General features: G+C 41.0%; 56 protein-coding genes and 2 pseudogenes (1 of these 58 running past the window's edge). 41 read left to right on the top strand and 17 right to left on the bottom strand.

The genetic code is table 11. The annotated features are described in order from the left end of the window. Positions 1-201 precede the first annotated feature (201 nt). The 10 genes and pseudogenes from GT641_RS09930 (at position 202) to GT641_RS09975 (ending at position 5,488) form a co-directional block, all read left to right on the top strand. Positions 202-531 (top strand): hypothetical protein, encoded by a 330-nt coding sequence (locus tag GT641_RS09930; RefSeq protein WP_008400173.1) that lies wholly within the window; start codon positions 202-204, stop codon positions 529-531. A gap of 26 nt (positions 532-557) precedes the next feature. Beyond that, on the top strand, positions 558-1,001 hold the full coding sequence (locus GT641_RS09935; RefSeq protein ID WP_161117429.1) for a GNAT family N-acetyltransferase: 444 nt from the start codon (positions 558-560) through the stop codon (positions 999-1,001). A 174-nt stretch (positions 1,002-1,175) separates the two neighbouring features. Further along, positions 1,176-1,499 carry a hypothetical protein gene (locus GT641_RS09940; protein WP_008400170.1) on the top strand — a complete coding sequence of 108 codons (324 nt, stop codon included), beginning with the start codon at positions 1,176-1,178 and terminating at the stop codon, positions 1,497-1,499. Further along, on the top strand, positions 1,492-1,884 hold the full coding sequence (locus GT641_RS09945) for a hypothetical protein (RefSeq protein WP_008400168.1): 393 nt from the start codon (positions 1,492-1,494) through the stop codon (positions 1,882-1,884). Before GT641_RS09940 ends, GT641_RS09945 begins: the two co-directional genes overlap by 8 nt. 264 nt (positions 1,885-2,148) lie before the next feature. After that, on the top strand, positions 2,149-2,490 hold the full coding sequence (locus GT641_RS09950) for a TipAS antibiotic-recognition domain-containing protein (protein ID WP_084770625.1): 342 nt from the start codon (positions 2,149-2,151) through the stop codon (positions 2,488-2,490). 28 nt (positions 2,491-2,518) lie between these two features. Further along, positions 2,519-2,799: pseudogene (locus GT641_RS09955) on the top strand (helix-turn-helix domain-containing protein). A gap of 142 nt (positions 2,800-2,941) precedes the next feature. Then, positions 2,942-3,379, top strand: a complete 438-nt coding sequence (locus tag GT641_RS09960; protein WP_004612404.1) for a radical SAM mobile pair system MarR family transcriptional regulator — start codon at positions 2,942-2,944, stop codon at positions 3,377-3,379. Continuing rightward, positions 3,376-4,065, top strand: coding sequence for a radical SAM mobile pair protein A (locus GT641_RS09965; RefSeq protein ID WP_117525228.1), 690 nt, complete (start codon positions 3,376-3,378; stop codon positions 4,063-4,065). Before GT641_RS09960 ends, GT641_RS09965 begins: the two co-directional genes overlap by 4 nt. After that, positions 4,053-4,961, top strand: a complete 909-nt coding sequence (locus GT641_RS09970) for a radical SAM mobile pair protein B (RefSeq protein ID WP_161117430.1) — start codon at positions 4,053-4,055, stop codon at positions 4,959-4,961. The genes GT641_RS09965 and GT641_RS09970 overlap by 13 nt, the downstream gene beginning before the upstream one ends. A 290-nt stretch (positions 4,962-5,251) precedes the next feature. Beyond that, entirely contained in the window at positions 5,252-5,488 is a 237-nt protein-coding gene (locus GT641_RS09975) for a DUF6061 family protein (RefSeq protein ID WP_004843528.1), read from the top strand. Between the two features lie 151 nt (positions 5,489-5,639). Here the strand turns inward: GT641_RS09975 and GT641_RS09980 are convergent, their stop codons facing one another. The 9 genes from GT641_RS09980 to GT641_RS10020 all read right to left on the bottom strand — a co-directional run bounded on the left by GT641_RS09980 (position 5,640) and on the right by GT641_RS10020 (position 12,519). Then, positions 5,640-6,248, bottom strand: a complete 609-nt coding sequence (locus tag GT641_RS09980) for an ATP-binding cassette domain-containing protein (protein ID WP_005608342.1) — start codon at positions 6,246-6,248, stop codon at positions 5,640-5,642. After that, positions 6,245-8,185: a DUF1430 domain-containing protein gene (locus tag GT641_RS09985; protein ID WP_005608344.1), complete on the bottom strand. Its 1,941-nt coding sequence runs from the start codon at positions 8,183-8,185 to the stop codon at positions 6,245-6,247. Before GT641_RS09985 ends, GT641_RS09980 begins: the two co-directional genes overlap by 4 nt. Next, positions 8,186-8,635, bottom strand: coding sequence for a hypothetical protein (locus GT641_RS09990; protein ID WP_004843525.1), 450 nt, complete (start codon positions 8,633-8,635; stop codon positions 8,186-8,188). Between the two features lie 67 nt (positions 8,636-8,702). Then, complete coding sequence (locus GT641_RS09995; RefSeq protein ID WP_005608346.1) at positions 8,703-9,047, bottom strand: hypothetical protein; 345 nt, start codon at positions 9,045-9,047, stop codon at positions 8,703-8,705. A 63-nt stretch (positions 9,048-9,110) separates the two neighbouring features. After that, the gene (locus GT641_RS10000; RefSeq protein ID WP_161117431.1) at positions 9,111-9,845 is read right to left on the bottom strand and encodes a DUF6040 family protein; all 735 of its coding nucleotides are present in this window, start codon (positions 9,843-9,845) and stop codon (positions 9,111-9,113) included. Continuing rightward, positions 9,784-11,505, bottom strand: a complete 1,722-nt coding sequence (locus GT641_RS10005) for a MobA/MobL family protein (protein WP_161117432.1) — start codon at positions 11,503-11,505, stop codon at positions 9,784-9,786. The genes GT641_RS10000 and GT641_RS10005 overlap by 62 nt, the downstream gene beginning before the upstream one ends. Next, on the bottom strand, positions 11,475-11,834 hold the full coding sequence (locus GT641_RS13380) for a hypothetical protein (RefSeq protein WP_161117433.1): 360 nt from the start codon (positions 11,832-11,834) through the stop codon (positions 11,475-11,477). The genes GT641_RS10005 and GT641_RS13380 overlap by 31 nt, the downstream gene beginning before the upstream one ends. Further along, positions 11,834-12,148, bottom strand: a complete 315-nt coding sequence (locus tag GT641_RS10015) for a relaxasome subunit MobC (protein ID WP_161117434.1) — start codon at positions 12,146-12,148, stop codon at positions 11,834-11,836. Before GT641_RS10015 ends, GT641_RS13380 begins: the two co-directional genes overlap by 1 nt. Before the next feature lie 140 nt (positions 12,149-12,288). Continuing rightward, positions 12,289-12,519: a helix-turn-helix domain-containing protein gene (locus tag GT641_RS10020; RefSeq protein ID WP_004843519.1), complete on the bottom strand. Its 231-nt coding sequence runs from the start codon at positions 12,517-12,519 to the stop codon at positions 12,289-12,291. Positions 12,520-12,690: 171 nt separating this feature from the next. On the opposite strand from GT641_RS10020, the gene GT641_RS10025 reads away from it, so the two are divergent. From GT641_RS10025 to GT641_RS10035, 3 genes are all read left to right on the top strand, one after another. Further along, the gene (locus tag GT641_RS10025; protein WP_161117435.1) at positions 12,691-13,320 is read left to right on the top strand and encodes a helix-turn-helix transcriptional regulator; all 630 of its coding nucleotides are present in this window, start codon (positions 12,691-12,693) and stop codon (positions 13,318-13,320) included. Positions 13,321-13,406: 86 nt separating this feature from the next. After that, positions 13,407-14,702: a tyrosine-type recombinase/integrase gene (locus tag GT641_RS10030; RefSeq protein ID WP_015520149.1), complete on the top strand. Its 1,296-nt coding sequence runs from the start codon at positions 13,407-13,409 to the stop codon at positions 14,700-14,702. Between the two features lie 160 nt (positions 14,703-14,862). Then, positions 14,863-15,912, top strand: coding sequence for a S66 peptidase family protein (locus GT641_RS10035; protein ID WP_161117436.1), 1,050 nt, complete (start codon positions 14,863-14,865; stop codon positions 15,910-15,912). 714 nt (positions 15,913-16,626) lie between these two features. On the opposite strand, the gene GT641_RS10040 is transcribed toward GT641_RS10035, so the two are convergent. After that, a complete protein-coding gene (locus GT641_RS10040) occupies positions 16,627-17,061 on the bottom strand; it encodes an Rrf2 family transcriptional regulator (protein WP_021944774.1) in 435 nt (144 codons plus the stop codon). 466 nt (positions 17,062-17,527) lie between these two features. Here GT641_RS10040 and GT641_RS10045 point away from each other — a divergent pair, with 466 nt between their 5' ends. From GT641_RS10045 to argJ, 14 genes are all read left to right on the top strand, one after another. Beyond that, positions 17,528-18,838 carry an O-acetylhomoserine aminocarboxypropyltransferase/cysteine synthase family protein gene (locus GT641_RS10045; protein WP_021944776.1) on the top strand — a complete coding sequence of 437 codons (1,311 nt, stop codon included), beginning with the start codon at positions 17,528-17,530 and terminating at the stop codon, positions 18,836-18,838. A 116-nt stretch (positions 18,839-18,954) separates the two neighbouring features. Then, positions 18,955-19,884, top strand: coding sequence for a cysteine synthase A (cysK, locus tag GT641_RS10050; protein ID WP_021944777.1), 930 nt, complete (start codon positions 18,955-18,957; stop codon positions 19,882-19,884). A gap of 539 nt (positions 19,885-20,423) precedes the next feature. Further along, entirely contained in the window at positions 20,424-21,443 is a 1,020-nt protein-coding gene (locus GT641_RS10055) for a lysylphosphatidylglycerol synthase transmembrane domain-containing protein (protein ID WP_161117437.1), read from the top strand. A 90-nt stretch (positions 21,444-21,533) separates the two neighbouring features. Then, positions 21,534-24,236: a TetM/TetW/TetO/TetS family tetracycline resistance ribosomal protection protein gene (locus GT641_RS10060; RefSeq protein ID WP_243143740.1), complete on the top strand. Its 2,703-nt coding sequence runs from the start codon at positions 21,534-21,536 to the stop codon at positions 24,234-24,236. An 89-nt stretch (positions 24,237-24,325) separates the two neighbouring features. Further along, positions 24,326-25,807: a glycerol kinase GlpK gene (gene glpK / locus GT641_RS10065; protein ID WP_044944574.1), complete on the top strand. Its 1,482-nt coding sequence runs from the start codon at positions 24,326-24,328 to the stop codon at positions 25,805-25,807. Between the two features lie 75 nt (positions 25,808-25,882). Next, positions 25,883-28,435, top strand: a complete 2,553-nt coding sequence (locus GT641_RS10070; RefSeq protein ID WP_161117439.1) for a glycoside hydrolase family 3 N-terminal domain-containing protein — start codon at positions 25,883-25,885, stop codon at positions 28,433-28,435. Positions 28,436-28,608: 173 nt separating this feature from the next. Continuing rightward, positions 28,609-29,037 (top strand): hypothetical protein, encoded by a 429-nt coding sequence (locus tag GT641_RS10075; RefSeq protein ID WP_119962804.1) that lies wholly within the window; start codon positions 28,609-28,611, stop codon positions 29,035-29,037. A gap of 262 nt (positions 29,038-29,299) precedes the next feature. Further along, positions 29,300-30,328, top strand: a complete 1,029-nt coding sequence (locus GT641_RS10080; RefSeq protein WP_161117440.1) for an ABC transporter permease — start codon at positions 29,300-29,302, stop codon at positions 30,326-30,328. A gap of 10 nt (positions 30,329-30,338) precedes the next feature. Further along, on the top strand, positions 30,339-31,592 hold the full coding sequence (locus tag GT641_RS10085) for an FtsX-like permease family protein (protein ID WP_119962802.1): 1,254 nt from the start codon (positions 30,339-30,341) through the stop codon (positions 31,590-31,592). Continuing rightward, positions 31,589-32,248 (top strand): ABC transporter ATP-binding protein, encoded by a 660-nt coding sequence (locus tag GT641_RS10090; protein ID WP_119962801.1) that lies wholly within the window; start codon positions 31,589-31,591, stop codon positions 32,246-32,248. Before GT641_RS10085 ends, GT641_RS10090 begins: the two co-directional genes overlap by 4 nt. Further along, a complete protein-coding gene (locus GT641_RS10095) occupies positions 32,245-33,600 on the top strand; it encodes a hypothetical protein (RefSeq protein ID WP_119962800.1) in 1,356 nt (451 codons plus the stop codon). The genes GT641_RS10090 and GT641_RS10095 overlap by 4 nt, the downstream gene beginning before the upstream one ends. 191 nt (positions 33,601-33,791) lie before the next feature. Then, positions 33,792-34,766 (top strand): aldolase catalytic domain-containing protein, encoded by a 975-nt coding sequence (locus GT641_RS10100; protein ID WP_008400103.1) that lies wholly within the window; start codon positions 33,792-33,794, stop codon positions 34,764-34,766. 650 nt (positions 34,767-35,416) lie between these two features. After that, a complete protein-coding gene (gene gltX / locus GT641_RS10105; protein ID WP_044944570.1) occupies positions 35,417-37,096 on the top strand; it encodes a glutamate--tRNA ligase in 1,680 nt (559 codons plus the stop codon). A 116-nt stretch (positions 37,097-37,212) separates the two neighbouring features. Beyond that, positions 37,213-38,457, top strand: coding sequence for a bifunctional glutamate N-acetyltransferase/amino-acid acetyltransferase ArgJ (gene argJ, locus GT641_RS10110; protein WP_044944736.1), 1,245 nt, complete (start codon positions 37,213-37,215; stop codon positions 38,455-38,457). Positions 38,458-38,563: 106 nt separating this feature from the next. On the opposite strand, the gene GT641_RS10115 is transcribed toward argJ, so the two are convergent. After that, complete coding sequence (locus GT641_RS10115) at positions 38,564-39,223, bottom strand: GNAT family N-acetyltransferase (RefSeq protein WP_161117465.1); 660 nt, start codon at positions 39,221-39,223, stop codon at positions 38,564-38,566. A gap of 120 nt (positions 39,224-39,343) precedes the next feature. Then, complete coding sequence (locus tag GT641_RS10120; RefSeq protein WP_161117441.1) at positions 39,344-40,225, bottom strand: Ig-like domain-containing protein; 882 nt, start codon at positions 40,223-40,225, stop codon at positions 39,344-39,346. Positions 40,226-40,732: 507 nt separating this feature from the next. On the opposite strand from GT641_RS10120, the gene GT641_RS10125 reads away from it, so the two are divergent. The 6 genes from GT641_RS10125 to GT641_RS10150 all read left to right on the top strand — a co-directional run bounded on the left by GT641_RS10125 (position 40,733) and on the right by GT641_RS10150 (position 47,570). Continuing rightward, positions 40,733-41,485 (top strand): DeoR/GlpR family DNA-binding transcription regulator, encoded by a 753-nt coding sequence (locus GT641_RS10125; protein WP_008400090.1) that lies wholly within the window; start codon positions 40,733-40,735, stop codon positions 41,483-41,485. After that, entirely contained in the window at positions 41,482-42,384 is a 903-nt protein-coding gene (pfkB, locus tag GT641_RS10130) for a 1-phosphofructokinase (RefSeq protein ID WP_008400087.1), read from the top strand. The genes GT641_RS10125 and pfkB overlap by 4 nt, the downstream gene beginning before the upstream one ends. A gap of 78 nt (positions 42,385-42,462) precedes the next feature. Beyond that, on the top strand, positions 42,463-44,526 hold the full coding sequence (locus tag GT641_RS10135) for a fructose-specific PTS transporter subunit EIIC (RefSeq protein ID WP_044944569.1): 2,064 nt from the start codon (positions 42,463-42,465) through the stop codon (positions 44,524-44,526). 181 nt (positions 44,527-44,707) lie between these two features. Further along, entirely contained in the window at positions 44,708-44,971 is a 264-nt protein-coding gene (locus tag GT641_RS10140) for an HPr family phosphocarrier protein (RefSeq protein WP_008400082.1), read from the top strand. Between the two features lie 40 nt (positions 44,972-45,011). Continuing rightward, on the top strand, positions 45,012-46,715 hold the full coding sequence (gene ptsP / locus GT641_RS10145) for a phosphoenolpyruvate--protein phosphotransferase (protein ID WP_161117442.1): 1,704 nt from the start codon (positions 45,012-45,014) through the stop codon (positions 46,713-46,715). Between the two features lie 552 nt (positions 46,716-47,267). Then, positions 47,268-47,570, top strand: a complete 303-nt coding sequence (locus GT641_RS10150; RefSeq protein WP_008400078.1) for a hypothetical protein — start codon at positions 47,268-47,270, stop codon at positions 47,568-47,570. 15 nt (positions 47,571-47,585) lie between these two features. Here GT641_RS10150 and GT641_RS13220 read toward each other — a convergent pair. Next, positions 47,586-47,678: pseudogene (locus tag GT641_RS13220) on the bottom strand (winged helix-turn-helix transcriptional regulator); the annotation flags it as partial. A gap of 230 nt (positions 47,679-47,908) precedes the next feature. On the opposite strand from GT641_RS13220, the gene GT641_RS10160 reads away from it, so the two are divergent. The 3 genes from GT641_RS10160 to GT641_RS10170 are packed head-to-tail and all read left to right on the top strand — an operon-like array spanning position 47,909 to position 49,141. Next, a complete protein-coding gene (locus tag GT641_RS10160) occupies positions 47,909-48,346 on the top strand; it encodes a cupin domain-containing protein (protein WP_119962796.1) in 438 nt (145 codons plus the stop codon). 16 nt (positions 48,347-48,362) lie between these two features. Then, positions 48,363-48,695, top strand: a complete 333-nt coding sequence (locus GT641_RS10165; protein WP_021944795.1) for a carboxymuconolactone decarboxylase family protein — start codon at positions 48,363-48,365, stop codon at positions 48,693-48,695. 8 nt (positions 48,696-48,703) lie between these two features. Next, positions 48,704-49,141, top strand: a complete 438-nt coding sequence (locus tag GT641_RS10170) for a DUF3783 domain-containing protein (protein WP_161117443.1) — start codon at positions 48,704-48,706, stop codon at positions 49,139-49,141. Positions 49,142-49,233: 92 nt separating this feature from the next. On the opposite strand, the gene aguA is transcribed toward GT641_RS10170, so the two are convergent. From aguA to GT641_RS10190, 4 genes are all read right to left on the bottom strand, one after another. Continuing rightward, entirely contained in the window at positions 49,234-50,331 is a 1,098-nt protein-coding gene (aguA, locus tag GT641_RS10175; protein WP_161117444.1) for an agmatine deiminase, read from the bottom strand. 205 nt (positions 50,332-50,536) lie between these two features. Continuing rightward, complete coding sequence (locus GT641_RS10180; RefSeq protein WP_044944559.1) at positions 50,537-51,829, bottom strand: serpin family protein; 1,293 nt, start codon at positions 51,827-51,829, stop codon at positions 50,537-50,539. 166 nt (positions 51,830-51,995) lie between these two features. Further along, on the bottom strand, positions 51,996-52,616 hold the full coding sequence (locus GT641_RS10185; protein ID WP_008399983.1) for a hypothetical protein: 621 nt from the start codon (positions 52,614-52,616) through the stop codon (positions 51,996-51,998). Then, positions 52,600-53,088 (bottom strand): sigma-70 family RNA polymerase sigma factor, encoded by a 489-nt coding sequence (locus tag GT641_RS10190; RefSeq protein WP_243143741.1) that lies wholly within the window; start codon positions 53,086-53,088, stop codon positions 52,600-52,602. Before GT641_RS10190 ends, GT641_RS10185 begins: the two co-directional genes overlap by 17 nt. A 159-nt stretch (positions 53,089-53,247) precedes the next feature. On the opposite strand from GT641_RS10190, the gene crcB reads away from it, so the two are divergent. The 5 genes from crcB to GT641_RS10215 form a co-directional block, all read left to right on the top strand. After that, complete coding sequence (crcB, locus tag GT641_RS10195; protein WP_008399981.1) at positions 53,248-53,610, top strand: fluoride efflux transporter CrcB; 363 nt, start codon at positions 53,248-53,250, stop codon at positions 53,608-53,610. 42 nt (positions 53,611-53,652) lie between these two features. Then, a complete protein-coding gene (locus GT641_RS10200) occupies positions 53,653-54,861 on the top strand; it encodes an amidohydrolase (protein ID WP_161117446.1) in 1,209 nt (402 codons plus the stop codon). A gap of 544 nt (positions 54,862-55,405) precedes the next feature. Beyond that, positions 55,406-55,894, top strand: coding sequence for a pyridoxamine 5'-phosphate oxidase family protein (locus GT641_RS10205; protein ID WP_243143742.1), 489 nt, complete (start codon positions 55,406-55,408; stop codon positions 55,892-55,894). A gap of 160 nt (positions 55,895-56,054) precedes the next feature. Further along, positions 56,055-56,537, top strand: a complete 483-nt coding sequence (locus tag GT641_RS10210) for an HD domain-containing protein (protein WP_119962789.1) — start codon at positions 56,055-56,057, stop codon at positions 56,535-56,537. A gap of 508 nt (positions 56,538-57,045) precedes the next feature. Continuing rightward, positions 57,046-57,671, top strand: partial view of an amidophosphoribosyltransferase gene (locus tag GT641_RS10215; protein ID WP_161117447.1) — the start only. The gene runs 781 nt beyond the window's last position; only the first 626 of its 1,407 coding nucleotides appear in the window; its start codon is at positions 57,046-57,048; its stop codon lies off the right edge, out of view.

Below are 57,671 nucleotides of genomic sequence, written 5' to 3' on the forward strand. Positions count from 1 at the left end.
TGCTGTATGGATTCACACCTATGGCAAGGGAAAAATCTGCTGTATCGTTCCTGCACACACTACCCAAAATCTGACCTGTGAACCATTTGTCAAACTTGTAAAGAATGCTATTGATTGGGTTTAATAGCATTAATAGAGCGTCAAATTCCAGTTTGGAGAATTGAGAAAATCGGAATTTTATGAAATGTTAAGAGAAAGCTAATGAGAATGATGGTAGAAAAAAAGAAATCAATAGCATTAATTATTATTTTACTTACAATTGTTGTTATTTTTATTTGTGGTCGATATTATTTTGCACACAATAAAAGTTATAAAAATGAGGCAATTGAAAAAGGAGATTATATATATCTTAATGGAGTAAGATATTCTCAAACATCGAAACTGGAAAATTATAAAATATCAAATGTGGTAATTTGTACATCTGACAGTGGGAGAAAATTATATGAGATAGAAGAATATCCTGATTATGAATATATCGCGGGATATTATGCATGGGACGGCGTAATATATAAAAAAGATGAAACAGATTGATAACTTCCCGTTTATGAGGATAAAAGATGAAAATTATAGAAATCACAGAAAGTAAAAAACAATATCTTGAGTTGCTCTTATTGGCAGATGAGCAGGAAAATATGATAGATCGCTATCTTAATAAAGGCAGAATGTATGTGTTAGATGATAATGGGATTAAATGCGAGTGCGTCGTTACCAATGAAGGAAATGGAGTGCTTGAAATAAAAAATATTGCGACTGCTCCGGAATATCAAGGGAAAGGATATGCAAAAGCCCTGATTGATTTTATTGTTGAGAAATACGGAGAACAATATGCTATTCTGCAAGTAGGAACAGGAGATAGCCCACTTACAATACCATTTTATGAAAAATGTGGTTTTGTCCGTTCGCGTATCATTCCCCATTTTTTTACAGAAAATTACGATTATCCAATATACGAAGATGGAATACAATTGGTGGATATGGTATATTTGCAAAGAAAGCTATAAAGAAACATGTTCTAATAATCCGTTGACATTTTAAAATTGCCGTGGGTATACATATGCACATACCTATATTGAGTACATAGAAACAACCTATGGTTGGAATGCTGTTTTGAACATTATACAGAGCGGGGATTATGAAGCGGTCTTTAGAAAATCGAAACGGGATATATACGCTGAATGGGTAGCGTGCGTGATATAAGAAATGCTTCGGTGCATAGTAATTGTTTAATCAATAAGTTGTTTGAAGAATTACCAGCTACACAACAACCAGATGCGGAGATAACGGAATATGTGAAACGGATAAAAAATATTCCTTCATCGACTAGAGCTAAGAATTTGAAATATAGAGTCGTATATGATTTTGTAACATTGTTATTTGTGTATAATGAAATTGTGCCGGAAGGGGTGGCGAAAAGACAAAGACATAAAGAAATACAAGAATCCAAGGCAGCACGAGATGCATTTGCTGAATTTGTATTAGAGAGGAGAAAAAGTGAATAAAAAGGCTTATGTAAGTATTATTATTGTTTTAATAGTTTTGGTATTGATTACTGGCTCATATACTGCAATTCATTATTTTTTTAATTATTCAACAAAAGAATGGTTTAGAGAGAGTATTAATGCCGGAGATTACGTGATTGTTGGTGAAGAAATAGGTGATACAATATTTGATGGTGACACTCAGGTTGAAATCTCTATTTTTGACCACATTAATAAGGTCCATATGATCTCCTTTAAAACAAGAATTAGCAATCAAGGGGAGAAGCTGTCAGCTAAAAATTATGATATTGAATGTACTGACGAATATATAAAAATTGAACTGATTAATTTTGATGGTACAAAAAAAGTGGCATATCGCTTTTTCTTTGAAGATTTCAAGTATTAATATTTTTTATATAAAACACAAATGCTAGGTGGATCAGAGAAGGATGCTTGAAAAAAGCATGTCGGATTTCGATGATCCACCTTGTTTTATTAGTAAAAAAGATTTACCTATACTTATGGTAAACGTCAAATCATCCAACCAAGGTTCAGAATTAAAGTAATCATGCCGATATATAATGAAAATCAGTAAATTGTAAACGGAGCATCAATAATTCAGAAGGAGAAAGGATGGGTATAGGAGCAGATGGGGTAATGATGTTTCGGTATAAGACAAACCTCTGAGTATAAGGAGTTTGAAGAGAAAACAAAGAACTGGACGAAAGACGATGAAGCTACTGTTGCAAATGAGTTTATGCAATTATTTGTTGAATTCGGACAAATGAAAGAAATGGACCCAGAAGATGAACAGGTGCAGTTGCAGGTAAGGAAACTTCAGGATTACATTACAGATCATTTTTATACATGTTCTGATAAGATTTTATGCGGTCTTGGAAGAATGTATGCCGGTGGAGGAGAACTTACGGAAAATATTGATGATGTTGGAGGAGTTGGCACAGCAGAGTTTGCAAGTAAAGCTATTGATATATTTTATATGAGCGGAAGGTAAATTCAAGTTTGTAACGAAGGTATTTGCGATGAAAGGAATTAAGATTGAGTTATTGGGGATTGCAATAATACCTTTAGGAATTGCTGTGACAACAAATAATTTTTGGGGATAGATGGTATTTCACAAAAGGTTTTGACAGATAGTTTAAGACAAATGATGAGTGATGGGCTGGCATATCGCCACGATTACCATGAGCAGCCACCGAGAGTTGAATACGGCTTAACGGAACTCGGAACAAAAATGCTTCCAATTGTTAATTCACTTGCTGACTTTGGTAACTACTATAAATCAATTATTGAACAGAATTAAGGACGTTAGTATTTGAAAAGCTTGAACAATTCCAGTTTGGAGAATTGAAAAAACGGAATTTACCTATTAGGACATATAAACTGTTGACAATAAAGCTCCTATATAGTATGTTTTTGGTAAACTACTATATAGGAGCTTTTGTATGGAAATGAATGGAGGATTTCTTGTCACCAAAATAAAACAGCTTGGAGACCGGATTTTCGAGAAGATTCTCAGTGAAAAGAATATTGATGCGTTTAATGGAGCCCAGGGGCGTATTCTTTATGTACTGTGGCAGGAGGATGGTATCTCAATCAGGTCACTCTCGACTAAATGCGGATTAGCGATAACATCTCTTACTACGATGCTGGAAAGAATGGAAAATCAAGGGCTGATAAGCCGTGTTCAGTCTGAAACGGACAAAAGGAAAACACTCCTGTTTCTGACTGAGAAAGCGCATGCCTTAAAGGGTGAGTACGATTCTGTATCTGATGAGATGGGCAGTATTTACTACAAAGATTTTTCAGAGGAAGAAATTACCTGGTTTGAGGAATGCCTCGACCGCATCAGAAAGAATCTTGAGGAGTGGCAGAAGTCATGAGTATTTGTATCAAAGATCAGATTCAGAACATGAATATCGTCATTGGCTGCACAGTGGGGTGTGCATATTGCTATGCCCGCAACAACGTGAAACGCTGGCATATGATTGATGACTTCGCTGACCCTGAATTCTTTCCGGGTAAGCTTAAGATGATGGAAAAGAAACGTCCGCAGAACTTTCTTCTTACCGGCATGAGCGATCTCTCCGGATGGAAGCCGGAATGGAGAGACGAGGTATTTGTAAAGATCCGTGAAAATCCGCAGCATCAGTTCCTGTTCCTTACCAAGCGACCTGATTCGCTGGATTTTGATACCGATCTGGAAAACGCATGGTTTGGCGTTACGGTGACGAGGAAAGCAGAACTGTGGCGTATCGACGCCCTTCGGAAAAACGTCAGAGCAAAACATTACCATGTTACCTTTGAGCCGTTATTCGATGATCCCGGCACAGTTGACCTTTCCGGAATCAATTGGATCGTTGTCGGCACCATGACCGGAGCTCAGAGCAGGAAGATTCATACGGAGCCGGAATGGGCATGGTCTCTGACGGACCAGGCACATAAGCTCGGCATTCCGGTGTTTATGAAGGAAGACCTTGTCCCTATCATAGGGGATGAAAATATGATTCAGGAAATGCCGGAAGAATTTAATAAAGTGTTAGAGGTACAGAAATCATGGAAGAAGTAATGAATGGAATCCTCATTCATGAGGTGGAAACAAAAAACATCATGACTAAGTCTAGTCTGCCGGTAGGCGGTTACTCGGTCAATCCCTATGTGGGCTGTACACATGCCTGCAAGTATTGCTATGCTTCTTTTATGAAGCGCTTTACCGGGCACAAGGAGGAATGGGGCACTTTCCTTGATGTGAAGCATTGGCCGGAAATTAAAAATCCGAAGAAATATGCCGGACAGCGGGTGGTCATCGGTTCTGTGACAGATGGCTACAATCCACAGGAGGAGCAATTCGGGAATACCAGAAAACTTCTGGAGCAGCTGATCCGCAGTGACGCAGATATTCTGATCTGCACAAAGTCGGATCTTGTGGTACGGGATATTGATCTGTTGAAGAAGCTTGGACGTGTAACCGTTTCATGGTCGATCAACACACTAGATGAAAATTTCAAGAACGATATGGATTCTGCTTCGAGCATTGAGCACCGTATTGCTGCTATGAAGCAGGTATATGAGGCAGGTATCCGTACAGTCTGTTTCGTATCCCCGGTATTCCCCGGTATCACGGATTTTGAAGCAATCTTTGAGCGGGTAAAGAATCAGTGCGATCTGTTCTGGCTCGAAAATCTCAATCTTCGAGGCGGTTTCAAAAAGACAATTATGGATTATATCGCCGGAAAATATCCTGATCTTGTACCACTTTACGACGAGATCTATAACAAGCATAACCGCAGCTACTTTGAAGCACTTGAAGTAAAAGCTGAGAAAATGGCTAAGAAGTATGATTGTGCCTTTGTGGATAATGAAATGCCTTATGGCAGAGTCCCGCAGGGGCATCCGGTGATCGTAGATTATTTCTATCATGAGGAAATCCGTGGGACAGAGAATACCGGAAAAAGAAATCGCTAAATTCCAGTTGATATTTCACATATTTTAGGAAATTTAATAACTGTTATATTTAATTATCAAATTCTTCGCAAACCCTTGAAAATACTAAGTTTGTAGCAAGTGAGCTTTCCCTTACTCTTTCCCTTGTGTTATATTCTCACATTGGTTTTCATGAACCTTAATATGGGAAAAAATAAGGGAAAGAAAATTTCATAACACAGTATAACAATAACGACATGGTGAACTGATTGAAATGTTTTCGATATTTAACTCTATAACTGATTATTAAAAGAAAATGGAGATAAGATACGATGAGAACAATTTATGCAGAATACAACATAAATCACGATAGTATTGATGTTTACACAAGTGCCGGATATATGCTTCGCATTGATTGCTGGAAAGCTGAAAAAAATCTAAAAACCACATACGGATCAGAATGTGCGCTTACTTCATTGGCTGTGGATGAGCCTTTGGAATATGCAAGATTATATCTTGAGGGTAATTTACAGATGTGGGTAGATGCAGAAGACTCACTAGAGTTATAATCCTTATCCATATAAATAATATGCAAATATATATCCCATCAATATAGCGAATATACTGAAATAAAAGTATCTTTATAATCAATTTTAACCAAAAGAATATGTTCTTAGAGGAGGTGTCTCCCGAAAGAACATATTCTTCTATTATGGGTAATTATAAATATAGAACATGCTTTTCTTGTGCTACAATTTCTTCACTATGAGTTACAACAATAACTGTTTTTCCCTGTTCACTTAACTCATGCAATATATTCATAACAATCTCACTATTTTTTTTGTCTAAGGAACCAGTTGGTTCGTCTGCTAATACAATCGAACATTTCTTTAGCATTAAACGAGCTAACGCAACTCTCTGCTGTTCGCCACCAGATAATTGATAGACTTTTTTGTTAATTACTTTCTGTAAACCAACCTTTTCAAGAGCTTCATTTATTGAAATATCCGTTCTACCTGATTTTTTTATTATTTCTAGATTTTCTTTTACTGTTTTGTTTTCCAAAAGGGCAAAATTTTGAAATAAAAATCCAACAACTTCTTTGAAATATTTCTGCTTTTTTCCTTTTTTTGCCACATCAAAACCATTCACAATAATAGAACCTTTGTCAGGAGTTTCAATACCTCCAATCATATTAAGTAAAGTACTTTTTCCGCATCCACTTTCGCCACTAATTACCAAAAAACGGCTATCTGGAATTTCCAAATGAAAATTTTTGAACAAAATTTTATCATTATATGCTTTGCATAGATTTTCAATTGTTATCATAAGCAACCTCCTTTTAATGATTTCGGTATGTTTGTTTTTTCAACAATTGTGATATTAAAGAAAATAATTGTAAATTCTATTAGTGCCATAAATGAACTAACAAGAATGCTAATTCCTACTTCAGTCTGTACCGATAATAAAGAATAGATAAGCATACCTACTAATATCACAAAATTTTCCACTACAATCATTTTAAGAAGTGTTTTGTGCCGTTCAAATAAACTATATCCAAAGATTTTCATCAAGGAAATTTTCATTGCATTTTCTCGGAACTCTAGTCTACTTACTGTAACAATAATCATAATATTTAAAAGCAATACAATCGTACAAAGAGAACTTAAAAATCCCACGAGTTTTATTAAAAATGTGTGATTATATAAATACTGTTCATGTACGTTTGTAATTACTAGCTGATAATTTCCAAGCATATCTTCATACTTTTTGCTGATATTTCTTAGCTGTTTTTCATCACATTGAAATAAAACTGCTCCTGCTTTATAGCTTTCAAGATACCCACCATTGACTGCTAAATCTTTGTTTGCCTGATAAATAATTATCGGATTTTTGCTTTTTTCGATACCATTTATTCTACTTGTATCTAAATAGGAAAAGTATTCTGTTTCGCTATACTCTATGTACTGAATATTTAATTGTTGTAAATTATCATGATTTAAAACATGGCTCAAGGAGTCATAGGCTAATTGCTTGTTTTTAGCAAAATATCTATTCTTTGGAATGAAAATAATCAAATCAGAAGATTCATTCTCTACTGCATTTATCTGCTTCGTAAAACCTTGTAACATATCTTTTGCATGATTATTTACATATATCACATCATTTTTATCATTTAAAATATTCAAGCATATTACAGGCTTTAATGTGTTATATTCATTCTTGTATAGTTTATTCCAAAAAGCTTCTTCTTTTTCAGCATTAAAATCAGTAGTCTTTACGGTAAAATAATTTGCATCATAATATTCTTCTAACAAATGTTCATTTGTAAATAGGTTATTATGAATACTACTAATATTAGTGGTAATTGTAAAAACAGCGGCTACCCCTGCTATAAATTTTAACGAATAAATTAAAAAATCCACTCCTCTTTTGTGTGTTGCATTTGCGAATGCCTTTCTAATATCAAAAAAGCAAAAAGAACAATATGGAATAGTGGAAAGAATAATTCCAATGGAATATAAAATTGTGACGAGTCTATTCTCATATGCTCCCGATATATAATTTGACAGCAATATTTTTGCAACAATAAATAATGCAATGTCAAAAGTTACATCGAATAAAGCAGCCTTAAATGCTATGAAACCAGCACTTTCTCCTAAGGAAACTCGTACAACAACCTCTTTTTTTCGCCTAACCACTTCAATTACATTTAGAACAATCATCAATGCAATAATCATACCCCATATAATAAAAATCATGTCCTTTTCCGTAGAATTCCAATATTCTGGATAAGTTAAGCTATATTTTTCTGATAATTTCTGATATGCAGAGATAATATTGTCCTCATTTCCTATGTATGAGATAAAGTTTTCATAACCCACAGAGGTACTTTGCAATTCTGAGAGATTATGAAATTTTACTTTCGTAATTCCGGAAACTAAAGCGGTATATTCTGATTCTTCTATGTTTGCAGTATTTTTTAATGTTTGTCTGATTACTTTATCATCGCCATAAATATGAAGTGTTGAAAGGTATTTATTATTGATTTCATTGTACTGAGAAAAAATATGTACATCATTCTCCGTTGCAGTTTCTGATACATCTTTCAGAAACTGCGACATATCTTCACTAGCAACTTCATAGCGTGATGACGTAAAATATGCTGTAGAAAAGTTCCAAAGCTGATCTTGAAATATTTCAGATTGCATAAGTATTCCAAAAATCAGGAAACAAAACAAACATAAGTTTTTAATTGCTTTCATTTATTTCAACCCCAGATTCCATACTTTATTTGCTTTTTCAAATATCGTAGTCAATATTGTGCTATTTTCATCAACAATCCATTGATCTTCTTGATCTTCAGCTTTTTTGCTACTTGACAACATAATTTGAGTATTCAAATCCTTATAGTCATTAAATAGCACGCCTTGACTTATTCCTTGGTGAAATGGTTTTATCCAAATAATTAGTGCATATCGAACATCTGACTCAGCTATCGCAAGATTTCCATTCCAAAGCAAATAATCAGGGACAGACACACTATACTGGAATCCATCTTTATCTGTGTAAATTTTTACTCCAGATTCTTCTATTTCAGGGAAGTCTTTCTGAAATTCGTTATATGGTTTATAACTCCCGAAGTACCAAAATAAATTATAGCAACAGAACAAAATAACCAAAACAATTCCTATATATTTTATTTTTTTCTTCATTTATATACACTCCACAAAAAAGAGTGGTTGGAATTCCAACCACTCAGCCATTATCCCGAACCTTTGTTTAGTAGCTATTACCGTAGGTAATACTATTTCCTTTATGAGCAACCTCAATTTTAGACCAATTACCTTTACCAACATTTGAACCCGAAAAAGAACCATTTCCATTCTTGACATATGCGTAATGATCTTTAGTTGAATGATATGCGTGTGCATAATCTTCATTAATAGCAAGAGTATTATAACCATAAGTCAAAACACCTTTTCCGCCATCAGATGTAGTGCTCAATTCCCACTTTTTATCAAATGTCTTATTCCCGTTTGTAACAGAAAATGCCATTACTGGAATTGATGAAGAAATTAACATTGCACTAATAGCTACCCCTACAATCACTTTCTTTGCTCTCATAAGTTTTACCTCCTTTGATCTGCTGTATTTCTATTTATATTTTATCAAATATTTTGTATCTAGTCAATCAGTATCTTGACTTATATAGCGTCGAATTGTAAGATATATTCCTTGTAAAATTAACCAAAAGAACAACAGATTTATTGATAATGCTTTTTTAATTACTTCTCCAAAATAAATGATGACAGCCGCACTTGTCAGTATCATCAGTAGGGTAATAACATCCCAACAGTTTTTCTTATATAATTCTATAACCTTTATTTCTATCAGTATTGCCAGTATCCCTGTCCCTGCCACACATATTCCAACAACCAATATCATCAATAACCAATATATGATTCCGGCTATAATCTCATTTGGAATTTTTGTGCTGATTTGTGCCACAGATTGCCCGGCATCAATCGTCCAACCGATAAAAGTTTGTATGAATGATGCTGCATCATGGAAGAATGATTTGCAATCGGAAAGGAACACATCTGACTGTACTGCCTGAAAAAGAGTGGTTGTCAGCGAATACCATGCAAGAAGGAACAAGGTTGTTTGGAACATTACCGTTTTTGCTTTATATTGTCCTGCAAGTTGCTCTTTTTGTGTTTCGTATCTTGCTTTTGCATTCTGATAGGCTGTCCGGTCACAGGCTTCGCATTTTTTATAGAGTACCGGCTTTTCTACCGGTATCTCTACGATTTTCTGATGTGTCCGGGCATAATCCCGTTGTTGTGTTAAGCATCGTATTTTATCTTGACATTCCCCTATCGTGACGTTTGCGCTTCGCAGCTTCTCTTTCTCGTTCCGCAATGCTCTGTCTGCTAGCTTCAAGTCGTTCTTTAATGCTTGAATATTCCCGGCTCTGTTCTCTTTGTTTAATTTCTCGTTCAAGGTTAGAGATTCGTTGAGCTGCGTCTTTAGTTCCACGATAAGCTGGTCTTTCTGTTCCAGTTCTTCTTGTATCTCCTCGGTCAAGAGGAGAAGTTCTTCCAACTGTTCGGCGTTCTTTGATTCTCTGGATTCGTTCATCTATATCACGTCCTTTCTCTATCTGCTGTTCCAGTTCAGCAATTCGGTGTTCTGTTTCAGTAATAAACTGTTTTCGCTGTTCAGCTTCTGTACCAATTTCTGCCATTGCTGATTTTCGTTTTCCAAAAGTTCTATCTTCGTTTTCTGTTCTTCCATCTTGGAAAGCAGTTCCTCGGTATTTGGCAAAATGTTGAGCAGCTCGGATAACTCGCTGTTTAATTTTTGCAATTTCTGATTCTGTTCCTGCATAAGAGAGAGTTGGGTGTCTCGATTCTGCATTTCCAGAATCATTTCTGCCATTAAGGTCTGCTGTTCTTCGATTTGCCCAATCATGGATTCCATTAAGGGTATAATTTCCCGGCTTTCTTCTAATGTCATTTAATCGCTCCTTCCATAATGATAATGCACCCGATACTTTTCCAAAGGTGTCCAGTATCTTTTGCAATAACGTGTTTTGTTGTTTTATGATTTGATTTTCCGCTACTTTCCACGAACCTTTTATTTCCTGCCCGGCAAGAAACTTTTGTTCAATCTTTCTTGCGTCAGCGCCTTCATGGATGGTAGGAATCTGGAGTTTTCCCTGTTTTTCATAAGAACGGTGATCGACCTGATTATGCAAAGGAAGATGTTCATTACACACCTTTGCCCACTCACTCCGCCACAGTTCACAATTTTTTGGATTGTTCCATCCGGTAGCATCGGTCAGCACCCGTTTCCATTGCAGGCGGTTTCTTGCACCAATCTTCTGAATTCCGTTTTCGTCTAATACAGGGATACGGATTCCATGACGGTCAGGGTTTTTCTTATCCTGCCACCAGTTCGGATGGGATTCATCAATCACGATATTTCCGTTTTTATCTCTGACAAAATCCCAATCCTTGACTTCTTTCTTTCCCCAAGAATGATCCGGGTTAAAAGGACGCATAGTCAGAAGCAGATGAACATGGGGGTTGCCATCCCCTTTATCGTGGATACTCCAATCAGCACACATTCCTCTATCTACAAAAGTTTTTTGAATATAGTCAGTTGTATATTGAATTTGTTCCTGTCTGTTCCATTCTTTGGGAAGGGCAAATTCAAATGACCTGCCAAGTTGGGCATCTGCATTTTTTTCAATCTTCAATACCTCATTCCATAACCTTTGTTTCTGAAATGTGATTTTAAATTTTTCTAAAGTAGCTTCTTTATCTTCTGATCTTTTGTATCGGACAGATTTTTGAAAGCGTTTTATATTTTCTTCTGGTACTATCTGCCATTCAGGAGGTACGTTTTCACACATCATAAGACTGGTGTAGACCACTTCTTTTTTAGAAGTGTAATAACTGATTCTCCCGGTTTCCTCGTTTTTCATCACATCCCCATTGAGATATGCGGAAGCGGAGATAACAGATTTCCCTTTACTTCGTCCGACTATTTTGATTGTGTAATGAAAAATCGCCATGTCTGGATTCCTCCTTTCTGACGTATCCGGCATAGATTTCCGGCAACATTGCTTTCAGTTTTAGAAAAAGCAGCATTGCCGGAACGCCCTCTGCGTAAGAGTGCCCTGCGCATAGCAGCCTGCATGGAATGCGCCTCTCTGGCGAAGAGTGCCTCCTGCGGCATGAGCAGGTCTGGCTGAAAGCCCCGCCGACGGAATGAGCCCGGCAAGCGTGAGCGCAGACCGGTTGCCACTTGTGGCAAACTTATTGGGACGACCTCTGGTTGTCCATAAGTGCGCCCTTCATAAAAAAGCAATGAAGGGAATGAAAACCTCATCCCCTCCGCCATTACACTTCCTCCATATCGGTATTTGTTTCTTTCTGCATTGCCTTTGAGAAAAATTTCCCGTTGGTTTCCTGCTTTTTCAGAAAACCAATCAGCTTTGGGATGTCTTCTTCCTCAATAGGCGCACCGAGAACGGATTCCACCGCACCGCCAACCTGACAGAGCCTATGGGTTCGTTTTTTACTTTCTTCGGCTTTCTTTCGCTTCAGAAGTTCTTTCTTCTGTGCTGCATATCTTTTCGCCTTTTCAAGGCTTTCCTGCTCTTTCTTTTCCATTTCAAGCATTCGTTCTTCATAACTTTTTGTTGATTTTGCCATTATTACATTCTCCTTTCTCTTGCAAACATAAGTTCTTGGTTGCGTATCAGAAGAAGCACATGGTATAATCTTCTTGCGTGTAGGTATATCATGGCTTCGGTCTGATAGAACCTTTGGCGGTTTCTTTGGAAGCCGCCTTTTTAATTTGCCGCAGTTCTTGTTACGGCTTTTACATTTCCTCTATCCCTCAAATCACGACCTTCATTCGCTTCCATAAACATTTCCAGAATATCGGTTTTAATCAGGACTTTGCGACCAACCTTTAATACCGGAAGTTTCTTCCATTCTACAAGCTGTCTTAAGGTGTTTCTGCCGATTCCCGTATAGTCGGCAGCTTCTTCGATGGATAATGCAATTTTTCTTTGCGTCATATAATCACCTCCTTATAAATTGCATTATGCAATTTTCGTAATGTAAGTATATCCTTTCTGCATCTTCTTGTCAAGCATTACGAAACGTTAAAAACAAACTTTATATTGCGTATTGCAATTACGGAGAAACAATGCTATAATTCATACATACCGAAAAAGGAGGAAGTCAGCATGAAAGATAAAGAACTACGCAAGCTGATAGGCAGCAGAGTAAAACAGCGCCGTCTGGAATTGAATCTGACACAGCCTTATGTCGCAGAAAAGATGGGAGTTACCGCTTCTACAATCCTGCGTTATGAGAATGGTTCGATTGACAATACGAAAAAAATGGTGCTGGAAGGTCTTTCGGAAGCACTCCATGTATCTGTGGAATGGCTCAAAGGGGAAACAGACGAATATGAAACCGATATTACGGATAAGAGAGAATTACAGATTCGTGATGCGATGGGAGATATTCTGGAACAGTTACCGCTTGCCCTTACCAAAGAAGAAGATGCTTTTTCAAAAGATTTATTACTGCTGATGTTAAAACAATATGGTCTGTTTTTGGATTCCTTCCAGTTCGCCTGCAAAAACTTCAAGGGGAATGATGGTCAGACGGATATTGCCAAAACAATAGGGTTTGAATCGAATGAGGAATATAATGAGATTATGTTCTTAAGGGAAATCACTCCTACCATCAATGCTCTTAATGAGATGGCAGACGTTGTAAGGCTCTATTCCAAGAAACCAAAAACAGCAGAACAAAGGCTTGCAAATCTTTTATCAGAAGTCTTATACGAAGATTCCGAATCGGTATAGTAAGACAACCGGAGTTATGATATACTTACACGCACGAAGCATTTCATCAGTTCCGATTGTCTAATATCGAAAGGAGACATACGATTATGGCAAAAGGATCTGTAAGAAAAAAAGGAAAGAAATGGTACTACCGCTTCTATGTAGAGGACGCAAGCGGCAATCTTGTTCAGAAAGAATGCGTTGGAACAGAAAGCAAAAGTGAAACTGAAAAACTGCTCCGTCAGGCAATGGATGATTATGAGAAAAAGAAATTTGTTGCCAAAGCGGAAAATCTCACAGTCGGACAACTTCTGGATGTGTGGGCAGAGGAGGAATTAAAAACAGGTACGCTCAGCAATGGTACGGTGGAGAATTACCTCGGAACAATCCGAAATATTAAGAAACATCCGCTGGCAGAACGGAAATTAAAAAATGTAACCTCTGAGCATTTGCAATCCTTCTTTGATTTGCTTTCCTTCGGGGGAGTTCATCCCGATGGAAAAGAGAGAAAGGGTTACAGCAAAGACTACATCCATTCTTTTTCCGCAGTCATGCAGCAATCATTCCGCTTTGCAGTATTTCCAAAACAGTATATTACGTTCAATCCTATGCAGTATATTAAACTGCGGTATCAGACGGACGAAGTTGATTTGTTTTCGGATGAGGACATGGACGGAAATATCCAACCAATTTCACGAAAAGATTATGAAAGACTGCTTGCGTATCTTCAAAAAAAGAACCCAGCCGCAATACTTCCAATCCAGATAGCCTATTATGCCGGGCTTCGTATTGGAGAAGCCTGCGGTTTGGCGTGGCAGGACGTAAATCTGGAAGAACAATGCCTTACCATAAGACGCAGCATCCGATATGATGGCTCAAAGCGCAAATATATCATCGGACCAACCAAGCGGAAAAAAGTGAGGATTGTTGATTTTGGAGATACGCTGGTAGAGATTTTCCGTAATGCCCGGAAAGAGCAGTTAAAGAATCGAATGCAGTACGGAGAACTTTATCACACGAACTACTACAAAGAGGTCAAAGAGAAAAACAGAGTGTACTACGAGTATTATTGCTTAGACAGAACAGAGGAAGTCCCGGCAGATTATAAAGAAATTTCTTTCGTCTGCTTAAGACCTGATGGCTGTCTGGAACTTCCGACTACTTTGGGAACGGTATGCAGAAAGGTAGCAAAAACATTAGAGGGATTTGAAGGCTTTCATTTCCACCAGTTACGTCACACCTATACAAGCAACCTTTTAGCAAATGGAGCAGCCCCAAAAGATGTACAGGAATTGTTGGGACACTCAGATGTCAGTACCACAATGAACGTCTATGCTCACTCCACAAGAGATGCGAAACGAAAATCGGTTCGGCTTCTTGATAAAGTGGTAGGCAATGACTAAAAAATTTCCCTTATTTCCCTTGTGATTATCTCATAAGGGCAAAAATAAGGGAAACTACATATCATTTCACTAATGGACAGGCGGGAAAGCCTATAAAATGGGGAAAGTTAGAGGAATAATTATATAAATTTCAGTTTATGAGGCTAAAAGGAGGAGAAAAATGAGATATCCGAAATTTTTAGAAAAAGGTGGAACGATTGGCTTTGTTGCGCCATCTTTTGGTTGTAATATAGAACCATATCGGACAGCATTTGGTCATGCACTTGATACATTCCATGCTAAGGGCTATCAGACGGAGCTTGGTCCGAATTGTTATGAAGGCTGTGGTATCGGTATCAGTAATACGCCGGAGAAATGCGGTCAGGAGATTAATGAAATGTACACATCAAAGAAAAATGATGTTCTGATATCCTGCGGCGGTGGAGAGTTGATGTGTGAGACTCTTGATCATATTGATTTTGAACGCTTAAAGAAAGCAGATCCGAAATGGTTTGTGGGATATTCGGATAATACGAATCTGACTTATCTGCTGACAACGATCTGTGATACAGCTTCTGTTTATGGTCCATGTGCGGCAGCATTTGGCATGGAGCCGTGGCATGCATCGATAGAAGATACATTTGCACTGCTTTGTGGTGAGAAGAAAAGCCTGCAGGGATATCGTGGATATGAGAAGGAATCCCTGAAGGATGAAGAACATCCGCTTGCACCATATAATATCACTGAACAGAAAGAACTTCATCTGTATGAAACAGATGCGACGCATGGATCGATTGCTGTCGATGAAGTATTCATGGCAGGCAGACTGATCGGTGGCTGCATGGACTGCCTGGTGAATCTGCTTGGAACGAAATTTGATAAAACAACGGATTTTCTGGAACGCTATAAAGAGGATGGCTTCATCTGGTTCTTAGAAGCCTGTGATCTGAATGTGATGGCGATCCGCCGCGCTATGTGGCAGATGGAGCATGCGGGATGGTTCCGATATGTGAAGGGATTCCTGATCGGACGCCCGCTGGTGCATGGACAGGAGATGATGGGGCTTGACCAGTATCATGCGGTACTGGATATTATCGCCCACCACAATGTGCCGGTTATTATGGATGCCGATCTTGGACATATCGCACCGATGCTGCCATTGATCTCTGGCAGCTATGCGAACATCACCGCCACCGGAAATAACCTTGTGGTTGACATGAAGTTGAAGTAATGTGTGAATTTCACATTTATGGATAAAAATCTAATCGGCTGTTCACCGTGTTAATCTGGCTCAGAATCGACAATAGAAAAACTCGTATAGTATTCTATTCCATGCATATGCCTGATTCGCTCATGCTTATGTGCAAACTCGCCCTACGGGCTCAGACATGCACTCGCATTCGCTGGCAATATGCATGCCATGACGAATCCTATACGAATGTTTTGTCTATTATCGATCTGAACCGGCTCAACAACAGTGAACAGCCGGGTAGATTTTTTATAGATACAAATATGAGATTCACAAATATAAAATAACATTGTGTTGAGATTATCTGTTCCAAACAGATAATCTCAATTCAGTTTAGTACCCCAAGGGGGATTTTTTAAGTTTGTTTCATTCTAGTGATAAGGCTGATCACGCGTTTATTGATAAGAATATCTTTTAAGTGCACGACAGCCCATCGTTTAAAAATCGATAGTGCAGTCGACTGAGTTTCCTATGATGTTACAAAACGGCTGGATTGGTTATACTCTGGCACTAACAAAACAATAGCATAGATTTCGTTATATAATGCATATTGCCAGCGAATGCGGGTGCATGTGTGAGCCCGTAGGGCGAGTTTGCACAGGAGCATAAGCGGATAAGGCATATGCATTAAATAGAAATCTATGCTAGTTTTGTTAGTGTCAGAGCATAAGCAATTCAGCTGCTTGGAGTATCAGGCTAAATGCAGTATTCATCGCCAGCTTCCGGTCGGCTGTTGCAGAGGTCTGCGATGGTGGTTGTGTCAACAACACTGCAGATCGCACTGTAGAGTTGCTTCCACAGATTGTAGGTGGAGCATATGGATTCACGCTCACATTCAGGCGCATCCTCTTCGACACAGGCAACAGGGGCAAGCGTTCCTTCTGTCAGACGAAGAACTGCACCGACTGTAATGTCTTCCGGTGCTTTTCGTAACAGGTAGCCACCCTGTGGACCACGGACGCTTCGGACAAGTCCGCCGGAATTTAATATAGAAATGATCTGTTCCAGATATTTATCAGAGATATCCTCGTTTTTTGCTACATCCTTTATGCTGACCGGCTTACCATTAGAGTTGGCTGCTATATAGATCATAAGCCGTAATGCATATCTTCCTTTTGTTGATATTTTCAATGTAATACACCTCCAAATTACACGATCATAATTCATACTAATTTTCTATGAATTGATTATACACCAGTTTAAAAGAAAAATCTATAAAAATATTTCCATTATCCTATTGACAAAGTAGGAATAGAGGTGTAATATACATGCATAAGATAAATCATAGTTTGTTGATAGGAATAAGCGGAAACGAGGTAAAAGGTATGTTGAACAAGTATTATCAACCACAATATTTGAATGAAGACAATCGAATGTGTACTACCAGACAAGCGTTATCAGCAGGCGGAATTTACAGATGTTGTCGCTAGAGTAAGCCCGGATAAGAATATCCATGAATGACGAAATGATAAGCTCCGGCATAGGGAGCAAATAACGAATACAGAATAAAATGACAGATAATAAAACGGCAGTACATAATGATAGAGGAAACGGAAACGTACATCAGCCGGGAGAAAAGAACAGGAGATTAAAAATTATGGCAAAGAAATCATACAGCGAAAGAAATTTAAAATTTGAAACATTACAGTTACACGTAGGACAGGAAACACCGGATCCTGTAACAGATGCAAGAGCAGTTCCGATCTATCTTACATCATCATATGTATTCCATAACAGCCAGCATGCGGCAGACAGATTTGGCCTCAGAGATGCAGGTAACATTTACGGAAGACTTACAAATCCTACAGAAGACATTTTCGAAAAGAGAATCGCAGCATTAGAGGGTGGCGTAGCAGCACTTGCAGTTGGTTCGGGAGCAGCAGCTCTGACATATGCACTTCAGGCAGTTGCACATAAGGGTGACCACATCGTAGCAGCAAAGAACATCTACGGTGGAACATATAACCTTCTTGCACATACACTTCCGGATTTTGGAATCGAGACAACATTCGTTGATCCATTTGACTATGATGCAATCGAAGCTGCTATTCAGGACAATACAACCGGTATCGAGATTGAGACACTCGGAAATCCTAACTCAGAGGTTGTAGATATCGAGAGAATCGCAAAGATCGCACATGCACATAACATTCCATTGATCGTAGATAATACATTTGCAACACCTTATCTCGTTCGCCCGATCGAGTACGGCGCAGATATCGTTGTACATTCCGCTACCAAGTTCATCGGTGGACACGGAACAACGATCGGTGGTGTCATTATCGACAGTGGTAATTTCGACTGGACATCCAGTGACAAATACCCATGGTTAACAGAGCCGAACGTATCTTATCATGGAGTAAGCTTTGCAAAGGATACAGCACCTGCTGCATTTGTTACTTACATCAGAGCGATCCTGTTAAGAGATATGGGCGCAACTATCTCGCCGGTACATTCATTCATCTTCCTTCAGGGACTTGAGACATTATCCTTACGTGTAGAACGTCATGTTGAAAATGCACTTAAGGTTGTACAGTATCTGAAAGATCAGCCACTGGTTGAGAAGGTAAATCATCCATCCATCTCAGAGGATCCTGAACAGCAGGCATTATATAAGAAATATTTCCCAAATGGCGGCGGATCAATCTTTACATTTGAGATCAAGGGCGGAGCAAAAGAGGCACAGGCATTTATCGATCAGCTTGAGTTATTCTCGCTCCTTGCAAATGTTGCAGATGTAAAATCCCTTGCTATCCATCCGGCATCAACCACTCATTCAGAATGCAACGAGGCTGAGCTATTAGATCAGGGTATCAAGCCGAATACAATTCGTCTGTCCATCGGAACAGAGAACATCGACGATATTATCGAAGATCTGGATGAAGCATTTAAGGCAATCGCAGAATAATCAATAATAAAAACAGTAGATAATTGAACATAAAAACAATAAAAAAATATGGGTGATCGAAGATCATCGGTCACCTGCAAAACGAAAAAATAGAATCAGAATAGGAGATTAAAATTATGAGTAAAATTTATAAAGACGCAACAGAGTTAATCGGAAATACACCATTAGTAGAGTTCAATCACATTGAGAAAAAGGAAGGCTTAAATGCAAAGATCCTTGCAAAGTTAGAGTATTTTAATCCGGCAGGAAGCGTAAAAGACAGAATCGCAAAAGAGATGATCGAAGATGCTGAGAGAAAGGGCACATTAAAGCCGGGCGCTACGATCATTGAGCCTACATCCGGAAATACAGGTATCGGCCTTGCATCTATCGCTACAGCAAAGGGTTATAAGGCAATCATCGTTATGCCGGAGACCATGAGCGTTGAAAGAAGAAATATCATCAAAGCATACGGCGCAGAGATCGTTCTGACTGAAGGTGCAAAGGGTATGAAGGGCGCGATCGCAAAGGCTGAGGAGCTCTCTAAGGAGATCCCTGACAGCTTCGTTGCAGGTCAGTTCGTAAATCCGGCAAACCCGGAAGCACACAGAAAGACAACAGGACCGGAGATCTGGAATGATACAGACGGAAAGGTTGATATCTTTGTAGCAGGTGTTGGTACAGGCGGAACTGTAACAGGTGTCGGTGAATATCTGAAGCAGCAGAATCCGGATGTTAAGGTTGTAGCAGTAGAGCCGGCTACATCACCGGTTCTTTCAAAGGGAACTGCAGGAGCTCATAAGATTCAGGGTATCGGTGCAGGATTTGTACCGGATACATTAAATACAAAAATCTACGATGAGATCATCACAATCGACAATGATGCAGCATTTGAAGGCGGCAAAGAGATCGCAAGTATAGAAGGTATTCTCGTTGGTATCTCATCCGGTGCAGCTTTCGTAGCAGCAAAGGAACTTGCAAAGCGTCCTGAAAATGCAGGAAAGACGATTGTAGTTCTCCTTCCGGACAGTGGTGACAGATATTACTCAACTCCGCTCTTTGGCTAAGATGTAATTTAAACGAATGTGAATATATAAGTCCTTTTAGAATAAATCATTTATCTCAAAGCAGACACGCTCCACCATACAGCAATGTGGTGGGGCGTGTTTGTTGTTACAGGCATTTGCATCTATATTGTTGTGTCGTTTATGTTTGTGTCGCTGTGCCATGTACCATGGTATAAAACATTAGTGTCAGTTTCGTTATGAAATGCATATTGCCAGCGAATGCGGGTGCATGTTTGAGCCGAAGGCGAGTTTGCACAGGAGCATGAGCGAATCAGGCATATGCATGGAATAGAAACTAACACGAGTTTTTATCATGGTATATGGCACAGCGGCACAGGCGTAAATGGCACAGTAGTTTAGATGCAAATGCTTTGATCACAAACAGCCTTTTATGTTGTCGGTGAGCGTGTGGATATGGTATATTATATGAGTATATGAATATTTGGAGGATGAATATGGAGCAAAATGATTTTTTGAGGATGCTGCATATATGGAAGTTGGGTAACAATAGATAAAAAATACGGAGCAATAAGTTGAGTATGAAGAAATTAACAGAAACGCAGAAAAGTATTATAAAATGGGCATTTGTGCTGGTGCTTCTTGGCCTGATCGTATATGTGTTCCGGGATATGGCAGGACCGATCGCAAAGCAGCTTGTGAAGACAAGCCCTTGGATCGTCGTGCTGATCCTTGTGGCGACATTGCTGTATGGTGTGTTTGAGAGTACGATCACAATGTTATTTGCCAGACAGTATAATCCGACGTTTACATTCAGACAGGCGTTTGGAATGACATATTTTGTGTCATTTTACAGAACGGCGACACTTGGAAGCGGAGCGGGTGTGTCGGCTCTGGTTTACCTGAATGAGTATGGAGTGAAGACATCAGAAGCATTTGGTATGTATATGATTGAATATGCAGTGCACAAATTAAGCATCGGAATTATGGCGGTGATCCTGTATCTGCTGCATTTCCATTATATAAATGAAACCTTTGCGGAATATGAAGCATATATTGGAATTGGATTTGTGGCTACGGTTATTATTACGATATGTTTACTGTTGTTTGTATGTGCCGGATGGTTTCATCAGATCTTAAAGAAGCTGATGGATCTGGTGAATTACAAAGGACGATTTACAGAAAAGTTTGATAAAATCAAAGAACAGTGTGATATCATGGAAACGGAATCAAAGAAATTGCTGCGCCATTGGAAGCTGCTGCTTGGCGTTCTGCTGATCAACTTTTGTAAGTTTTCCTGCTGGTTTATGATTCCGTATATCGTATTGTACAAGAGCGGTGCATTTTCGCCGGATGTGGCACTGGCGATCACGACGGTATCCGTCATGCTGGCGGCAGTTATTCCTACGCCTGCCGGGATCGGTTCCAGTGAGTTTGTAATGATCGCAATGTTTGGTGCGATCGTGGGAAGTGCGAAAGCAGGAGCTATGGCACTGCTATACCGTTTTGCAACATTTGTATTTCCGTGTGCACTGGGCGCGGCCTATGCAGCGAAGTTTGCAGTTATAAAACAGAGAAAGAATAAGAAGAGGGAAGTCTGACCCGTATGAGATGTGGGACGGATGGAAAAATATCCGTCAGCTATATGCTCGATATGATATATGATGGACAGAAACAGGGTAAATACAGATATGAAAAAGTTGGTGGTGGGTATTCTTGCCCATGTTGATTCGGGAAAAACTACATTATCGGAAGCCATGTTATATACGGCAGGCAAGATCCGTAAGCTTGGACGGGTGGATCATAAGGATGCTTACCTGGATACGGATGCACAGGAGCGGGAGCGTGGGATCACGATATTTTCCAAGCAGGCGGTATTTACATATGATGACATGGAGATTACGCTGCTTGATACGCCGGGGCATGTTGATTTCTCAGCGGAAATGGAACGAACCTTACAGGTGCTTGACTATGCGATTCTTGTCATTAATGGCATGGATGGGGTACAGAGTCATACTGATACATTATGGAAGCTGTTGAAGCGGTACGAGATCCCGACATTTATATTTGTAAATAAGATGGATATGGATGGGTCAGATAAAGATGCTGTTTTCCAAAATATACGAAAAAAGCTGGATGGGGATTGCGTTGATTTCTCATCCGGGGACAGAGATGAACAGATCGCGATGGCAGACGAGAGACTGTTAGATACCTATCTGGATAGTGGTATGGTTGAGACAGAGGATATCATCGAAGCAATTCTTGACAGAAAGATATTTCCGTGTTTCTGGGGATCGGCACTCAAACTCTCCGGTGTGCAGGAATTATTGGATGCGATGAATATCTATATGGTGATGCCTGCATATAATGCAGAATTTGGCGGACGGATCTTCAAGATATCGAGAGATGCAAAAGGGGAACGTCTTACCTATATGAAGGTGACCGGAGGAAGCTTAAAGTGCAGAGAGCAGATCGAGGGAACCGAAGGAAAAGTCAACCAGATACGGATTTATTCCGGTGCGCGTTATGAGACGGTAGAGGAGGTTCCTGCCGGAACGGTATGTGCGGTCACCGGGCTTGGTGAGACATCCGCAGGTCAGGGCGTTGGATGTGAACAGGAAAATGTATTCGCAGGACTGGAACCTGTGTTATCCTATAAAGTCAGCTATCCGGAGGACAAGGATGCAGTTGTCGTACTCCGGAATATCAGGCAGTTGGAGGAAGAAGAACCGGAGTTACATGTGGAGTTTGCACAGGAGACCCGAGAGATCTTTGTCAAGGTTATGGGACAGGTGCAGCTTCAGGTGCTGACACAGATCATAAAAGACAGATTTGGCTATCTCATATCATTTGGTATGGGAAGGATCATATATAAAGAGACACTTGCAGAACCGGTAATGGGGGTCGGCCATTTTGAACCGCTTCGCCATTATGCCGAAGTGCATTTGCTGATGGAACCATTGGAGCTGGGAAGTGGAATGCAGTTTGATACGATATGTAGCGAGGATGTACTCGATAAGAACTGGCAGAGATTGATCCTGACACATCTGGAAGAAAAAGAATACCGCGGCGTGCTGACAGGCGCACCGATCACAGATATGAAGATTACAGTGACCGCAGGACGGGCACATCAGAAGCACACAGAGGGCGGTGATTTCCGTCAGGCAACATATCGTGCAGTAAGGCAGGGGCTTATGATGGGGGAATGCAGACTGTTAGAACCCGTGTATGCATTCCGGCTGGAGATCCCTACAGAGATGACCGGGCGGGCGATGAACGATATCACGCGGATGCATGGACGATTTGCACAGCCGGAGATCGAGGGTGAAATGAGTATCCTGACAGGAACTGCACCGGTTGCTACGATGCAGGAGTACCAGCAGGATGTGACGGCATATACCAGAGGACAGGGTAAGTTATCCTGTACCCTGCAGGGATATGAGCCATGCCACAATGAAGATGAAGTGCTGGCGGCAAGTACCTATGATCCGGAGCTTGATATGGCAAATCCGGCATCATCGGTATTCTGTGCACATGGAGCCGGATATATCGTGGACTGGTACGATGTGTATGATATGATGCATGTAAAAGAAGATCCGGGATTTGCACTTGCGGGAATGGAAGATGTCCTGCGAAATATAACGTCAGAGCCTACTGAGGCAGACGAGGATAACCGAAAACGGATGGCGCGTGAGCGGCAGGGCGTAGGTGCTCCGGTGTATGATGAGAAAGAGTTAGAGGATATATTTGTCCGTACCTATGGTTCAAACAGCCGGGAAAATGCAGCTTATAATAAAGCCGGTTTTAATCGGTATAATAAGAGTGTGTCGGAAGCGGACTGGTATGTGAAAAAGGCGGCAGAACATGGTAAGAGCAAGACCACCGGTGCGCAGACACCGGCTGTCGGATTAAAGACGGCGGATACCGGAATTGCCAGACCCGGAGCATACAGGAAGCAAAAGGGCGAGAAAGAATATCTGTTAGTTGATGGGTATAACGTGATATTTGCATGGGATGACCTGAAAGCGCTGGCAGCGGTGAACATCGACAGTGCCAGAGATAAGCTGATTGATATTATGTCGAATTATCAGGGGTATGTCGGCTGTGAGCTGATCCTCGTATTTGATGCTTATAAGGTGAAGCAGAATCCGGGCAGCATTACAAAGCATGGAAATATCCATGTGGTCTATACGAAAGAAGCAGAGACTGCCGATATGTATATAGAAAAGACGACACATGAGCTTGGCAGAAAGTATAAAGTGACGGTTGCATCCTCAGATGGATTGGAACAGTTGATCATCATGGGGCAGGGTGCACTTCGAATGTCCTCCCGTGGGCTTCGGGAAGAAGTAGAACGTGTGAACCGGATACTGAGAGATGATTATTTGAAATAAAGGCTGAAGTGTTATGCGGCAAAGTAGATAAGAGAACGATATAAAGTAACGAATGGGCGAATCAGAAAATATATAATGGAGAAATGGGTATGAAGAAATACATTATGGCACTTGATCAGGGTACGACAAGTTCAAGGGCGATTTTATTCGGAAAAAATGGAGAGATGGCGGCTGTATCACAGAAGGAGTTTACACAGTATTTTCCTGAAAATGGCTGGGTAGAGCAGGATCCGAAGGAGATCTGGGCGTCACAGATGAGCGTGATGATGGAAGCCAGAGAGACACTGGGAATTCCTGTTGAGGAGATTGCTGCGATCGGAATTACGAATCAGAGAGAGACAACGATCGTCTGGAATAAAGAAACAGGAGAACCGATATATCCGGCAATCGTGTGGCAGTGCAGAAGAACGGCAGACCGGATCGAGGCATTAAAAGCAGAGGGCTATGATACAGTGATCCGCGAGAAGACAGGATTGATCGCTGATCCTTATTTTTCAGCTACAAAGATTGAGTGGATTCTCGATCATGTAGAGGGAGCGAGAAAACTTGCAGAGGATGGAAAGTTATATTTTGGAACGGTTGATACATGGCTGATCTATAAGCTGACCGGAGGCAAGGTTCACGCAACAGATTATACAAATGCATCCAGAACGATGTTGTTTAATATCCACACACTGGAATGGGATAAGGAATTACTTGAGAAATTCCGTATACCGGAGAGTATGCTGCCGGAGGTACATAATTCCAGTGAGATCTATGGCTATACAGACGAGCGGTTATTCGGTGGTTCGATTCCGGTTGCAGGCGTTGCCGGAGATCAGCAGGCGGCATTATTCGGACAGTGCTGTTTCGAACCGGGAGATACGAAGAATACCTATGGAACCGGCTGTTTCCTGCTGATGAATACGGGAGACAGGGCTGTTTATTCAGAACATGGGCTGCTTACCACGATAGCGATCGGACTAAACGGCAAAGTACAGTATGCGCTGGAGGGCAGTGTGTTTGTTGCAGGAGCCGCGATCAAATGGCTGCGTGATGAGATGAAGCTGATCGAGAAAGCCGGTGATACCGAGAGAATAGCGTTATCCGTTAAGGACAGCAATGGTGTCTATGTAGTTCCGGCATTTACCGGACTTGGTGCACCGTACTGGGATGCTTATGCCAGAGGTGCGATCCTGGGGCTGACCAGAGGAACGACAAGAGAGCACATCGTCCGGGCAACTGTAGAATCACTGGCATATGAGACTTACGATGTATTAAAAGCGATGGAGAGTGATTCCGGTATCAGCCTGAAGCAGTTACGTGTAGATGGTGGTGCAAGTGCAAATAACTTTCTGATGCAGTTTCAGGCAGATCTGTTGTCCGGCGAGATCATCCGTCCGGTTGTGACAGAGACGACAGCGCTTGGTGCGGCTTATCTGGCAGGACTGGCAGTTGGATATTATGATGATATAGAAGAGATAAAGAGCAATTGGAGCGTAGAGCGGGCATTTACATCGGAGATCGATGAGGAGATGCGCCGGATGCGGCTTTCCGGTTGGGAGACTGCGGTAAAGCGGGTACTTTTATAAGAAGCGGAATTTATTAGATAGAATCTGTAAGCTGTTTTCAGATAAAAATAGCTTCAAATAGCAGGAGATTGAGACATGACAGATAAGATCAAAAACATACTGGAACAAATGACAATAGAAGAAAAAGCCACTATGGTATGCGGTGCAAGTAACTTCAGTACTGCAGCAGTTCCTGAGTGTGGTGTACCGGCGATCCGTATGCTGGATGGTGGAACGGGAATTAATTATGAACAGCTGATCGGTGATCTGATCCTTGCATGGAGACAGAATCCGAGGGATGAGGAAGAAGCATGGCTGATGAAAGACTTCAGTGCTACAGAAGAACGTCATGTGATATTTGATTATTTCCGTCCTGATAAGCTGACAGAAAAGGAAATGAAGGTCTGGAAGAAGGTTCGGGATCATTTCAAGGATCAGTTTGTAAAGAATACAACAAATAATGAGACAACACTGGCATTTGTAGAGATGGCAGGGGATGCTGCGGCAGACATTATGTCGCCTGCATGTTTTCCATGTGGGATGATGCTTGGGGCTACATTTAACCCGGATATCGTGAATATGACAGGACATGCACTTGGACGGGAAGCACGGGCGTATGGCGTGCATATGCTTCTTGGAACACCGAATATCAATATCCACAGAGATCCATTGAGTGGAAGATTATTTGAAGGTTTCTCAGAAGATCCGTGTCTGGTGTCGAAGCTTGCACCGGAGTATGTAAAGGGTGTGCAGGAGGAAGGAGTAGCAGCAAATATCAAGCATTTTGCTGCAAATAATCAGGAAAAGAACCGTCAGGGGATCAATGAGACGATATCGGAACGGGCGTTGCAGGAGATTTATTTTCCGGGCTTCCGTGCCTGTGTAGAGCAGGGAAAGCCGGCAACTGTAATGTCAGCATATAATAAGATTAATGGTACGGCATGTACACAGAATAAATGGCTGTTAGATGATATCCTGCGTAAGTACTGGGGCTTTGACGGAATGGTTGTGTCAGATTGGGGCGCAGTCTACGATCCGATCGCAGCATTAAAAGCAGGAAATGACCTGAATATGCCGGGAGTTACAGCTGATCCTACAGTAGTTATGGAAGCAGTTGCAAATGGGGAACTGACCGAAGAAGAACTGGATCAGAATGTGGCGAGAATACTGGAACTGGCAGAGACTTACGCTGCACCGGAGTGCTATGATATGTCAGCGCAGTATATCATGGATATGTCGAAGCAGGCAGCCTATAAGACGGCTTGCGAGGGCATTGTTATGTTGAAAAATGAGAATGACATCTTTCCGATTCAGGCAAAGAGCAAGGCAGGAAGTGATTCGGTATTTGAGACAGCTGTAGAAGATGATCTTTTATCGGGTGTCGTTCTTTGCGGAAGCGGAGCTATCCGTTTATATGACTGTGGTACCGGAAGTGCAGGTATTACGACAGATAAGGACAGTAGCATCTACGAGGGGCTGATCCAGAATGGTGTCGAGGTGAGTATCGGAATACCGGCAGCAGGGAAGCGTGCAGGCATTTCCACCTATATCTGCGTTGCCAGAATACCGGGCATGGAAGGAAATGACCGGAAGGATATGAAGCTGTCCGCCGAGGATGCACAGATATTGAATCAGATGTTAGATCTGAAACGGGAAAATCCGCTTGTGAAGCTGGGACTTATCTTAAATGTAAGTGGGCCGGTCGATCTGGCACTTTGGGAGCATGAGTTAGATGGTATCTTCTGTATGTTCTTACCGGGTATGGAAGGTGGACATGCAATGGCAGATATCTTAACCGGCAGGGTGAATCCATCCGGAAAACTGCCGCTGACATTCCCAAAGAAATATCAGGATACGCCGACCTATCTGAATTTCCCGGGTGACGGATATCAGGTAAATTATGGGGAAGGTATCTATGTCGGATACCGTTATTATGATAAGAAGATGGTCGAGCCGTTATATCCATTTGGACATGGACTTTCTTACAGCAGATTTGAGATCGCAAATGAGCGTGCGATCGGAGAGCAGTCTCCGGTAGAGATCATTTACCCGGATGGCAAAGTAGATAATAAGAAAATGCCGGTATTTACGGATTCGATTAAGATCGCTGTGGATGTGATCAATCAGGGACCGGAAGAATTCTCTGAGGGTATGGAAGTCGTTCAGCTCTATATCAGTGATCCGTATGCATCCATCTCAAAGCCTGTAAAGGAATTGAAAGCGTTTAAGAAGATCCGGTTGGCATATGGCGAACAGGAGAAGGTCAGCTTTACTCTGAAAAAAGAGGACTTTGCTTCATTTGACAGTGACCTGCATCAGTGGGTGGCAGAGGAAGGAATCTATAATATCCTGATTGGAAACAGCTCCCGGAATATCGTGTGCAGCATGCCCGTCTATCTGGATGCAAAGACAGCGTACAGCTACAGTCTGATGACGCCGATCAAGATTCTGTATGAAAATGCTGTCACGAAGGAGCATATGAATCACTTGTGGCTCAGACTGGGACTTGATCTGTCCGACATTGATTACAAATACGAGTATGAGCCGCACACCAGATTGATCGACTTTGTCCATTTGAAATGTGAGCATCCGGAGCAGGAGGCACTGGATGAATTCGAACTTCGGGTTGGAAGCCTGAAGCGGGCGTAGATCAGGAAGTATAAAAGAAATAGGGAAATTATTTAATCGCATTTTGTCGAATTATAGTTTTTAATGGGGGTTTTAGTTGTTATATGTCAAGTTTTGTTGAATTGCTTTTATTTTTCGCGTAAATTGCTATAATATGGTTGTCTGCAGATAATAGAAAGATGGAGGTATATTATATGTTAAGAAAAAGAAGCTTATTAAAAACAAAACGAATTCTTTGTGTTATGGGGTGCATTACGTGTATGATGTTCAGCACAGTGTCATTTGCGAAGTCTTATGTGGGTAATGTTCCGTCATTGTCATATACTAAGAGTGGTATAAAGGTAACAGGAAATGCAAGTTATTTATATCGCGTTTCCAAGGATAAGATAAGTTCTTATGCCGCAATTGGAGGAGAAAATTATGGACATACCACAAAGAGTGGTCCATTTAATGGCGTGAAGATGAAATCTGACTTTACTGGTACTTCATGCGATTCAAAAGTATATGATGGAAAACGATCAGCAAGCAATTCCAAAAGCATTAGTACAAGTAATACAAGTGCAACAGTGAGCTATTATATTGAAGGTTCCAAGCAGGCATCTTTTACACTATTGGGTAACTAGTAATATCGTTTTTGCAATGTAACACAGTCTGTAACCGCGGGCAGGCTGTATTGTACTTAGGATAAGAGGGGATATTATGCGTATCAGGGATAAAGAGATATCTATCTTGTTTATTATTGGCTTTACTTTTCTATTTATATTGGTATGTACAGGTTATGTCACTGTATCGAATTGGTTATGGCAGTACAAAAAGCAGACTGTGTCCTATGAGTATACAAAAAATTTGTACATACATTCTAAAAATTCTTATAACGCAGCATATATGGATACGGAACTGTTGGACGAACAGGGATATGTGGAAATGGATGTTGAACAGCAGGCTGAGTGTCTGAAGTTATGTAAAAAAGATAATGACAGCATGGTCGATATTCTTTCGAATCAAGTGGTTACAACGTATCTTTCTGATTTGGGGTTAAAGGTTGGAGAGAGCAGAAAAATTGTTTTCTTAGATGTGATTTTTTCATATCAGGAAACATGGTATCGTGATCTGGCAGAGGGACAGTATCCTTTGACAGGTGACAACAGTACATTATGTGCTGTGCTTGGTGAAAGCTTGAAATCAGAAACAGTTACAATGAATGGAACGTCATATATTTGGATTGGAGATATGTACATTCCGGTTGTCGGCGTTTTTGAAAATTATAATGCTTCAGAAGAAGATGATTCTATCGTGTTATTCGGGGGACGGACAGTCTACCAGAATTCAAAATTTTTCCAGAAAGAATTAGGAAATATCATGAATGATGACGAGGTTCAGATAGCAATAGGTTCCAATGTGAAGCCGGTATCCAGTGAGACATTCGAGGATATGTTAAAACAGAATGATAATTTGTATCTGGGTGAACCGGGATATTTATTGAAACGTCAGTTAGCAAGACAAGAGGGTGGTTTGTCTAGAAATTTCTGGGATTATTTATATAACATAAAATCAATGGTTGTATGCATAATGGGACTGTTTGGAATTATTAATTGCGTTATGTTGGCACGCGTATGGACGATGCGTCGCCAAAAAGATTTTTTAGTGATGCGTCTGTATGGCATCAGTAATTGTAAAATTATTTGGCTTGTTTTTCAGGAATTATCTATGGTAGCTGGTATTGGATTGCTTCTGGCAGCAGTAATTTCCACTTCCTATATCAGCATAATAGATGGATGGCGGGCATCGGAGCATATGGTAGCATGGCTGATTTTGATTCTGGTATGCGGATTTGTTCTGACATTGGCAGTTTGTATCTTGTCTGTCTGCTTATTTATAAATAAGATGAAGTCCATACAGGTGACAAAAATATAAGGGGGAGAAAATGAAATTTCGTCATAGAATAAAATTTACAATTGATAATATTTCCCTGCATGGGAAACAGGTGCGAGCTGGAATTTTTATGAGCTTTTTTGCATTTCTTGTCCTAGGCGTAACAGTCTTTATTTTTAAAACGACTGGTCAGTTTCGAAAGGATACGCAAAAGGCTTTTGCAGAGGATATCTCTGGTGTTGGATGTATCGAAATCAGTTCGGATGATGAAAAAAAGGCAATGGACTTTATAAACAGAATGCGCACACAGGCTTATATTGCAATGGCAGGTTCTATTTCTGAATATGAAATTTCACAAGAAAACTGGGATGCTGTCAGCACCAGACAATCCGTGAACAAACGAATATTTGACGAACTTAGAGATGCAGATTCATATACGGAAGTATTGTTTGTTCAGAAAGATGTGTTTTCGTTGTTCGATATCAGACTGAAAAAAGGATCTGAAGATGTGAATACGGTGATGAAGAAAGGATATGTTCCGCTATATGTGGGATATAAATATCAAAAAGACCTGAAGATTGGGGATGTTTTGCCGGATTCAGATGATTTTGAATATATGGTGGCTGGATATATAGATAAAAATCAAAGCATGCCAGTGAATTCAATGGTTACAGTGGATAAATTTTCTTTTTATACGACTACATCATTAGATTATGCACTAATTGCTGTTGTGGATTGGGAACCGGATGCATGTGGAGAAAATATGTATTTTGAAATCGCAGATGGCTATAAGTTTCAAGATGTGAAATACAGGTTGACGCTGCTTGCAGGACAGCAAGGGGTGGAAATTGTAGTTTCAAATATAGCTGCAGTAATGGATGCGGCAGATGCGTCTACGAAATCCATAAGGCAGTATTTATTTGACTTGTTTGTAATTGTTGCAATATCTATTTGCGTATCACTTACCTGTTTTCAAAGTATGAATATTCTTACACGGAAATATGAATATGGAATTTTATACGCAAATGGCTTTAACGAAACAGATATGATTTTGATTATTGTTTTCGAGGAATGTTTTAAAATGCTTGTTTCGTTGATTTTGGTACTCCCGGTCCTGTCAATAATTGCAAAATATTTTTTTGAAGCAATTTATGAATCCCAAAGAATTTTAAATCAGATTATGTATAAAAATGTGCTGCCTGTTCTTATTTTGGCAGGGGCGGTTATTACAGCAGTTTCTTCCGTGTTTCCAATTGTGTTAATAAAAAAGAATTCGGCGTCCGAACTGATAGGAGATAAGACATGATTCAATTAAAGAATGTTACAAAGGTATATGAGACAGGTGGAGTAAAGACACCTGCGTTAAATGGAATTTCGCTCGATATAAAAGATGGAGAGTACATATCGATTATGGGGACTTCCGGTTCCGGTAAAAGTACGTTGTTAAATATTTTGGGTGGGATGGATACGTTAACGACTGGGGAATATTATTATAATGACATAGCGGTACATAAGTTAAAAGGGAATGCACTCCATAATTTCCGAAAAGAAAATGTAAGCTTTATCTTTCAGCAATTTGCACTTATGAAGCATTATACAGTTTTTGAAAATGTTGAAATACCGCTAATTGCAAATGGGTTATCCAAAAAACAGAGAAAAGAAATTGTTATGGAAAAACTGAAAGCGATGGGAATTGCAGATCTGGCAAAAAAACTTCCTGCCAATATATCAGGTGGACAGCAGCAAAGATGTGCAATTGCCAGAGCACTGGCATCGGACAGGGATATGATACTGGCAGATGAGCCGACCGGGGCTTTAGACAAAAAGACTGGTGTGGAAATTATGGAAACTCTGCGAAGTGTGAATGATATCGGGAAGACTTTGATAGTCATTACACATGATGAAAAAATTGCAGATATGGGTGACAGGATATTAAATATTGAGGATGGAAGGTTAATATGAGAAAAGTAAGATATAAGACAGCGAGATATAGAACAGGCGTCATTCTTGTGATACTGGTATGTACTATGCTGTGTGGCTGTGGAGAAAAAAAAGCTATATATGATGCAGCTTTGGGAGAGAAAGAAAGTGGATTAAAAGGCAGTTTGTCTGTTCCGAACGTGGTGTCTTATACGTTTGACGGAAACGGAGACAATACGATATCATTAAATACAGAGAATATTATAGTGCCGGAAACAGATTCCATGAAAACTGTATATTATGAAGAAGTAACAGTAGATAATGCATACAAACAGCAGATTGCAGAACATATATTTGAGAAGGATAAAGGGATATATGTATATGATGGAAGCAGTATGTCAGAGGATATGCTTGCGGAGATGGAAGCATATTATCAGAAATGTATAGACATAGCAATGCAGCAAAATGATACAAATGCACTTTCCATGTATAACGATATGTTTGCGGAGATTATAGAGAAAAAGGCATCTGCCAAAGAACTGGAAGCAGCAGGAAATTATGATGTAGATGTTTATATTGGATATATCAATGGCAGACTGTTTCTGCTTGATTTTACTTTGCAAAATGGTGGGTTTGAGCTGAAACGCTATGCGGAAGAATTAAACGCCGAAATGCTTTCGGTAGAAAATGTGACATATGCTATTGCTCATACGCAATATGGGGAGGGTGTGGAGCAGGATTTAGTACAGACGAATGATTTGAATGTAGCAACACTAGGAAAAGAGGAGATGGTTGCACAGGCAGAAGATTTTCTGAAGCGTATTGGAATTACGGATGCAGAGGTTGTGGAAACAGCAGCTTCCGAATGGTTGTGTTATGATTTGGTTCTGGGGCAGAATGAACCGAAGACCGTTTATGATGGCTATTATATCACCTTTGCAGATACGGTTGATGGTTATTCTCCATATATAGGATATTTTGATTTTGTAGAAAGCTTGAATGAATCCGGGGAACGAAAAGAAGGATTAACGACACAGACATATGAAGTAAATATAAATGATAATGGAATTATAGGTGTGGTATGCCATGATAACTATCGAAGAACTGGGAAGGTGGAAGATACAAAGCTGTTAGCATGGGATGATATGCTTACTGTGGCAAATGACAATATTAAAAATTATTATTCAAATAAAAAAATATCGGGAAATATTACCTTTAATTATGTGGAATTGTCGTATTATATGGAGAAACTGAAGGATGGTTCATATGCACTCAAACCAGTATGGGTATTTTTGTCATTAGACGATATGCTGATTACTTATCATTCGGATGTGTATCCAAATGAATTATTGATAATTGATGCAGAAAATGGAACCCCAATTGACATAAAATAGTCAAAGGTTATTGAAAGGAAGAATTAGTTTATTGCGTTGAAGTAAAAAAGTGCTTGCATTATTTTAAAAAGCTGTTATACTATACTCACGCCAACGCGTTAAAGTGAGAAAATAAATAGAAAGAGCGTTGGATACTCCTGAGAGTTTGATCGGCTCATCAGGTGATAAAAAAGATTTAGGAGGAAACAGCGATGATAGGCGGAGATATGATCACGTACAGACCTGATATTCAGGTGCTTGATGCTACAATTCGAGATGGAGGACTTGTCAACGATTTTTATTTTACAGATGAATTTGTAAAAGCACTTTATGAAGCAAATTTGAAGGCTGGTGTTGATTATATGGAATTCGGCTACAAGGCTTCCAAGGAGATGTTCGATGTAGAAAAGTTCGGAAAGTGGAAGTTTTGTGACGAAGAAGCCATTCGCAGTATAGTCGGAGAGAATAATACAGAGATGAAGATATCTGTTATGGCGGATGTCGGAAGATGCGATTACAAGACAGATATTATTGACAGAGCAGACAGTGTTATTGACATGATACGTGTGGCTACATACATCAACACCATGCCTGCTGCGATCGAGATGATAGAGGATGCACATGCAAAGGGATATGAGACGACCTGTAACATTATGGCGATCTCAAAGGATCAGGAGTCAGAGATCGATATCGCTCTTGAGATGTTAGGCAAATCAAATGTAGACGGAATCTACATTGTAGACAGCTACGGATCTTTATACCCGGAGCAGATCCAGAGACTGACACAGAAATATGTGGCAGTTGGAGAGAAATACGGTAAGAAGATTGGTATTCATGCACATGACAACATGAAGATGGCATATGCAAATACTGTTGAAGCAATGAGACATGGAGCAAGCATGTTAGATGGAACGGTAAGCTCTATGGGACGAGGTGCAGGAAATTGCGCGATGGAATTGCTGCTTGGCTTCCTTCGTAATCCAAAGTACAATCTGTACCATATCCTGAAGTTCATTGAGCGTTACATGGTTCCGTTAAAGGAAAAGGGTGATGCTGTATGGGGCTATGATGTACCGTACATGCTGACCGGTATGCTGAACCAGCATCCAAGAGAGGCCATTGATTTCATCAAACAGGGCAAACACGAATACGCTGACATGTACAGCTACTTACTTTATCGCGAATAAGCAACTGTGAGTAGTAGCTTGTGCTGTATTACAGATATTGTTCAGCTTGGCAGATAATAATATATGAAATAAAAATGGAAGACAGTATTTACTATATGTAACAAGTTGGATGTCAAGACTTGCGAATCATATGGAAAACTGTCTTCCATTTTATTTACGCTTTGGAGACTGTAGATATAATATAAGTTCTACGAACTTCGAGCAGTATCTTCAAGACGTACTCCGTTCAGAAAAAGCATTGCCGGCCAATGCCGGTATAAGGAAGCACGCCAGAAATTTTTCGTAAGTTAATTTCCCAAGCTGGTACCAGCCGACAGTATGGGTTGACGGATATCAACGATCATAGCGAGGCTTTCGTAATGAGGTTTGCGCTAGCTGCCTGCATTAAGCCCATTGTTTGAGCCTGAAAGGCGAGTTTGGGCGACTGCAGGCAAATGGGCGCGTGAACCGAATAGAAAACGAAGCGTATCGGAGATATCCGTCAACCCATACTGTACGGCGTACGGTGTACGGTGGTGTACAGGAAATAAACAACTGTACAAAATGTGGGGTTTGTGGTATTTTTTACTATATGTGTTTTGACAGTCGATTAGGTGCTGTCAGGCGGTAAGAAATGAAAAATAGATTTGATATAAGAGGTGGCAGATAAGATGGATTATAACAAATTAGCAGAATTAATATTCCCGGATATAACAGGAACGGTAGACGATCTCGAAGCAAGATTTCCAAAGAGAGACTTGCCGGAGGGTGCGAAGGTAACGAGATTTGCGCCAAGCCCAACCGGATATATGCATATCGGTGGTTTATATGCTGCTATGATATCAAGAAAACTTGCAAAGCAGAGCGGTGGTGTGTTCTATCTTAGAATAGAAGATACAGACAGAAAGAGAGAGCTTGAAAATGGTGTGGAGGAGATCATCAATTCCTTAAACAAGTTTGATCTTGGATTTGATGAGGGACCATTTGAAGGAAGCCCTGTCACATATGCACCATATAAGCAGAGCGAGAGAAAAGAGATCTATCAGATCTGCGTTAAGAAGCTGATGCAGGAGGGATATGCATATCCTGATTTTACAACTGCGGAAGAACTGGATGCGATAAGAGCAAAGCAGGAGGCTGCAAAGGTAGATATCGGATATTATGGAGAGTATGCAGTTGGAAGAAATCTGACATACGAGCAGATCGAGGAGAAATTGGCAGCCGGAGAGCCTTATGTTGTCAGACTTAAGAGCCCGGGCGAGGCAGGCAAGACAGTTGTTTACAGTGACCCGATCCGTGGTAAGATCGAGATGCCTGAGAACATGATGGATGTTGTACTGTTAAAATCTGACGGAATCCCAACCTATCATTTTGCACATGCAGTAGACGATCATTTTATGAGAACAAATATGGTCATCCGTGGTGACGAATGGCTTGCATCCTATCCGCTTCATAAGCAGTTATTTGAACTGTGCGGATTTGAACTTCCTGAGTATGCACATATTTCACCAATTATGAAGATGGAAATATCCGTCGATGAGGATGGAAATGAACATCAGCATAAGAGAAAGCTTAGTAAGAGAAAAGACCCGGAGGCAGCCGTTGGCTTCTATCAGGAGCAGGGCTATCCATCCGAGAGTGTACTGGAATATCTGATGACGATCGCCAATTCCAATTATGAGGAATGGCATGCAGCAAATCCGGATAAGACGATCGATGATTTTACATTGTCACTTGCGAAGATGCCGGCATCCGGTGCATTATTTGACATGGTGAAGTTAAATGATGTCAGCAAAGAGATGATCTCCACATTTTCAGAAGAAAAGTGCTATGAGAAGATTATGGCATGGGCAAAAGAATTTGATGAGAAGCTGTATGAATTTGGCACAAATGATAAAGAGAGCTTCTTAAAGACGATCAGCCTCTGGAAGATGTCCGGAAATAAAGTCCGTAAGGATGTTGGCAAGTGGTCAGATCTGGCAGAGATGTTCGGCTATCTCTATGTGCCGGAGGATGAACTGAAGCTTTCCTACGAGGTCGATGAGAAGTATAATGCAGATCAGATGGCAGAGATCATCAATGAATATAAGAAGGATCTGTTCTTAGATGCAGAGAACTGGTTTGCCGAGATGAAGGTAATGGGCGACAAGCTTGGCTATTGTCCGAATGTCAAGGAGTATAAGAAGAATCCGGATGCTTATAAGGGATCGATCACAGATGTCTGCACGATCGTTCGTGTGGCAGTAACCGGTAAGAAGAATTCACCGGATCTTGCTACGATCATGAACGTGATCGGCAAGGATCGTACGATCGGAAGACTGGATAAGTTCCTGGCAGCGATCGGCAAGTAAGATAATAGAAATACAGGCAGAGTTTTATATATCTTAAAAAGGAGGCAGTGGCGAATCACTGATCGGCAGTAGTGGAATGAAACGTGGAAGTCGACAGGATTTGGCTACGGATGATTATGAAGAAGAAAACATACGAAGGATACACATATGTAGACGGTGGTGTCTGTGCAGCAAAGGGATTTGTGGCAAATGGTATAAACTGCGGACTGAATTCCGATAAGAATAAGAATGATCTGGGTATGGTTTACAGCAGTACAGTCTGTAATGCAGCAGCCGTATATACACAGAACAAGGTAAAAGGTGCGCCAATCCTTGTAACTAAGGAGCATCTGAAGGCAACAGGCGGCAAAGCCATGGCAGTTGTCGTTAATTCAAAGAATGCAAATACCTGTAATGCGGATGGCGTGGAAAAGGCAGAGCGGATCTGCGAGCTGGCAGCAGATGCACTGGGAATCGATGCAGATATGATCATCAATGCATCGACCGGTGTGATTGGTCAGATCATTCCGATCGAACCATTTGAAGAGCACATGAAAGAGCTTGCTGGCGGTTTAAGTGCCGATGGCAATGATAAGGCTGCAAATGCGATCATGACGACAGATACAGTTGATAAGCAGGTTGCAGTAGAATTCACACTTGGTGGCAAGACCTGTCGTCTTGGTGGAATGGCAAAGGGAAGCGGTATGATTCATCCGAATATGGCAACCACGCTGAACTTTATCACAACGGATGTTGCAATCTCAGCCGATATGATCCAGAAGGCTCTGAGTGAGATCGTAAAGGTAACCTATAATTGTCTGTCTATAGATGGTGATACATCGACAAATGATACTTTAAGTGTTATGGCAAATGGACTTGCAGGAAATGAAGAGATCGTAACAGAAAATGACGACTATGCAATTTTCAAGAAAGCACTGTACATCGTTATGGAGTGTATGACGATGATGCTCGCAAGTGATGGAGAGGGCGCAAGCAAGATGCTGGAATGTACAGTATCAGGAGCACCGGATCAGGACACAGCGATCATCGTCGCAAAGAGCATTATCCGTTCCCCACTGACCAAATGTGCGATGTTTGGTGAAGATGCAAACTGGGGACGTATTCTCTGTGCGATCGGATATGCAGAAGCAGATTTCGATATCGATAAAGTAGATGTAGATCTTGAATCTGAGAAGGGAATCGTAGAGGTGTGCAGAAATGGTTCCGGTATTCCATTTTCTGAGGAAAAAGCCTCTGAGGTATTATCTGAGGATGATATCTATATCAACGTCAATCTGAATCAGGGCGAAGCATCCGCCAAGGCGTGGGGCTGTGACCTGACTTATGATTACGTTAAGATCAACGGTGATTATCGTTCATAAATAAAAAGTGCCACCGATAGACGGTTAGCCTTGATATGATTGGTTAAAAATAACCGCTCTCAGTTTGCAGGCTGGGCGGTTATTTTTTATACTTATAGTGCGCTGATTAGCGTGTTCCAAATGAATCCGTCCAGAGTGGCATATAGCCGCTTCGGATGGCTACTGCTTGGGAAGCCAGATTTGTAACAGATGCACTATAAAATGGAATCATATTTCGTTCCAGAATTTCGACTGTCAGATTTCTAACCAGCAAACGGGCTAGACCATATCCTCTCCAGTTCTTTTTTACATCAATTCCAACTTCCATCAGTTTACCGGTGGGAGCAGCACCCGCAATGGCTATTATTTCATTATCTTTTATTGCACATAAAACGATGGTTGTATTTGTATTTCCTTCTGCATCAAAAGCCAGTGAATTTTCAAAGCCCTCGATATCACATAATGTTTTAAGGTTGTTATCTTCATATAATTTGAACGAAAAGGTATCTGAAAGATGTAATTTAACCATTTGTTTCAGGTCAGGAATGTAATGAATAGTCTGACCAAAAATCAAGGTACTTTCATATAATTCGTCTCGAGTTTTACCTGATAACAGTTGTTTTCCAAGTTCATATTTTTCTTCAGACAGAGAAATGATATTTGTATCTCTGATGCTGAGAATTTTAACATAATTTTTAGCAGCCTTTTTGTTCTTTACGAAATGTGTGCCTTCTTCTTTTAATTGATCTGTTGAACAATTTATGTAGCCGGCAATGTAGTCATATATTTATTATTTATCTCATCTTTATTAATATAAGAATTATTCATGATTTTCTCCATAAGTATAGTCAAACAGGGAGATAAAAACTTATCTCCCTGAAATGAATGATTTGCATTTGAACTGTGCTTAATACCGTGTATCTACTGAAAAGCCTGTTTGCTGCAGGGAAGATTTCGTTATGGTTCGGAACCAGTGAATGGAGGAGTTGTAGTTTCCCTCTACTACTGTTACAGAATCGCTCGTATGTGAGATGACGATAACGGAATGATAATTACCGATCCGGATATGGTCGCCGTTCTTGATTGCGGAGAAATCTTTATGCGTTTTTACAGGTGCATCTTTGCCGAATACAGTATCACTGATCTTTCCGGCAAGGGCGATACAGCCATAGCAGTACATGTTCTTTGCCTTCCAGAAATAGAAGTCGTCATTTGTCCATGTTGTACCTTCTTTATATGTATTCTGTAATGCAAGGATTTTCTTTTTTACAGTCTCTTCACGGGATTCTTTTTTCGCTGCTGTAACAGTGACCTTGCACTTTAATGTCTTTATCTTTCCGTTCTTTTTATAGGTAGCTTTAATAACGGTGGAGCCTGCCTTTTTTGCAGTAACCTTACTTTTCTTTGAAACTGTGGCAATCTTCTTATTAGAAGACCTCCATGTTACCGTTCCCTTTACATTTTTTGTTTTTAACTGGTAAGTTTTGCCCTTCTTCAGCTTTAAAGATGTTTTATTCAGCGCAGCTTTCTTGGCCGTGGTCTTGCTTGCGGTAAGGGTGGCATCATTTGTGGTTGTATTTGTAGTAGAAGTGGCAGTGTTTATAGCTGCGGTCTTACTTGTGGCAAGGGCAGCATTGGTGCCTGTGTATGTACTGACAGCGGAAACTGTGCGCTCATTTAAAGTTGCTGCCTGAACTGCTGCCTGTGCTGGCAATGCAGTTACGATAACCATACCGAGCAGGCTGCATCCGATGATTGTACGTTTCCAGAAAGAATTGGAATGTTTCATAGAAATTACCTCCGAATTATGTAATTAAAATATTTGATCTGTTAACTTAATAAGTTCCCCCATATCAGCTAATGCAGATATTTATATTATATATGTAATTTTAGACACGAACAACCGGAAATATATGGTGACGTCCCATTTTATATTTTAGAATTTCGTACGCAAAAAAGAACTCTATAATGAGATCCTTTTTGGAAGAGGCGCGGCTATGACCCTTTGGCTGATGTCATATATCAATCAGCAATATTCGATATAGCAGATTGGTTATCGACCGGCAGGTGGTCTTATAACGAGACTGCCTGCTTTCTTTAATTCCGTTTCTTTCATATTTGTTCAAAAAACTTCAAAAAAATGCAAGTTAATGATTGATTCTGAACAAAATGTGTGTTAATATAAATTCAAGTTGAACGAATATGATTGATTTTGAATGAAAAATTGGTTATAATGCATATATATGAATTGAATTGCAAATAATAAAATGATTTGATAATAAGGAGACCTATATATATGCTTACGGAAGAAAGATATAACAAGATACTGGAAGCTCTGAAGAACAAAGGAACGATCACAGTTGCAGAAATGACAGAGTGCACAGGAGCATCAGAATCAACCATAAGGCGGGATCTTATCGCTCTCGATGAAATGGGAAAACTGAATAAGGTACACGGAGGAGCTACAGCAGTTGCACACCAGTTTATTGCAGATGAGATTGCGGTCAGTGTAAAAGAGCAGCTCTGTGTGGAAGAAAAGAAAGCAATTGCGCGGTATGCGGTGAATATGATCAATGATGACGATTTTATTTTCATAGATGCAGGAACAAGTACCGGATGGATGATCGAGTATCTGGAATCAACCAGAGCGACATTTGTCACAAACGGAATTGCACATATCAAACGGCTGATGAACAAAGGACTTCGGGCATACATGATCGGAGGACTCGGAAAGCCGGTCACAGAATCTACGGTAGGTGCAGATGCTGTAAATAATATGAAGATGTTCAATTTCTCAAAATGCTTCCTTGGAACCAACGGTGTACATACAGATTACGGTTTCACGACAGTCGATGTAGAAGAAGCACTTGTAAAGATGGAAGCGGTCAACCGATCTTATGCAAGTGTTGTCCTTGCCGATCACACGAAGTTTGACAAGGTTACAGCGGTTACATTTGCAGGAATCAAGAAGGCGTGTATTATCACCGACCGACTTGTAAATGATAAGTATGCAGATGCAACAGTCATAAAGGAGGTAATGAAGGAATGATCTACACAGTAACTTTCAATCCGGCAATCGATTATGTTGTCAGAATGGAAAAACTGGAAATCGGTTCGGTAAACAGAAGCAGAGAAGAAGCCCTGTTCTACGGTGGAAAGGGAATCAATGTTTCGACAGTCCTTAAGAATCTGGGCGTAGATTCTGTAGCACTTGGATTTGTTGCAGGCTTTACCGGAAAAGCGATTGAAGAAGGAGTCGCTGCCCTTGGTGTAAAAGCTGATTTCATCACGGTTTCAGATGGCGTTAGCAGAATCAATGTTAAGCTGAAAGCCGGAGAAGAAACAGAGATCAATGGAAAAGGCCCCAATATCAGCGATGCAGAACTGGAAGAACTTTATAAGAAATTAGATGGTTTAACAGACGGTGACTGTCTGGTTCTGGCAGGAGCGATCCCACCATCTTTACCATCTGATGTGTACGAGAAAATCATGGCAAGACTTGCAGGCAAGAAGGTTGATATCGTAGTCGATGCTACGAAGGATCTCTTGTTAAATGTTCTCAAGTATCATCCGTTTCTTATCAAGCCGAATAACTTCGAGCTTGGAGAAATGTTTGGCGTAACACTTCATTCCGATGAGGAGATTGAAGAATATGCAAAGAAATTACAGGCACTTGGAGCAAGAAACGTAGCGGTCTCTATGGCAGGAGACGGATCTATGCTGATCACAGAGAACGGAGAGACATACAGAATGGGCGTTCCAAAAGGAAAAGTTGTTAATTCTGTAGGAGCCGGAGATTCCATGGTGGCAGGATTTATCGCAAGCTATTTTGCAGAGCATGATTACAAGAAAGCATTAAAGTACGGCGCAGCAACAGGCAGCGCAACCGCATTTTCAGAAGGACTTGCAACAAAAGACCAGGTTGAGAAGCTTTTAGGACAATTTTAACAGTTGGGGAAAAGGGAGAAGAATCGACTGACCTGACCAGATCCTGATAAACCGGTATTTGAATAAAGGAGAATGAGTATGAGAATAAGGGAGTTATTAAAAAAAGAAGGAATTGCCCTTGGTGTAAAAGTAGATTCTAAAGACGCAGCGATTGATTATCTGATCGATCTTCATGCAAAATCGGGCAATATAACAGATAAGGCAGAATTCAAGAAAGGAATTCTTGCAAGAGAAGAATCCGGTTCGACCGGAGTTGGAGAGGGAATCGCGATTCCTCATTCCAAGAATGCAGCAGTTAAGCAGCCGGGACTTGCAGCTATGACAGTACCGGACGGTGTAGATTATGATTCATTAGACGGACAGCCTGCAAACCTGTTCTTCATGATCGCAGCACCGGAAAAGGGCGCAGATGTACATCTGGAAGTATTATCAAGACTCAGTATGTTGCTGATGGATGAGAACTTCAGAGCAGAACTTCTTGCAGCAAAGAATGCAGATCAGTTCTTAGATATCTGCAGCAAATATGAGATGGAAAAGTTCGCGGATGAACTTGGAGAAGCAACAGAAGATAAGAAAGAAAACGCACCGGAAAAGACAGGATACAGAGTCCTTGCAGTTACAGCATGTCCGACCGGTATCGCACATACATTTATGGCAGCGGAAGCCCTTGAGAAAAAAGGAAATGAAATGGGCATTACGATCAAGGTTGAAACAAATGGTTCCGGCGGTGTTAAGAATCGTCTGACAGCAAAGGAGATTGAAGAATGTGATGGTATTATCGTAGCAGCCGATAAGAATGTAGAGACCGCAAGATTTGACGGCAAGCCAGTTCTTTTTACAAAGGTAGCAGATGGTATCCACAAACCGGAAGAGCTTATCAATAAAGTGATCGATGGCAAGGTTTCGGTGCATCATGAGAGCGGAAAGAAAGCAGAGGAAGAAAGCGCAGGCGGAGTTGGAAGTCAGATCTACAAGCATCTGATGAGCGGTGTATCCCATATGCTTCCATTCGTTATCGGTGGCGGTATCATGATCGCACTGGCATTCCTGATCGATACAATCTGTGGATATGGTTCAACCGGTGGTTCAAACTTCGGTACCTGTACACCACTTTCCGCATTCTTTAAATATGTCGGAGATCTGTCCATGGGACTGATGGTTCCGGTACTTGCAGGTTATATCGCATATTCGATCGCAGATCGTCCGGGTCTTGCAGTTGGATTTACCGGCGGACTTCTTGCTTCATCCGGTAATGCAGCGATCGCAAAATATATATGGGCAGGTGCAAGTCTTTCCCCATTCCAGAATTTTATTGCAAAATTCGGTTTTGTAGGCGAAGGCTCCGGTAATACAGTATCCGGTTTCTTAGGTGGTATTCTTGCAGGTTTCCTTGCAGGTTATATCGTACTTTTATTAAAGAAGATGTGTTCAAAGTTCCCTCAGTCATTAGAGGGTATCAAGCCAACATTGATCTATCCGTTAGTTGGTATTTTCCTTGTAGGCGTATTGATGGTATTTATCTTTAATCCATTGATCGGCCTTATAAATACAGGACTTTCCAATATGCTTACATCACTTGCAGATAAGAATCTGTTAGCTCTCCTTGGTCTGATCCTCGGAGCAATGATGGCGATCGACATGGGCGGTCCTATCAACAAGGCAGCTTATGTATTCGGCTCGGGAATGCTTTCTACAGCAGCAGACCTTGTATCAGCCGGTGCATCCCAGAGTGATGCAGCCGTTCAGGCATGCTACATTTCCATGGCAGCCGTAATGATCGGCGGTATGGTTCCACCAATGGGAATTGCACTTGCATGTAAGCTGTTCCCTAAGAAATTCACAAAGGCAGAAAGAGGCTCAGCCGTTTCTAACTTTGTAATGGGTTGTTCCTTCATCACAGAGGGTGCGATTCCATTTGCAGCAGCAGATCCGCTTCATGTTATCCCATGTACCCTGGTTGGTGCAGGTGTAGCAGGAGCATTATCAGCAGCATTCAAATGTACACTGATGGCACCACACGGAGGAATCTTCGTATTTGCAACAGTAGGACATCCATTATTCTACATTCTTTCATGGGTGATCGGTTCTGTAGTAACCTGTTTACTGCTCGGTCTGATCAAGAAAAATGTAGCAGAAGAATAAAAACAAAAACCCTATCCTTTTTAATAACGGTGGGAACAGAAAGAATCTGTTCCTGCCGGATATAAATAAAACAGGAATATTTCAAATGTTAAATCAAAAGTAACAATGTTGATCATGCGTTTGTCCGAATCGGACAAATGATAAAAGAAATAAAAAGAGATATAAAAAGGAGAAGATAATTATGGTATCACAGACAGTTAAAGTTATTAATGAGCAGGGATTACACATGAGACCGGCAGGAGTATTTGCAAAGGAAATGACAAAGTTCAAATGTAACGTAACAATCGATATTGCCGGTAAGAGAATCAACGCAAAGAGCGTTATGCTGATCATTGCAGCATGTATTAAGTGTGGAACAGAGATGACAATTGAGTGTGACGGTGAAGACGAGCAGGCAGCTCTCGCAAAGGCAGTAGAGTTGGTTGAATCCGGTCTTGGCGAATAGTCAGACAGCATTCTTTCATCTGGAAAGCGGGGTAGAAGATATGTTAAAAGGAATAGGCGGCTCAGCCGGTTATGGCATCGGAAAGGTTGTCATCATCAGTGATGGCAAACCGGAATATAAGCAGCATACAGTAACAGATACAGATGCTGAACTTCAGAGATTTGAGAATGCTATGGAAGTTTTTGTTGAAAAGACTCAGAAAATGGCAGATGCAATGAAAGAAAAGGTTGGAGGACATAATGCAGAGATCCTGGAAGGACATATCGTTTTGATGAGTGATCCATTTATGCAGGATCAGGTCAAGGAGTTGATCGGTAATGGCGAATGTGCAGAAGCAGCCGTTGACAGCGTATGTGATATGTTCGTATCCATGTTCTCCCAGGTAGATGATGAACTGACCAGACAGAGAGCAACTGACGTAGGAGATATCCGTGTCCGTATGCTTAAGATCCTTACCGGTACGCCGGATATTAATATCGGAGATGTTCCGGCAGGTACAGTGATCGTCGCAAAGGATCTGACACCATCCATGACAGCAGGAATCGTAAAGGAAAATGTAGCAGGTATTATCACCGAGATTGGCGGTAAGACTTCTCATTCAGCTATTCTTGCAAGAGCACTTGAGATCCCTGCTGTACTTAGTGTAGATGGTATCGTAGATCAGGTGTCCGATGGTATGATGGCAGTTGTAGACGGATGCGAAGGCGTTTGCATCTTAGAACCTGCGATGGATGAGATCGCAGAATATGAGACAAAGCGTGCAGATTACCTGAAAGAGAAGGAACTGCTTCAGATCTACAGAGGAAAAGATACAGTAACTGCTGATGGAACAAAGGTAGCTTTATATGGCAATATCGGCAATCCAGAGGATGCCAAGGGTGTTGTAGCTGCTGATGGTGAAGGCGTAGGCTTATTCCGTACTGAGTTCCTGTTCATGGGAACAGACAGCTTGCCAACAGAGGACGAGCAGTTTGAAGCATATAAGGCAGCAGCCGAGACGATGCAGGGTAAAGAAGTTATTATCCGTACACTGGATGTCGGCGGCGACAAAGATATCCCGTATCTCGGATTGGAAAAAGAAGACAATCCGTTCCTTGGTTTCCGTGCAGTCAGATATTGTCTGAAAAATGAGGACAGCTACAAGGTACAGCTTCGTGCATTGCTTCGTGCGAGTGCATTTGGCGATATTAAGATCATGGTTCCGCTTGTTACCTGTGTGGATGAGATTCGACGGGTAAAAGAACTGGTAGCGGAACTTAAGAAGGAGTTAGATTCAGAGAAAATCGCATATAACAAGGATATTCAGGTCGGCGTTATGATCGAGACTCCTGCAGCCAGCCTGATCGCAGATCTTCTGGCAAAGGAAGCTGATTTCTTCAGTATCGGTACAAATGATCTGACCCAGTACACAATGGCAGTTGACAGAGGAAATGCCAAGGTTGCATATCTGTATTCCGCATACAATCCTGCTGTTCTTCGTTCTATGAAGAATGTTATTGAAGCAGGAAATGCAGCAGGCATCATGGTAGGTATGTGTGGTGAAGCAGCTGCTGATCCGTTACTGATCCCACTTCTGATCTCCTTTGGACTGGGAGAGTTCAGTGTATCGGCAACTTCTGTTTTAAGAACCAGAGGCACGATTGCCAAATGGTCAAAGGCAGATGCAGATGCTCTTGCAGCAAAAGCATTGTCCTTATCCACAGAAGCTGAAGTGGCTGAACTGTTAAAAGTCTCCGCAAGATAAGCGAAAAGCCCATATCTGTTTTGTTTGGAACAGAATGAAAGATATTAAAAGCAACTAGTACTATAATTACACCTATTATTCCGCAAGTCGTTTGCACTCTATTTCAACGCAGCGGTACTAAGCTCCTTGCCTATGGCAACTCGCTAAGGACCGGCGTTGAAAAAGGCTTGCTACATAATAGTGTAATATATAGTAACTGTTGCTTTTGTAATATATCGGATAGTTCCAAACAAAATAGATATGAAAGTTTCTGCAATTAGCGCAGGATGGGTTTAAAAGTGCATTATTTTCTGAGACGGTTTTCTGCATATTTGAACAGCCGGGTAAATGTCAAGAATAAATTTTTTACAAAATTTGAAAGCTTGAGTGTGGGTTTTTCCGAATTTCTTACGAAAATTAATTTGCACTGGAATTTTATGGAAAATATTTGGTAATATTAATAATATAGAAGTCTGAAATAAAAAAGTTATTTTTTAGCCGTAGCGGCAAGACGAAACAGGGCACATGTTGGCAGTTGGAGATGTTTTCAATAGGTAGAGAGGAAGATAGGTTATGTTTGAAAACGAAAAAGTGAAACATGTAAAATTTGGTGAGGGGAATGTAGTTGAATGTGATGGTACACACATCCGTATTTTATTTCAGTGTGAGAATATAGAAAAGACTTTCACTTATCCGACCGTATTTGAGAAGTTTGTAAGATTTGACAGTCAGGACGCACAGGATAGGGTCACAGATGATCTGAATACCGCAAAAGAGGAGGCTGCAAAGCTGGAAAATCTCAGAAAATTATTCATGGCTGAGCAGGCAAAGAAGCGAAAGCTGGAGAAAGCAGCCAAGGCAGCAAAGAAAAGATAAAGCAAGAGCACCCGGTCGGGGGATCAGCCCATCTTCTTCCATTGAGCGAAGACTGTTGGTCAGAACCTTCTGGCTGATACCGGTCAGATCATGTTTAAGTTCGTTGAAATAAGGCTACCGCAATCCCACTGGCTTTAGACAATGGGTAGTTCACTACTGAGAATACTTACTTCATAAAAACTTCATACAAAAAAGTTCTTGACTTGGAGTAAGGTTCAAAGAGTATGATAGGAGTGTACGAAAAAGGTATGCTCCTTTTTCGTATATAAATACGGGAAACATCAGAACATAAGAGCATAAGCTCTGAAGCAGGTTTAAGTAAGATGGAGAGTGATAGTATGAAGACTACAAGCAGAGAAGAATTTGAGAAGCAGAACGTATTTGGAACAGGAACAGCAAATACAGCATATGCACAGTATTTTATCGGAGATTCCTTTTTGAATCCACTGACCGATCCCAATAAGACAGCAGTATTTCTTGCAAATGTAACATTTGAACCGGGATGCCGTAACAATTGGCATATCCATCACGCAACAAAGGGCGGTGGACAGCTTCTGATCTGCACAGCCGGAGAGGGCTGGTATCAGGAAGAAGGAAAAGAGGCAGTCAGTCTTGTACCGGGAACTGTAATTACGATTCCGGCAGAGGTAAAGCACTGGCATGGTGCAAAGAAGGATAGCTGGTTTTCCCATATCGCAGTAGAAGTACCGGGGGAGAATTGCAGTAATGAATGGTGCGAACCGATTACAGATGAAGAATATAATAAGTTAGCATAGGAAAGGTGGATCTATCATGGCAGTAAAGCAGACAGCAGGAAGAACACAGCTTGGAGAATTTGCTCCAAAGTTTGCAGAATTAAATGATGATGTATTATTTGGTGAGGTATGGAGCAGAGAAGATAAACTGTCCCTCAGAGACAGATCTCTTGTAACCGTAGTTGCATTGATGGCGCAGGGACTTACAGACGAATCTTTTCGTTATCACCTGATGAGTGCAAAGGCAAATGGAATCACGCAGGAAGAAATCGCTGAGATCGTTACACATGCAGCATTTTACTGTGGATGGCCAAAGGCATGGGCAGTATTCCGTATGGCAAAAGAAGTCTGGGCAGAAGAAGATAAGTAGGAGACGGCATGGAAAAGTTAGTATTAATACATGTAGATGACATCGAATATCACAAGATACGGAACATTGCGAGCCGGATGAAGATCACTGTAGACCGGATACCGGAAGAAATAGTGACAGCGAATTATAAGTTGGGCGAGCTTGTAAATGGAGTCTATAAAAACGCCGCAGATACGATAGATGGAACTGGTCGGGAACAGGAAAATGTGACAGGACATTCTTCGGAGACAGGGGTGATGAACGCACAGGCAAAGAGCCGTGCAGACAGCTTAATTCTGGTATGCAATCTGAAAGAAAAACGGCTGGATAAGATGTTGTTTGAGCTTCGTCATGCTGAGGTGAAGGTTATGTACAAAGCCATTCTGACACCAAGTAATCAGAACTGGACAGTTCCGATGCTGATGCAGGAGCTTCGCAGAGAACGATTTGCAATGATGAGAAAGTAAAAAAAGATCGTACAGGGATGAATTTGATTCTCCTGTACGATCTTTTTTATATAGTACGATTTATATATAACAGGTAAAGCTCCATATGTCGTTTATACTTTCGGCTGCTGTTGGGTGATACAGTGGATGTTACCGCCGCCGTAAGCAATTTCTTCGGTACGGACACCGACAACCTTACGTTCCGGGAACATGGACTGCACCTGACGGATTGCAAGAGCGTCATTTTCGTCACCGTACTGTGGCAGGATGATGCCGCCATTTACGATCAGAAAATTCAGATAAGAGGCGATCGCAAGGTCACCGTTTTTTCTTGGAGTGCTGCCGGGAACTGCATCGACTGTTTCCATGCCCTTCAGATAAACCGGAGCTTTGGTTGTACAGAGCTTATGGACGATCAGCTTCCTGCCTTTGGCATCTACAGCATTTGACAGGGTGCGGTAAGCGGCCTGTGCTTCTTTATAGAATGGGTCAGTCGGATCATCCGTATAGATGCAGGCAACTTCACCGGGACGGATGAAGCAGGCAACATCATCGATATGTCCATTTGTCTCGTCGGGATCGATGCCGTCCTTGATCCAGATGATCGTATCGACATTCAGATAATCTTTTAATTTCTGCTCGATCTGAGCTTTTGTGAGATGAGGATTTCTTCCCTTTGACAGCAGGCACATCTCGGTGGTGATCAGTGTACCTTCCCCATCGACATGAAAAGAGCCGCCCTCTAATACGAAATCATCGGTTCGGTAAGAATCAATCTGTTCCAGTTCGCAGATCTTGGATGCGATCCGGTCGTCCTTATCCCAAGGAAAATACAATCCGTCGACCAGTCCGCCCCAGGCATTGAAGGTCCAGTCACAGGCGCGGGTTTCGCCTTTATCATTTATCAGAAAAGATGGTCCCATATCTCTGCACCATGCATCGTTGCTGCTCATTTCAACGATCCGTACGCCGGCAGGCAGCATGGCTTTTGCATGTTCATATTGTGCGGCAGATACGCACATCGTAACAGGCTCGAATTCTGAGATCGCAGCAGCTACATTTGCAAATGTTTTTTGTGCCGGTTTCGCACCGGCTCTCCAGTTGTCGGTTCGTTCCGGCCAGATCATAAAGATCTGCTTTTGTTCTTCAAATTCTCCCGGCATACGGAAACCGTCAGCCTTCGGGGTAGAGTTTATAATACGTTTCGCCATTCATGTATCCTCCTTGTATCGTAAATGAAATATCCATATCGTGTTTGAAAAATCATCTCCTGAAGGCAGGAGATTTTTCAGTCTTATATTTGATAAAACAAAAAACGGAGCAACTCATTTTCTGAATTGCTCCGTTGCATGTGTCTGTATTTATTTCTTATTACGATAGCACAGAGATTATTGAAAATCAATATGGAATTGGATCTTACAGATCATTTACCCGTCCCATGAACAGGATCATTCCGGTATCCTGATCTTCAATGACATAGACAAATGGCTGGTCAACGATGAAGTTATAGGTTTCTTCCGGTGGCATCATAGCAGTTTCCTTTATTATGATATCCGTCTCCGCGGCAGCCTTTGTTCCGTTTTCATCAACGATCACTTTTGCTTTGTGAGAAACGGAAGATACCGCGATGCCATCTGCGATCTTTGAGAAATCAGCAAAAGCATATGCAGACCGGATTCCAAGTCTGTTCAGGATATCATCCAGACCGTTGATACTCTGTTCATCTGTGAATTTTGGAAGTTGAATGGTCTCTATCTCAGGAGAATCAGCATTATCCAGAGAGTCGATAAGTGCCTGTTTCTCATCACTGCTTAAAGCATCGAACAGGTTGGTGATCGTATCGCCTTCTTTAGATGGAAGGAATACTTTCATTACAACAGAATCACCATCGTAAGGAAGTACGATTCCTTTTATCGATCCGTTATCCGCATAAGAGAATCGTTCATCGTACAGATGCATCATTGGTACGGTAGAATCTCCGCTGGTTCCGTGGAAAGTATCATCGTATGTGTTATCCTCTGTAAATGGTGTCTGCCATTTTCCTTCAAAGTAAACTGCATTAATGAGCATCATAACAGTATTTGTCGGAAGTTCATTCATGATGGATGGGATCATCTGATTTGTATGTTCATTTACCCAGTTGTTTACATCCTTCACAACCTGATCGGCATGATCCGTAAAATCGGCTTCATATATCTCACCATGGTAATAGGTCTTGGCCGGAAGTAGAAAATCATCTGAGATATTAGACGCCCAGTCTTTTCCGGTGGTCATCCAGATGGAATTTGCAGTATTTACATATGTCTGCTTGGACCAGTCTTTGTTCAGATAGCTTTGCATTTCTGTATTCCAGGTTGAAAGATCTTTGATGCCAAGTGTTGATTCCAGTTCCGTTTTCGTTTCGCCCCCGGCACCCTGATCGAGCATGGACAGTGCGCTGGAAATACTGTAAGGGGAATAAAAACAGTTGCTGTCTTTTGGAAGTGCATCATACAGGTCAAATGCAAAATTGTTGACACCGTTTTTAAGTTCCTCATAGGAATCGACGGGCGCCGGTTTTGCTCCGACTGCGATGTCACTTCCGAGTTCCTTTGATGCTAAAAGTTTTTGTTTGGTGACGCTGCCGCCATTATTATCTGCGTTTCCGCATCCTGCAAGACTTGTGCACAGACATGCACCAAGTAATAAGCTGATTATCTGTTTATTCATAAAAAATCCTCCATTTCTTTCGTGGTTAGATATGAATAATACTAACATATATCAGTGAATAAGAATATTCAAAAATATATATAGTCTTATCAATGTCCGGTTTATTTGCTTCTTTAATTTACATACGAAAGAAAATGGAGGATTTATGGAATTATTTTAAAAATTTTTATTCTTCGGTCACGGAATAGGTGGCAGCTTCATCTGATAAGGATTCCGCATCTACACCGAGATCTTTTTCCGCATTTACAAACCATGCCGGAGTATCGGAAGATACATTCATGTTGTTGAAGATATAAGTACCATCTGCATCAAACAGATATTCGGCATAGCCATAATCATCGGCAGTTCCGCCTATGACGATCACATGTGTGATATGATCGGCATCCGTGTAATCATATCGGAAGTAGGTATCTGTACTGCATTTGTCTGTGATATCGGTCTGCTGTCCGTTCAGGGTGAAATACAGTCTTCCGGCTTTCGCGGTGACATAGGTTTGATCGGTTGATTCGATACGGAAAGACATGGTAGCGTCTTCTGCATCGCATTCGACCTTCGTACCATTTGCAGTAGAGAATACCTTATGCACCCAGGTGCTTCCGGTTGCTGCCAGACAGATGCCATTTGACAGACAGAAGATGGCTGCCAGTCCGGCAACTGCGTAGGAAAGTCTGCGTGTGATCGTGTGGATCCGCAGCTTCTTTGAGCGTTCCGGGGTGATGTTGATGACTGCATCTGAGTGGATCATGTCAAATGTTTTCTTATAGCGTTCTTTATTCTGATTGTTCATAGTCCCAAGCCTCCTTTAGGGTGTCGCGAAGCACGGTACGTCCGCGGTTTAACCGGACCTTTACGTTGCTTTCGCTGATCTTTAGAATGTCTGCAATTTCCTTAATGGAATAGTTTTCATAATAAAACAGATGGATCACTGTCCGGTATTTTTCCGGCAGCTTCATGACTGTTTCAAATAATTCCTGGCTTTCAGTATCAGAAAAATTCAGTTGTTCCATATAATCTTCCAATGATGTCCGGTTCCTGTGCCAGAAGGTGCGAAGCATATTTTTTGACTGATTGATCGTAACCCGGATCAGCCATGCCCGGATATGCATTTCATCGTTAAAATCCGCGGCACCTGAATGATAGCGTAGAAATGTTTCCTGAACAACATCTTCGGCATCCTCCCGGTTTTGACAAATGGAAAATGCAATGCGGAACAGATTGTCCTGATACATTTGTATAACAGTTTGTGTTGGTAATCGCATAGTCACATCCTCTTTTCTTGTGTTAAAAGGCCTTTCAATAATAACACAATTCATCCGGTTTAAAGGTTACAAAAATACAAATTATACTTGCATAAAATTTGTATTGTTTTATCATTTGATAGTGTAGGTATGAAATGACAGAAAGAGAGAAAAGATAAAATGGTAAAATGTTTGTTAGTTGGCGTTGGAGGCGGCATAGGTGCAATTCTTCGATATTTGATTGGTTTAATACCGGTGGGAGCACAAAACAACTTTCCGATAAAAACATTATTGATTAATGTAATAGGAGCATTTGTTATTGGCTTAATTTCTGTGTTGGCAGAAAAGTATCAGGTATCACCACTTCTGGTTTTGACATTAAAGACGGGAGTGTGCGGTGGATTTACGACGTTTTCTACATTTGCACTGGAAACAGATCAATTAATACAGAGCGGGAATTACGGATTTACGATACTTTATATAGGATTAAGTGTGATATTAAGTGTTGCTGCGGTATTTGCTGCACAAATACTTATGAAGTAACGATGAAACGATGAAGATTTATGGGAATAGAGGGCTGACGATATGGATAAGAGAGAGCAATATATAGATAAACAGATTATAGAGCAAATAATGGAACTGCGAAAGCAGCTCCACCGGATCCCGGAGCATTCCATGCAGGAAGTAAAGACAAAACAGTTGCTGATGGATTTCTTAAAATCGCATACAGCATTAGAGATCGTAGATTGTGGGGCATGGTTTTATGCGGTGAAAAGAGCATATGATCGGGTAACCACAGAAAATGATAAAACATTCCATGTGAGTGAAGTGGCTGCGGAAATACCAGAGCAAATGACGGAATATAAGCCACCGATTGCATTTCGGGCAGATATGGATGCGGTATGTGGCAAAGATGGAAAGCCGGGGCATTTCTGTGGACATGATGGACACAGCAGTGTGCTATGTGGACTTGGCTTGTATCTGGACAGCAGAAAAGAGCCGTTGGCACAGGATGTATATCTGATCTTCCAACCGGCGGAGGAGATCGGAAAGGGCGCAGAGCTTTGCAGAAGCCTGATCAAAGAAAAGCATATCGGAGAAATCTATGGCTTTCATAATATACCGGGGAAGCCGCTTGGAACGGTACTTGTGAAGGATGGAACATTTGCATGTGCTTCAACGGGCTTAGAGATCCACATGACAGGAACGCCGAGCCACGCAGCATATCCGGAAGCTGGCAGAAATCCCGGATATGCACTTGCCGGACTTCTGCTTCAGATTGAAGAACTGACAAAGCAGTTTAATGAGACGAAGGGATTTGTCCGCATGACTTTGATTGGGATGAAACTTGGAAGTGAGAACTACGGTGTAGCGGCATCGGACGGGTATCTGAGACTTACCGTTCGAAGCGGAGGTGAACAGGTATTTCGTGAGTATCTGGCAGAGATCCGTAAGCTGGCAGAGGTTATGGCACAGAAGGAAGAACTGGAACTTTCGATAAAGGAGATTGAACGGTTTCCATCTACGGATAATCATGCGGAACAGGTGCAGAAGATCCGGGCGTGTGCGGCTTCTCACCAGATCCCATATATAGAGCTGCCTGAGCCGATGCGCTGGTCGGAGGACTTTGGCTGGTACTTGCAGGAGACAAAGGGCGCATTTTTCGGCATTGGTGATGGAGAGGATTATGCTCAGCTTCACACGGAACATTTTGAATTTCCCGATTCCATACTTGAAACCGCAGTTACTATGTTTGCCGGGTTGTGTGTTGACATAAAAGAGGGGGAATGTTAATATAATATCAAAAGATGCTACCGATAGACGGTTAGCCTTGATAATGTTTTGGTCACAAAAAGGACCGCTCACAGTTTACCGGGCTGGGCGGTTTTTTTGTGCCTATTTATTGCTCTTAGAACCAACGGTATAACCAAGAGCAAAGCAAGTAATGCATAAGCTGATAATGGCTATAAAAAGCTCCGTTGTAAGCATAAGCACCGACCTCCTCAACAGATTTCCATAAATGGATTTCTATGTAAACACAGGCTATAACTCCTGTGGAGAAGACTGACCGCCTACCGAATAGGGTAGCACCGTGATTATTATATCAAACAAATGTTCTGCATGCAACTTTAAATAATTATAAATGCTCACTTGTCAGATAACATAAAGCTGGTATATAATGAAAAAAGAGCAGAGAGGTTCGACGATGTGCGAATTCTCTGTTTTTTTACTTTATAGGAAAGTATGCCCTATTCATAAGTCTATTGTTGATGATTGAGGGATGGGAAATAAGTCTTTAATAATAATTTAAGCCCAATGTGGCTAAAAGGAGAACATAATGAACAGACCAATGAGAAGACAAAAATGTGAAGTTACAGATCCGGTGAAGATCGAGCAGATCATAAAGAAAGCAGGCGTGGTTCATCTTGGGATGGTGGATGAGGGAAAGGCATACATCGTTCCATTGCATTATGGATATATTTATAAGGATGGAGGACTTACGTTATATATGCATGGCGCAACGGAAGGACGCAAATATGACGTGATCGCAGCTAATCCAAATGTATTTATCGAGATTGATACAGATATGGTACTGACCAGTGGTGGTGAAGTTCCATGTGAATATGGGGCATATTATGCTTGCGTGATGGGTGAAGGAACTGCCAGCATTCTGACCGATGTTGATGAGAAGGTTATGGGACTGGAGCTTCTTATGAAGAACCAGACAGGAAGAGATTTTATCATTACAGAGTCAATGACAAAATCAGTAAATGTGATCAAAGTTGTTATTCCCGAATTATCGGTAAAAATGAATCAAAAAAAATGAAAAGAACATTAAGAAAAAGTAATAGTTTATCACATATAAATTGTGCTATCATGGGTAAGAATAAATAGCCGGTTTGAGAAAAAAGCAAGGAATTGGAAAATAGTTGGCAGTAGTTGAATGATATAAGAGACAGAGATTAGGGAATTCAGGAGAATCCAAAATGGAAGCGAATCGTATCGAAGAAAAAATATATAAATATGGTGTGGATATCCTGGCATCAGAGGGTATGCAGAAAGAAAAAACATTTGTGCAACATGGTTCAATAACCTGTTACGATCATTCCCTGCGGGTGGCGGAGAAAAGTCTGGAGCTTGCAGAGAAATGTTCCGCATATATTGATGAACGGTCGCTGGTGCGTGGAGCACTGCTTCATGATTATTTCTTGTATGACTGGCATGAGAAGGATGGCGGACATCGGCTGCATGGTTTTTTTCATGCAGAACGAGCCTTGCATAATGCCAGACGGGATTTCAATTTGAACTTCATTGAGCGGGATATCATCCGAAAGCATATGTTCCCACTCAACATAACACCTCCAAAGTTCCGGGAGAGCTGGATCGTAACATGGGCGGATAAGTTGTGTGCCGCCGAAGAAACCACCAGAGCCCTTCGCCTTGCCTTTACAAAAACTGCCCGTGGCTGATCATAATACAGCATGCTATATATAGCTATAAAATAACATTGCGCTCGATAAAAAAAGAACAATATCATACACATTTTTATAAGCTGTTTGCAGCCCGATAAATGTATGATGTTGTCTTTTTTTTATTACGTTTTTTGATAGAAATTATTGATTTATGTAAGTACATCCTATAAAATAAAAAAGGTTTTGTAAAAAACGAAGATTTATCACAATAAAAATAGAATCGAATATAACGATATAGGGAAGCGTGAGACAGGCGGTTTTATCTGATTTCTATATGTAGACAGAGCGTATTTCATCTATATTTTTCTGTAACAGACCTCTTTTTACGCCGGTCCTTAGCGATCTGCGATTAGCAGAGAGCTTAGTACCGTTGCGTAAAAATAGAACGCAAGTGTTTTGTGGAAGAAAGAATATAGAGGGAATTCGCTCGTCCGTATTGGAAATAAAACCGCCGTCCGTAGGCGTTATATCGGTTCAGGAGTTTTAGAAAAGCGAGGAAAAGGCAATGGGCGGATTTTTTGGCGTAGCATCAAAGCAGGATTGTGTATTTGATTTGTTCTTTGGTATCGACTACCATTCACATCTGGGAACAAGACGAGGCGGAATGGCAGTATATGGAGAAGACGGATTTAATCGTGCGATCCACAATATTGAGAATGCACCATTTCGTACAAAATTTGACAAAGATGTTCAGGAAATGAGTGGTCATATGGGAATCGGATGTATCTCTGATTACGAACCGCAGCCATTGATCGTACGTTCTCATCATGGCACTTATGCACTTACAACAGTCAGTAAGATCAATAACACAGGTGAACTTACAAAGATGCTGTTCAAAAATGGACATTCCCACTTCTTAGAAATGAGCGGCGGCGATATCAATGCAACGGAGCTGATCGCAGCACTGATCAATCAGAAGGAAAATCTGATCGAAGGAATTCAGTTTGCGCTTGATTCTATCGATGGTTCTGTATCCATTCTGTTGATGAATCAGGCGGGAATCTATGCAGCCCGTGACAAATACGGCAGAACTCCGGTTGTCATCGGTAAGAAAGAAGATGCCTATTGTATAACCTTTGAGAATTTTGCATATAAAAATCTTGGATATAAGGACTATAAGGAACTTGGACC

This window comes from Clostridium sp. BIOML-A1, from assembly GCF_009874105.1.
In the GTDB taxonomy this organism is placed as follows: domain Bacteria; phylum Bacillota; class Clostridia; order Lachnospirales; family Lachnospiraceae; genus Coprococcus.

What these genes read in the sequence shown, in the direction of transcription:
- GT641_RS09930 (WP_008400173.1), top strand. Translation starts at nt 202, where the DNA reads ATGAGAATGATGGTAGAAAAAAAGAAATCAATAGCATTAATTATTATT.
- GT641_RS09935 (WP_161117429.1), top strand. Translation starts at nt 558, where the DNA reads ATGAAAATTATAGAAATCACAGAAAGTAAAAAACAATATCTTGAGTTG.
- GT641_RS09940 (WP_008400170.1), top strand. Translation starts at nt 1,176, where the DNA reads ATGGGTAGCGTGCGTGATATAAGAAATGCTTCGGTGCATAGTAATTGT.
- GT641_RS09960 (WP_004612404.1), top strand. Translation starts at nt 2,942, where the DNA reads ATGGAAATGAATGGAGGATTTCTTGTCACCAAAATAAAACAGCTTGGA.
- GT641_RS09965 (WP_117525228.1), top strand. Translation starts at nt 3,376, where the DNA reads ATGAGTATTTGTATCAAAGATCAGATTCAGAACATGAATATCGTCATT.
- GT641_RS09970 (WP_161117430.1), top strand. Translation starts at nt 4,053, where the DNA reads ATGGAAGAAGTAATGAATGGAATCCTCATTCATGAGGTGGAAACAAAA.
- GT641_RS09975 (WP_004843528.1), top strand. Translation starts at nt 5,252, where the DNA reads ATGAGAACAATTTATGCAGAATACAACATAAATCACGATAGTATTGAT.
- GT641_RS09980 (WP_005608342.1), bottom strand. Translation starts at nt 6,248, where the DNA reads ATGATAACAATTGAAAATCTATGCAAAGCATATAATGATAAAATTTTG.
- GT641_RS09985 (WP_005608344.1), bottom strand. Translation starts at nt 8,185, where the DNA reads ATGAAAGCAATTAAAAACTTATGTTTGTTTTGTTTCCTGATTTTTGGA.
- GT641_RS09990 (WP_004843525.1), bottom strand. Translation starts at nt 8,635, where the DNA reads ATGAAGAAAAAAATAAAATATATAGGAATTGTTTTGGTTATTTTGTTC.
- GT641_RS09995 (WP_005608346.1), bottom strand. Translation starts at nt 9,047, where the DNA reads ATGAGAGCAAAGAAAGTGATTGTAGGGGTAGCTATTAGTGCAATGTTA.
- GT641_RS10005 (WP_161117432.1), bottom strand. Translation starts at nt 11,505, where the DNA reads ATGGCGATTTTTCATTACACAATCAAAATAGTCGGACGAAGTAAAGGG.
- GT641_RS13380 (WP_161117433.1), bottom strand. Translation starts at nt 11,834, where the DNA reads ATGGCGGAGGGGATGAGGTTTTCATTCCCTTCATTGCTTTTTTATGAA.
- GT641_RS10015 (WP_161117434.1), bottom strand. Translation starts at nt 12,148, where the DNA reads ATGGCAAAATCAACAAAAAGTTATGAAGAACGAATGCTTGAAATGGAA.
- GT641_RS10020 (WP_004843519.1), bottom strand. Translation starts at nt 12,519, where the DNA reads ATGACGCAAAGAAAAATTGCATTATCCATCGAAGAAGCTGCCGACTAT.
- GT641_RS10025 (WP_161117435.1), top strand. Translation starts at nt 12,691, where the DNA reads ATGAAAGATAAAGAACTACGCAAGCTGATAGGCAGCAGAGTAAAACAG.
- GT641_RS10030 (WP_015520149.1), top strand. Translation starts at nt 13,407, where the DNA reads ATGGCAAAAGGATCTGTAAGAAAAAAAGGAAAGAAATGGTACTACCGC.
- GT641_RS10035 (WP_161117436.1), top strand. Translation starts at nt 14,863, where the DNA reads ATGAGATATCCGAAATTTTTAGAAAAAGGTGGAACGATTGGCTTTGTT.
- GT641_RS10045 (WP_021944776.1), top strand. Translation starts at nt 17,528, where the DNA reads ATGGCAAAGAAATCATACAGCGAAAGAAATTTAAAATTTGAAACATTA.
- cysK (WP_021944777.1), top strand. Translation starts at nt 18,955, where the DNA reads ATGAGTAAAATTTATAAAGACGCAACAGAGTTAATCGGAAATACACCA.
- GT641_RS10055 (WP_161117437.1), top strand. Translation starts at nt 20,424, where the DNA reads ATGAAGAAATTAACAGAAACGCAGAAAAGTATTATAAAATGGGCATTT.
- GT641_RS10060 (WP_243143740.1), top strand. Translation starts at nt 21,534, where the DNA reads ATGAAAAAGTTGGTGGTGGGTATTCTTGCCCATGTTGATTCGGGAAAA.
- glpK (WP_044944574.1), top strand. Translation starts at nt 24,326, where the DNA reads ATGAAGAAATACATTATGGCACTTGATCAGGGTACGACAAGTTCAAGG.
- GT641_RS10070 (WP_161117439.1), top strand. Translation starts at nt 25,883, where the DNA reads ATGACAGATAAGATCAAAAACATACTGGAACAAATGACAATAGAAGAA.
- GT641_RS10075 (WP_119962804.1), top strand. Translation starts at nt 28,609, where the DNA reads ATGTTAAGAAAAAGAAGCTTATTAAAAACAAAACGAATTCTTTGTGTT.
- GT641_RS10080 (WP_161117440.1), top strand. Translation starts at nt 29,300, where the DNA reads ATGGATACGGAACTGTTGGACGAACAGGGATATGTGGAAATGGATGTT.
- GT641_RS10085 (WP_119962802.1), top strand. Translation starts at nt 30,339, where the DNA reads ATGAAATTTCGTCATAGAATAAAATTTACAATTGATAATATTTCCCTG.
- GT641_RS10090 (WP_119962801.1), top strand. Translation starts at nt 31,589, where the DNA reads ATGATTCAATTAAAGAATGTTACAAAGGTATATGAGACAGGTGGAGTA.
- GT641_RS10095 (WP_119962800.1), top strand. Translation starts at nt 32,245, where the DNA reads ATGAGAAAAGTAAGATATAAGACAGCGAGATATAGAACAGGCGTCATT.
- GT641_RS10100 (WP_008400103.1), top strand. Translation starts at nt 33,792, where the DNA reads ATGATAGGCGGAGATATGATCACGTACAGACCTGATATTCAGGTGCTT.
- gltX (WP_044944570.1), top strand. Translation starts at nt 35,417, where the DNA reads ATGGATTATAACAAATTAGCAGAATTAATATTCCCGGATATAACAGGA.
- argJ (WP_044944736.1), top strand. Translation starts at nt 37,213, where the DNA reads ATGAAGAAGAAAACATACGAAGGATACACATATGTAGACGGTGGTGTC.
- GT641_RS10120 (WP_161117441.1), bottom strand. Translation starts at nt 40,225, where the DNA reads ATGAAACATTCCAATTCTTTCTGGAAACGTACAATCATCGGATGCAGC.
- GT641_RS10125 (WP_008400090.1), top strand. Translation starts at nt 40,733, where the DNA reads ATGCTTACGGAAGAAAGATATAACAAGATACTGGAAGCTCTGAAGAAC.
- pfkB (WP_008400087.1), top strand. Translation starts at nt 41,482, where the DNA reads ATGATCTACACAGTAACTTTCAATCCGGCAATCGATTATGTTGTCAGA.
- GT641_RS10135 (WP_044944569.1), top strand. Translation starts at nt 42,463, where the DNA reads ATGAGAATAAGGGAGTTATTAAAAAAAGAAGGAATTGCCCTTGGTGTA.
- GT641_RS10140 (WP_008400082.1), top strand. Translation starts at nt 44,708, where the DNA reads ATGGTATCACAGACAGTTAAAGTTATTAATGAGCAGGGATTACACATG.
- ptsP (WP_161117442.1), top strand. Translation starts at nt 45,012, where the DNA reads ATGTTAAAAGGAATAGGCGGCTCAGCCGGTTATGGCATCGGAAAGGTT.
- GT641_RS10150 (WP_008400078.1), top strand. Translation starts at nt 47,268, where the DNA reads ATGTTTGAAAACGAAAAAGTGAAACATGTAAAATTTGGTGAGGGGAAT.
- GT641_RS10160 (WP_119962796.1), top strand. Translation starts at nt 47,909, where the DNA reads ATGAAGACTACAAGCAGAGAAGAATTTGAGAAGCAGAACGTATTTGGA.
- GT641_RS10165 (WP_021944795.1), top strand. Translation starts at nt 48,363, where the DNA reads ATGGCAGTAAAGCAGACAGCAGGAAGAACACAGCTTGGAGAATTTGCT.
- GT641_RS10170 (WP_161117443.1), top strand. Translation starts at nt 48,704, where the DNA reads ATGGAAAAGTTAGTATTAATACATGTAGATGACATCGAATATCACAAG.
- aguA (WP_161117444.1), bottom strand. Translation starts at nt 50,331, where the DNA reads ATGGCGAAACGTATTATAAACTCTACCCCGAAGGCTGACGGTTTCCGT.
- GT641_RS10180 (WP_044944559.1), bottom strand. Translation starts at nt 51,829, where the DNA reads ATGAATAAACAGATAATCAGCTTATTACTTGGTGCATGTCTGTGCACA.
- GT641_RS10185 (WP_008399983.1), bottom strand. Translation starts at nt 52,616, where the DNA reads ATGAACAATCAGAATAAAGAACGCTATAAGAAAACATTTGACATGATC.
- GT641_RS10190 (WP_243143741.1), bottom strand. Translation starts at nt 53,088, where the DNA reads ATGCGATTACCAACACAAACTGTTATACAAATGTATCAGGACAATCTG.
- crcB (WP_008399981.1), top strand. Translation starts at nt 53,248, where the DNA reads ATGGTAAAATGTTTGTTAGTTGGCGTTGGAGGCGGCATAGGTGCAATT.
- GT641_RS10200 (WP_161117446.1), top strand. Translation starts at nt 53,653, where the DNA reads ATGGATAAGAGAGAGCAATATATAGATAAACAGATTATAGAGCAAATA.
- GT641_RS10205 (WP_243143742.1), top strand. Translation starts at nt 55,406, where the DNA reads ATGAACAGACCAATGAGAAGACAAAAATGTGAAGTTACAGATCCGGTG.
- GT641_RS10210 (WP_119962789.1), top strand. Translation starts at nt 56,055, where the DNA reads ATGGAAGCGAATCGTATCGAAGAAAAAATATATAAATATGGTGTGGAT.